This window comes from Anaerolineales bacterium (genome assembly GCA_019637805.1).
GTDB lineage: Bacteria > Chloroflexota > Anaerolineae > Anaerolineales > UBA11579 > JAMCZK01.
This window is the reverse complement of the sequence record JAHBVB010000001.1, coordinates 167,796-225,466: the sequence shown is the minus strand read 5'-3', so window position 1 is coordinate 225,466 and position 57,671 is coordinate 167,796. Positions and strand designations below refer to the sequence as shown.

The window sequence follows — 57,671 nt, the reverse complement described above, 5'->3', positions numbered from 1 at the left end:
ACCGCGTGGCGGTGGCCGCCGGAAACCCGGTGGCCCAATTCCTGCTGGAGTTCCGGGCGCGGGCGGTGAGTGCCGATGAGCTGCGCGGCGCCCTGGCGGAGCTGGCCGCCGCCCGCCGCGGCGACGAACGCCTGGAAACTGCGCTGCTGGAGCTGTACAGCACTAGCTGCCCGGCTTGCGGCGCCCAGCAGCCCGCCGAGGCTTTTATTTGGGCGCGCGAGGCAGAGGCACCGCACGCCAAGTTGCTGGATTGCAAGACCTGCGGCGCGGCGGGCGAGTACGAGACGGACGAGGCGGACCAACAGCGCGCCCGGCAATACCAGCGCTCAGGGCCGCATTTGGCGCGGGCTTTGCAGCGCATTGCCCCGCCCGGCGACCCGGACCGCCAGCATGCTGAAGACGCCTTGCAAGGCTATTTGCCGCGGGCGGTGTATGCCTTGGTGATGGTGATCAATCGCGTGGAGGGCATGCAGCTCAGCGCGCAGGAGCACGACCTGGTGACCGCCTTGCTGCTGTCGGCCTGCGACCGGGCCACCAGCTTGTGGGCGCACCCCGGCGGCCGGCTGCGGCCCCGACAACTGAGCGCCCCGGCGCAGTTCCGCGAGTACAACCTGTGGCATGAGATGGAACGCTCGATCGCGCTGTGGGCCGAGGACGGGCCGGCAGTGTCGGTGGTGCGCTGGCCTGAACCGCCGCCCGCCGGCGGCATCTCGTTGTTCGAGGGCCCGCTGCGCGAAATGCAGGGCCTCAGGAACGCTCCGGTCAAAGCCGCCCTGGCCGCCTTGCCGCGGCCCAATCAGGCTTTTTGGACGCTGTGCGCCCTATGGGCCGGCTGGCTGTGGGGCGCCGAGGCGATCGGCCCGTTTGCCGCCGTGCTGCGCCGCAAACGCTACGACTGGGCCTGGCACACCGAAGCGTTGCACGCGGCCTTGTCGGTGTTGGAAGCCACCCTGGCAGCGGACACGCCATTTTTTGGCATGGTGTGTGAGGTGGAGGAAGGCTTCAATGCCGCGGCGATGGCGGCCGCCAACCTGGCCGGTTTCCGGCTGGAAGGTATGGCCATGCGCCGCGACCAGGGCCAACTGCAACTGGACTGGCGCAAAGGCGCCGCGCCCACCAAGGCGGCCGATACCGGGCCGCAGGCCGTGGCGCGGGCCGGCGGCGCGCTGTTGGCGGCGCGCGGGGAGCCCAGCCATTTCCTGCATTTGCAAGCCGCCGGTCTGGGCGAACTGAGCCGCCGCCTGCGTCTGGGTGGGGCGGCCAAGAACCCCGGCGATCTGTTCGCGGAGGCGCGCCAGATGATCGAAGCCGGCCTGCAAGACCCGGTCTTTGCTCGCCTGGGCGGCACTCCCCAATCGCAGGAGACCGGCGCCTGGTGGCTGCACGACCCGGGTCAAACCCGTTCGCCGCTGGCGGACCGGGTGGAGATCGCCGTGGTGCGTCATTTGCGCCGCCCTGGGGCGGATCGGGAGACGATCGACCGCACGTTGTGCCAGGTGTTCCCGGGGCTGCTGACGCCGCCGGTGGCGCTGGTGGAAGCTGCGCTGCATTCGTATGGCGAGGAACAGGATGGGTTGTGGCGGATCTCTCCGGCGGACAGCCCGGTCGCGCGGCGCGGCGATTTGCAGGAGATGCGCCAGCTGCTGACCAGCCTGGGGGGCCGCTTAGGCTACGCCGCGCAGGGCGAGGTCCCGCTGGAATGGCGCGATGCGGCTGGCGAACTGGTGTTGGCCTTTTACCCGATTGCGTCCGCGGTGCTGGGGGAACTGCTGCTGGCGGCCGGCACACCACCGGCGCACAGCGCGGTGGTGCTGCCCGGCCGCCGCAGCCGACTGGCGCTGGAGAAACTGGGGCGTGACCCGCGCCTGGCCGCGGCGCGCGAAGCCGGCTGGCGCTTCCTCAAGTTCCGGCATGTGCGCCGGTTGGCGGGTACGCAGAAACTGGATGCGCAGACCTTTGGCGAACTGATCGATCTGGATCCGTTGACGCTCGAAGAGCTGCAGACGCCGTTGTTGTGAATCTTGGCGCAGGGGCGCAGCATGCTGCGCCCCTACGGGAGTTGAAGTAAGCTGTCAGGACCCTTCGCTGACGCTCAGGATGATGCTTATGGTAGGGGCGAGGCATGCCTCTCCCCTACGCTTGCCTATCGCCTTATTACTCCGCGGGACTGATCGAAGTCACCGCGCCCAGGCTGTTCACTTCCAACAGCCAGCGGCTGCCGATCTGGCAGCGCTGGAATTCGCTGTAGGAACTGGTGTCGTAGGTGTAGGTTTGGCCGCCGGCCTGGAAAGTGCAGACGTATTGCTCACGCTGTTCGCCCAGGCGCATTTCACTGCTGATCTGGGGGTCCGGCCAGCGGGCGGAGAGCCCGCTGCCTTCGGAGACAACCGTGGTGTAAGGCGCCCAGGCGTAGCCGGTGTAACTGCAATAGTCGTCGTAGACCTCGTAGTAGCAATCCTGCACGACTTCGCCGGCGCCGGTGCCGGTGTCGACAATGTATTCGGTGCCGCAGACCTCACGATAGCTGCCGCGCAAGGGCGGGCTGCTCTGCTGGCCGCGCACAGCCTCGCGGCAGCTGACGTTGTCAGCATCAAAGGGTACATCGTCATACCAGTCTTCCAGGCGCACCTGAGTGAAGGCTTCCACGACGATGGAACGGTTCCAACCGGCTGATACGACCTGGCCCTCGATCGATTCGGTGTGCAGAAAAAGGAAATAGACCAGCGAGCAGATCAAGAGCAGGGCCACTGAGCAGCCCAGCAGCCAACCTTTGCCGATCTTCGGCTGGCCGGCCTGGGGCGCGGCCGGCGCCTTGGGCTGTTGGCGCTGGCTGAGCGCCGTGCCACAACTGCCGCATTTGCGGCGGTTGCCTGCATTCATGGTGCTGCAGTTGGGGCAGGCGATGGGCTGCAGCGCCCCCTGGGCGAAGGCGCCCACGACCTGGCCAACCTTGCGTTTGGCGCCGGCGGTCAGGTCTGCGCCGCACTGGCTGCACTTGGCGGCATCGGCCGCGTTGCGCGTACCGCAGAAGCCACAGTGAATGTCTGCGCCGGCCTTGGCGCGCTTGATCTGTTCAGCATCCGTGAGCAGTTGCTGCTTGACGGCGGCATGGAACTCTACATCTTGCGGTTGGGGTGTGCCGCAAGATGTGCAATAAGCATGGGAGCCCAGGTTCTCGCTGCTGCAAGCGGGGCACTGCCAATAGAGTTCGACGTAACCAATGACTTTTCTGCGCATAAGGGGTCCGTGGATCAATGAGTGTTGTTGGGCAGGTAAAAGAATTGTGGCCGAGTGGGCAACCCGGACACAGGTCGAAAGACTAATGAATCAGAATAAAAATTCATTTCGCTGAGATGATAATACTCCGAAATGGCGGGGAAGGTTCTTAACATCCAGCCTTGGGTATCCAGCAAGATCAGACTGAACCGTTGGGTTCGGATGGCCTGATCGATCTCTTGCCAAAGAGCTTCCCCCTCTGGCAGGACTGGGCCGGCGTAAAAGCCCAGCACCTCTCCAAAGGCGGCCAAATGGGCGGTTTCGGTTTTGCCTGCCAACCCGGCCAGATAGGGATGCCGAGGAATAAAGATCTCTCCCTCGAACTCGGCGATGCGATCGAGTAGTTCCTGACCGGCTTGACGGTCTTGCGGCGTGGGGATGACTTGCAGCAAGTTGTAGTGAAAACTGACAAATTGGACCAGAACCACCAGCAGCGCGGCCAAACCCAGATTGAGGGCGCGCCGAGAGGTGATGCTGGCCAACCAATGCAAGCTGGTCGGGATAGCCACGGCCAGCGCGGCCATCAGCGGGATGAGATGGTTGTGAAAGCTGCCGTTGCTTAGACTGCTGCTCCAAGCGCTGGCGACGGCAGCCAGCAAGAAATAGATGGTGAAATATCGTCCGTGGACGGGCAGTTTTTGTGAGAAGGCTGCAAAGAAGATCAGCAGGCCGAGTACGCTGAGCAAAATCGCAAGCCCTTCCTGCAGCCAAAAGCCGCTGAGCTTGGCGGACAGCAAACCGTGAAGCGCCGGAATTTGCCATGTGTAGAAACTCAGCCATCCGCCCGTCTGCTGATCGAAGGAGAGGAAGAAAGCGATCAGGAGCAATGCTGTAGCCCCCAAGAATAGCAGCCCGCTGCGACGCGTGTGCCATGCGGCCAAAGCCAGAGCGGGGATGAATAAAAAGGCCTGTTGTTTGGTGAAGCAAGCCAGCACGATAAACAGGCTGGCTAGAAGCTCTCGGTGGCGCTGGGGTTGAAAGCGCAGCACATAATAGGCCGCCAAGACCAGCAACAGCATGAGGCTGTCCACCCGGGCAAGATCGTACCAGGCACCGCTGGCGGCGTACCCGGCGGCATACAAGCCGACGCTGAGCAGCCCCAGACTGCGCTGGCCGGTTTCTCGATAGGCGATCAGATAAAGCAGACCGGCCGCACACACTGAAGCCAGAAAAGACAGCAAGCGCAGGCTAAGAAAACTAGACCCGACCAGAGGGGACAAGCTGTCAGCAAACTGGAAATAGAGGGGTGGATAAATAAAAGGTGCGTAGTCTAGGGTAGGGGCCTGATAGGCGGGCAGACCCATACGGACGCGTTCGACGACGCTAAGCATGCCGCCTTCCACCCATTCGAGTTCAAAAGGATAGTGAATGCGGCCAGAGACTGCCACTAAGTAGACAAAGATGAAATAGAGGGATGAGGCACAGAGAGCATCCTGGAACAAAGTGCTTACTTCACTGGCATTCATCTTTTTGTCCGAAGCCAACAACCAGACTACAGTGAAGAGCAAAACAAAGAAAATCAGAAACCAGCTGATGAGCGGCTCAAGCCGTTCCAGATACATATGATAGAACGGAGGGCTGCCCTGGCGCCAGAGCAGCACGGACAAGACCAGGAAAATGCCAAAAAGGGTCCCAATCGAAAGCGTCCGCAGATTTCGCCGGTGGGCCAGCAGCTTGCTGAGCTGGCTGACGGCCCAAGCACCCAGGCTGCCGGGTCGGCCCTCCTGAATCCACAATGAGCTGCTGAGCGCAATAATGAAGAGCGCGGCACAGCCGATCAGGACTGCGACGGCCAGGCGAGGCGCAGAGTACCCTAGAAAGAGCGCATTTTTGGGCTCGGAAGGGTCCTGCAGAAAGACGGCCAGGCAAAACAGGGCGGCAATCGCCGCAAAAGCAGAACTGCGCTGCAAGATAAAGATGGCCCGTTGGTTTGCTTTCATCAATCTCTGCGCCCCGGCGATGGCTAGGGCGTTGGAGTGGGCGTCTCGCTGGGTAGGGGAGTTTCTGTGGCTGTCGGCGCCGGCAGAGTGGCCGTCGGCGTTGCGCTGGGCGCCTGTGTAGGCGTAGGCGTGGCCGTCGGCTCTGGCAGGTCGTTGTAGACGACGATGTCCCTGCGGGCATGGCCGCCCGAGGTGCTGTAGATGGTCAGACGCAGTACGATCGGGCCGCGCGGCAGTTCCTGCAGGTTGAGGGCGTGCACCACCTGCGCATTGGGTACGGGATTGCGCTTGTTTTCCAGCTCATGCCAGGTGGAGCCGCCATCGGCGCGGCGCCATTCCAGCACCCATTCCTCGAAATTGGCGCTGGCGTTGGCGATCAGATGGATCTCCACCGTGGGATTGCTGAGGCGGTCGCCGTCACGCGGGCCGGTGAACTCCAAAGTGGGGCGGGGGTCATTGTCGTCGCATTCGCGGCTGGGGGAGAAGACGATCGGGTCGTCGAAGCCCAAGTTGCGGGCCCAGTTGCGCCCGTCATTGGTCTGCGTGATCCAGCGGATGGCCCAGACATCGTCCACGTTGAGGCTGAAGATCTCATCCACAAATTGATTGCAGGCGGACGAGGCTTCCAGCTGAGTCCAGGTGTCGATGCGCGCGTCTTGCCAGAGGTCATTGTCGGCGTCGGCGGGCGGCTGGTCGGCGGCGAAGTATTCACGGCGCTGCTGGTCGCAGTATTGCGACGGCTCTGCGCCGGAGACGCTGCAGATCACCTTCTCCACCACGCCGACAGGCTGCAGAAAGGGCGCCGGGTTGCCTCCGGCCAGGGTGCCGATGGCCTGCTGCATAAATTCGGCCCAGATGGGTGCGGCGCCAGAAAGGCCGCTGCTGCCGTCCATCTCGGTGTTGTCCGGGTTGCCCACCCAGACGCCCACGGCCAGGTCTGGCGTGTAGCCCAGGGTCCAGTTGTCGCGGAAGTCGTCGGTGGTGCCGGTCTTGGCGGCGGCACGGAAGGGCAGGTTGAGCACGGAGTTGGCGCCGAACATCGGCCGGCGGGCGTCATTGTCTGAGAGGATGGAGGAGATGAGGAAAGCGTGCTCCTCGCGGATGATCTGCTGGTTACTGGGCTCGGGCGCTTCAAAGATGATATTGCCCTGATAGTCGGTGATGCGCGTGATGGCCACCGGAGTCACCTGGCGGCCCTGGTTGGCAAAGATGGCGTAGGCGTTGGTCAGGTCGAGCAGTTTGACCTCGCCGCCGCCCAGGGTTAGCGCCAGGCCGTATTGGTCGCTTTGCAGGTCGCTGATGCCCAGGCGATGGGCGAAGGCCACCAGGCCTTCCTCCTCGGTCGTGTTGGGGTCGTCGTAGACGCCGACGAAGTCCAGGGCCTTGACTGCCGGGATATTGTAGGAGTTGGCCAGGGCGGAGCGCACGGTGACCGGGCCGTGGAAGCGGTTGTCGTAGTTCCTGGGGATGTAAGGCGGGCGCGGGTCGCCGGGCACACCGGAAGGCGGAAACTCGCTCTCCACATCCCAGATCAGGGTGGAGGCGGTCCAGCCTTTTTCAAAGGCGGCCACGTAGGTCAGCGGCTTGATCGAAGAACCCGGTTGGCGGGGCGAGACGGCCATGTTGATCTGGCCGTCGATGTCTTCGTTGTAGAAGTCAGCCGAGCCGACCATGGCCAAGATATGGCCGTCTGAAGGGCGCAGGGCGACCAGGGCGCCGCTGCCCACCTGCAGGTGGGCCAGGTCGGCCACCTGGTCAGCCACGATCTGCTGGGCCGTGTCTTGCAGCTGCGGCAGCAGCGTGGTATGCACGGTGAAGCCGGAACGGTAGATGGTTTGCGGGTCGTATTGCTGCTCCAGCAGGAAGCGGATGTAGTGCACCCAGTGCGGATAACGGATCTGCACATCGGGCGAGCGGAAGGCGTAGTCCAGCATTTCCAGGCCGGCATTGGCGGCTTCGTCCACCGTGACGCAGACGCGCTGCGGGCTGTTGCTGACGTAGATGCAGCCGTCCTCGGCGCTGACGCGCACCATCAGCGAGAGCACGCTTTGCTGGCGGAACAAGACGGCCTCACGGTTGGTATAGACGTCGTAGACCGAGGGAGCCTGAGGCAGCCCGGCCAGCAGCGAAGCCTGGCTGAGGCTGAGCTGCCCGGCGGTGGCGCCGAAGTAAGTTTGGGCGGCGGCCTCGATGCCGTAGGCCAGGTTGCCGTAATAAATCTCGTTGAGGTACAGCTCCAGGATCTCGTCCTTGGAGTAGCGGCGCGTGATTTCCGAAGCCAGGATGGCCTCGCGCACTTTGCGCATATAGCTTTGCTCGCCGGCTTCTTCGGGGCTGAAGAGCAGAATGCGGGCCAGCTGCTGGGTGATGGTGGAGGCGCCGGAGACCACCTCTCCGCTGGAGTAGTTTTGGGTGAAAGCGCGGAAGATGGCGGTCACGTTGAAGCCGGGATGGTTGTAGAACTCCTTGTCCTCGGTGGCGATGGTGGCGGCCACCAGAGTGGGAGAAATATCCTCCAGCGGCACATAGGTGCGGCGGCCGGCGCTGGGGTCCAGGATCTCGTAGAGCAGATTGCCCTCGGCGTCGAGGATGCGGGTGGTCTCGAACTGCGAGGCATGGGCGCGCAGGTCATCTACGCTGGGCAGGCTGGCGGCGATGACGGCGTATTCGTAGAGAGCAAAGGCCACGCCTGCTGTCAGCAGGAAGATAATGGCGAAAGCGCTGAGGATAAACGCGCGCGGCAGGCAGCCCATACGGCTGATGCGCCTCCACAGCTGGCTGAGCTTGTTGCCGCCAGCCGGGCCCGGCTGCGCAGCGGGGCGCTGTGGACGGCTTGGGCGGCTGATAGGGCCGGTGCTGCCTGAGGCCGGCGGGCGCGGCTCGCTTGCCGCGCTGCGCCGGGGCAAAGGCATGCCGGATTCGTCGGTGGGGGGCAGTCCGGAGGCGGGAGTGTAGCCCAATGACGGGGGCGGGGGCGCCTCGTTGGGTTGGGCGGGCTGCAGGATGGTGGGGGCCTCGTCCGGCGGAACTGCGCCGGACGGCGGGAACTCTCCGGGCAGCATCTGGCTGATGCGGATGGGCTGGCTGGGCTGGGTATCCCCGGTTGCCGGCGCGTCACCTTTCAGCCTGAGCGGGCGGCTGGGTTGGGTGTCGCCGGCGGCCGGCTTGGGCGCCTCGCCTTCAGAGCCTGCCAGGCGCTTAAAACGGTCGCTGGCGCCTTCGGTGTGTTCTGGAGTGTGTCCCTGATCTTGCGACATGCCTACTGGGGACGGCCGGCGATGAGGGCCGTCCAACTGCCCTTCATCAGCGTTTCGCCATTCTGGTTCTGGACATCAAGAATGATGATGATGGAACCGCCGCCGATGCGCGGAATGGCCTTGGTTTCCTTGACCTCGGCTTCGACATGGATGGTGTCGCCAATGAAGATGGGCTTAATGAACTTCCATTCGTTGATCTCACGGAAGGCCATAATGGTGCCCTCCATAAAGCCGGTTTGCACCAGCAGGCCGGAGGCGATGGAGAAGCCCAGCAAGCCGTGGGCGACGCGCTGGCCGAAAGGCGTGTTCTTGCTGTATTCGGCGTCGGTATGGATCTGGTTGAAATCGCCGGAAAGCCCGGCAAAAATGACGATATCGGTCTCGGTGACCGTGCGGGCGGCGCTGATGATGCGCTGGCCGGCTTCAAACTCTTCAAAGTACATGCCGCGTTTGGCAGAGGTTTGGGACGTCATCGGCTTCTCCTGAGAATGCATGTGAATGAACGCGATTCTAGCATATCGCCTCTGAAGTCAGCCGGAGTGCGCTTTGTGGGTTGTTGCGCTTTGTGGTACACATCATGTATGCCGTTCCTGATTAGCAAGACGAATCTAAAGCGGATTGTGTTCCGTTTGGGTTTGGCGAGCTGTGTGCTGGCCCTGGCTGGATGCAACTTCCCCACCCGGGCGCAAGATGATTTGGTGGCGACTGCGGTGGCAGCCACATTGGCGCCGCCTACGGAAACGCCGGCGCCTGAACCGGGCGTGCTGCCGGCGGCGCTGCTCTTCCTCAGTGAACGCAGCGGGCGGGCGCAAATCTGGCAGCTGGCGGCGGATGGCGAGACACAGCGGCAAGTGACCGAGGAAGCCGCCGGGGTGGATGGCTTTGCTGTTTCGCCCGTGGACGGCAGCCTGGCCTACGTCAGCGGCAACCAGCTGTATATGCGCGACGCCGATGGCGGCAATCGCCGCCTGATGGTGGACAACGCTGCGGCTGACCGCAGCGCGCCGGAGTATTTCAGCACGCAGCGCATCAGCGATCCGCGTTTTTCGCCGGACGGGCGTTACCTGGCTTATGCCTATGATGGGTTGTGGATCCTGGACCTGGGCAGCAACCAAGCCGTGCATTTGCTTAATAATGAAATAGACGCCGAATCCGAGGCGCTGCAGACCTATTATATGCCCCTGGCGTGGGCCCCCAACAGCCAGCAATTGGTACTGGCCTCCGGAGGACAGGCTGGCGGTGCACAGGCCAGCCGCCTGGTGTTCGTGAACCCCGGCGCCGAAACGCTGACCACTACGGCGCAAACCAGCGCCGGACCCGCCTGCTGCCATACGGCCTGGACACCGGACAGCCAGGCTTTGCTGCTGGCCAGCCCGTACGCCGGGCTGCTGGAACCGGGTCTGTGGCGCTACGACCCTCTGAGCGGGGAGCGCAGCCTGTTGGCTGGGGAGGAGGGCCTGCTGGAGCTGGCTGGCTGGCCGCTGCAAACCGCAGACGGGGAGCTGTACTTCTTCTATGCCAGCACGGCGGAACTGCCGGCGGGCGACCTGCCGCTATTCATGGTGCGCAGCGCCGCGGGCCAGCCCGCCGAGCGTGAACTGCTGCGCTCCGAAGCTTTCACCAATATAGGCGAGGCGCTGTGGGCGCAGGACGGTTCACTGGCCCTGGTGGTGCAGCTGCGCCCCGAGGGCGGCCGCGGTGGAGCGGTGCTGCTGGCCTACAGCGACGGCCGGCAGCCCCAGCGCCTGCTAGAGGACGGCTACGCGCTGCAGTGGGGACGCTGAACTTCTGTTGGCAATCATTTTCCGCAACTATGCAATATTTCAGGCCGGATTACGTCTTCATGCTAGATGAAAGACACCGCCCACTCACTGGCCATGCCGGAACGCACAGCGCACAGCCCCGCTGAGGTTTTGGAACGCGAAGGTTCGCGCCTGCGCAACTTCATCCGTTCACGCGTGCCGGATGTGCTGGACGCCGAAGACATTCTGCAGGATGTCTTCTCCGAGTTGGTGGAGGCCAACCAACTGCTGGTGCCGATCGATCACGTCACCGGCTGGTTGTTCCAGGTGGCGCGCAACCGCATCACCGACTTGTTCCGCAAGAAACGCCCAGAGCGCTTCAGCGACCTGGAGGCGAGGGCGGCCGGGGACGAGGCGCTGCTGTTGGAAGACCTGTTGGCGGCCGCTGAAGATGGGCCGGATGCACAGCTTGCCCGCAAGGCTTTGCTGGCCGAGCTGGAGGCTGCGCTGGCGGAACTGCCGGCGGAGCAGCGCCAGGTGTTCCTGGCCCATGAGGTGGAAGGTTTGTCTTTCAACGACATTGCAGCGCAGACGGGCGTGGGCTTGAATACGTTGCTCTCACGCAAACGCTATGCGGTGCAGCAACTGCGCAAGCGTTTGCAGCATTTGAATGATTACAAGGAAGAGGACTAGCAATGGAAGACAAAGGTCGCAAGATCACACGATGGATCGGCATTGGCATTTTGGCCGTGCTGGGTATGCTCCTTTTTGTCAGCGTCGGTGGGTTTGTGGTGCGGGCTTTATGGAATTGGCTGATGCCGGAGCTGTTTGGCCTGCCGCTGATCAGCTTTTGGCAGGGCTTGGGCCTGCTGGTGCTGACCCGGCTGCTGTTCGGCGGTATGGGCGGCCCGGGCCGGCGCGGCAAACACCGCAAGCACAAGAACCGGGGCAAGCACTGGAAGCTGAGCTCTGAAGAAAAGGAACATTTGGAGCAGGCGGCTGCCGAAGAAGAAACAGACGAAAGCCAGGAAGGCTAAGCCAGCTTGGCCAAGCTAAACAAAGACGACCCGCAAGGGTCGTCTTTTATTCCGGATGAATTTCCCGGTAGGCCCGGTTGAAATAGACCAGCGGGGGCGCGTCTTCAGCCGCCTCAAACAGGCCGCAGGCCAGCACGTCGCTGAGGAAGACAGTGTGGGTGCCGGCGTCGTGACAGGCGGCCACTTTGCAGTCAAAGTAGGCCAAGCCGGTTGACAGGATCGGGCTGCCGCTTTGCAGGCTGAAGGTGTCCAGGCCCTCGAAGCGGTTGGACTGCTCGCTGTCGCGGCCGGCAAAACGGTCGGAGACCTCGTGCTGGTCAGCGCGCAGCACGGTGACGGCGAAGGCCTGGGTGGCCATCACCAACTGGTGAGTGCGGGTGGCCTTCTCCAGTGAGATGGAGACCAGCGGTGGGTCCAGCGAGAGTGAAGTGAAGGAATTGACCGTCATGCCGTGGGTGGCGCCCTGGTGGGCAGCCGCCACGATGGTGACGCCAGTGGTCCAGAAGCGCAAAGCGTTGCGCAGATCTTCCGGGGTTGGAGGGTGGGATGCGTGCATAGATAGGGGATTGTAACCCCGTCCGACCTGCGCCTGTTGCAACCCTTGTGCCAAGCAGTTCGCGCTATTGGATTCGGCGGCGGGTTAAGGTACGATGTGCCTCCGATGGACCCGTTTGAGCACGAGCAGTTCCAGCCCGAAGCGCGGCCCAGCCGCATGGCCAGCATGAATGTGCTGGGCCAGATGCTGCGCGTGTTTGTCGTGGCGGCCTTTTTGGCGACGATGTTCACGGCCTGGACGCCGCTGGGCCTGGTGCCCAGCGACCTGGCGGGCCAGCTGGTCAATATTTTCTGGGGCGGCGGACAGGCGGCCCCCAGCCTGCCGCAGCCCACGCCGCGCCCGCGCCCGCTGATCGGCATTGTGGCCGGGCACAGCGGCGGCGTGGACCCCGGCGCGGTGTGCCCGGACGGGCTGACCGAAGTGAGCATCAATTTGGATGTGGCTACGCGGGTCAAGGAGAAGCTGACCGCTGCGGGCTTTGATGTGGACTTGCTGGAAGAATTTGACGAACGCCTGGATGGCTACCAGGCTTTGGCGCTGGTTTCGATCCACGCCGACAGCTGCGCCTATATTGACGACAACGCCAGCGGCTTCAAGATCGCCGTAGCACCCAACATTGACCCCTCCCAGGCTACACGCCTTTCGGCCTGCCTGAGCAACAGGTACAGCCGGGTGACCGGGCTGCGCTTCCACGCCGGCAGCGTCAGCGCCCACATGACCGGCTATCACGTCTTCAGCCGCATTGACCTGCTGACCTCGGCGGCGATCGTGGAGGTGGGCTTTATGAACCTGGACCGCCAGATCCTGACCCAGCAGCCCGACCTGCTGGCAGAGGGTTTGGCTCAGGGCGTGCTGTGCTACATCTACAACGAAGACGCCTCGGGAGGAGGACAGTGAGCGTCGAGAGCAGCTGGGAAACGCTGTGCATCCGGGCGCAAGATGCGCAGGAAGCGGGGCAGCGCGCCCATGCCCGCCGCCTGGCACGGGCGGCGGCCAAGCTGGCGCCTGACCAGCCGCTGCCGCGCCAACTGCTGGCGGAGCTGACCGGGCCGGATGCGGCGGTTAAGGAAGACCACCGGCGGCGCCCGTTTGGGCGGCTGGGTATGCGCTGGGCCGTGTTGGCCATGCTGGCATTGACCTTAGCGACAGCGGCTTTTGCCTGGCTGCGGCCACCCAGCGTAGACGACGGGCTGAAGATGGCCGGCGCGGCCGCCGCGGGCCAGCTGGGCAGCCTGCTGTACCAGGCTGAGGAGCCCACTCCCGTCGTTGAACTCACCCCGACGCATACGCCCTTCGCCGACATGAGCCGGCTGCCGACCAGCACGCCCACGCCGCTGCCGCCCACGCCGGAACCCAGCCCGACGCCGACCGAGTTCCCTGAAGTGCAGGTGGAACTGGATAAATACGATCTGCGGCTGCCGGGCGGGATCGGCCCGGCGGAACGCTGGATCGAGGTCAACCTGACCACGCAGACGCTGGTGGCCTATGAGGGCCGCAACCAAGTGCGCAGCTTTATTATTTCCAGCGGGCGGGCCGGCAGGCTTACGGTGACCGGGGAGTTCCGGGTGTGGATCAAGGTGCCGATGCAGGATATGTCCGGACCGGGTTATTACATTCGCAATGTGCCCTGGGTGATGTTCTTTTATGAGGACTACGGCATCCACGGCACCTGGTGGCACACCAACTTCGGCACGCCGATGAGCTCGGGCTGTGTGAATATGAGCGAAGAAGATGCCAAGTGGCTGTACGACTGGGCCAGCGTGGGCACCATCGTGCAGGTGCATTACTAATGTTTGTAGGCGTGGCATGCCCCGCCCAGTATGTTGAGTTATAGCCCCATATAGCAACCAAAGTGTGACTTCGTGTCTTTCTGAGCGGCTTGCAGCTGTGCTGCAAGCCCTGCGAAGAAGTATCGCCGTGCGTAAGAGGCGACAAGGCTGATGCACTAGTATCTTATCAGCCGGCATCATCGACTGATCAACGTATTGGAAAGCTCTTCGCTTCGCTCACAGCGACACGGCATGATCAAGCTGCTTTTGATGGCTGGTATTGCCGCAGACCAATCAAAGTTCTAGGGCAGGCCCTGTCTTAGAGCGTTACTGCCCTAAACGATACACGCGCACATACTCCTGCCCACCGATCCAAATGCGGTGCTGTGGGTCCAGGGGAGCCAGTGCATCGAGCAGGTTTTGGGGTGTGCCGCGTTGCCACTGGTGTACGTAGATCACCAAATAATCCATGCTGAGCAAATCTGCCAGGCCGGCTTCTGAAAGCTGGCTGGTGATGGGAATATCCTCCACCGGATAGCTGTACATCCATTGGAAGCTGACACTGTACCAGGTGGCGACCCGCGCCCCGGCGATGCCTGGCTGGCGGCTGAGGTATTGGGCGGCTTGGTCCAAGCCTTCGCCCCAGCCAATCATCATCACCTTATCGGCTGAGCCGATGAGCGGATTGTAGTAGTTGAGATAGTAGGGCTGGTTGGGCAAGGCGCTGAGCAGGGCGGCAACCAGCAGCCCAGCCACAGCAGCGACCTGGCGGCCGCGCCAACCCATGGCTTGCAGGGCTGCCGCCCAACCCCAGCCAGCGATGAGGATGAAGAAGGGCAGGGCAGGCAGCCCGTAGCGGTCCATTTTCTTGCTGGCGATGGTCATCAGCAGCAGGAAGCCCAGACCGCCGAGCGCCAGCCAGCCGGCCGTGGCGCGGCCGGGGGCGCCGGGTTGGCGCACACCGAACCAGGCCGCCAGCCCCAGGCCGAGCAGGACCAACGGCGTGCTGCGCGCCACGAAACTGACCAGGTAGAAGAGCCAGCCGGCGGAGCCCAGTTCGCCGTCTGGATAGACCTGGCCCAGGAAGAACAGCGGGCCGCTGTGCTCACCTTCGGCGCTGCCCAAGGTATAGCTGGCCATGGTTTGCAAGCTGCCCAGCGGGTTGGCCCACATGGCGGGAAAGAGCGCCCAAAAAAGCAGCACCCCCAACAGCAGGGCCGCCGCCGCGGCCAGCAGGGCGGAACGCTGCCAATCGGCCGGGCGGTGGCGCAGGTCTGCCAGCAGGCCCAGGCCCAGCAGGGCCGGGAGCAGAAAGATGGCAGGCGTTTTGGTGAGCCAGGCCAAACCGGTGGCCAGGCCGGCCGCCAGCAGTGACCCGGGTTGCCTGGTCTTCAAGAAATCCAGAAAAGCCAATACAGCCAGCGGTATCAGCGAAGCCAGCAGCCCATCCAGATGCAGCAGGCGTTGGTGCCCGGCCAGGAAGGGGTCCAGGGCCAGCAGCCCGCCGCCCACTGCCGCGGCCCAGGGGCCGAGCAGGCGGGCGGCGAAGATGCAGGCCGCCACCAGGGCGGCGGCCTGCAATGCCAGCAACAGGCCCCGGCCGACCGCCAGGATGCGCATGGGACTCACGCCGCGGTTTTCCAGCAGGCGCAGCAGGTCCGGGTCACGGATGTCCGGCGTGCCCAGCCGGGCATAGTCCGGGAACACGATCTGGTAGGCGGCCGCCCCGGCCCACTGGGTCAGCACCCCCGGGTGCGGGCTTTGAAAGGTGCTGGGCCAATCCTGCTGGTGCAGGGCCAGGCGAAAGTTGGCCGAGCGGCGCAGCCACAGCGCTTCGTCTGTGGTGATGAAGCGCCCCAGACCGGGCAGGCGCAGGGCCAGGAAGGCCAGCAGCACCAGCAGCACGGGCAGCCAATTCAGGAACCTGGATCGCAGGCGGGAGGGCATGCCGCGATTATACGGGCAGGTGGTTGAGATGGCTTGACAATCCACACTGGGCCTTGAAAAAGGGCTGCTTATGGATAGAATATAGAACAATAGTTCTATATCTTTTCAGAGGTAGGGCCTTGATCAAAACCACATTGCCAAACCGCAGGGCGGTGGCGCAGATCGTACGAGAGTACCGTATCCTGGCCGGGAGTCCGGCGCGGCCGGCGACCTTGCGCGCCTTTGCCACTGCGCTCAGCCAGGCCGTGGCCCGGCTGGGGCGCGGCGTTTCATACCAGAGTGTCAAGAACTGGCAGGACGGGCGCTATCTGCCGGATACCTATGGCATGTTGCGCCTGGCCCAGGCGGCGCGCCTGGATTGGCGCGGCGACTTTGCCAGTGACGTGCTGGCTGCCTTGTATCCGGAAAGCTACCAGCCGGCCACGGAGATCGGCCGGCTGGCGGTGGAGCAGCATCGTGAAGCGGGTGTACTGAGGGGGAAACATGCAGGAGAACGCAACACGCCAAAGCGCGCCTATCCGTCGCCTGGTCACGCGGCGTGAACGGCGCCAGTATGCCTGTGGTTGCAGCACGACGCGCATCGAAAGCTACTGGCAGCCGGCAGAGGGGGAAGCCGGCTGCGCTACACATGACTGCGTTGCGCAATGGGGCGCACCACAACCATGTGTTGCGCACGGCGGCGATTTGCAGCTCAGTGAGGTGTGCTATGCCTATCCGGACCCACAGGGCCGGCCGGGGGCCGCGTAAAGCGAGTAAGATGGGGGTATGGACCAGATTGCCTTTCAAGACCAGTACCTGGAGGCGCGGGCGGATTGTTGGGGCTGTGGCCGCAACAATCCGGACGGCCTGTATATCAAGAGCTATTGGGACGGCGAAGAAGCCGTGGCGTACTTTGCGCCCCAACCGCAGCACACCGGGCACAAAGGCGTGCTGAACGGCGGCGTGATCGCCACGCTGATGGACTGTCACTGCATGGGTTTAGCGATGGCCCACGCCCACCGGCTGGAGGATCGCCAGATCGGCAGCCAGCCGCTGATCACCTATGTGACCGGTTCGCTGAAGGTGGATTATTTGAAGCCGACGCCGCTAAGCGGACAGCCTGTGGAGCTGCGCGCTAGGGTGACTGAAGTGGACGGGCGCAAGACCTGGATGGAGTGCAGCCTGCTGGCGGACGGACAGCTGACCGCCCGCGGGCAGGTGCTGGGCGTGCGCCTTGCTGAAGTGCCGGAGGTAAGCCCCTGATGAAAGTGAGTTACATCCCCAACTTTGATGAGTTCGCCGACAACTATCTGTCCACCTATTACAGCGGCGGGGTGCGCACCTTGCAGCGTGCCGCGGGTGGGCCGGTGATGATCTTGCTGGGGGCACTGGGCGCGCTGTGGGTGGCGGAGCGCGTGGGTTTTTGGCTGCTGCGCTATCCCTTGATGTGGGCAGGCATTGGGCTGGGATTGTATGGCTTGTATTTCACTTTGCGACCGCTGATCAACCTGTTGCTGGTTTGGCTGCGCCGCGCCGAGCTCTTTGATAATGATGCGGTCAAGATCACCCTGGAGTTGAAGGGCGATGAACTGCACATCCGCCAGGGCCAGGACGATGTACGCCTGAGCATGGCGCAGATCCTGTCTGTGCTGCATCGCTCCCACAACACTTGGATTATCACCAGCAGCGATACGCTGGTGTATGTGCCGCGCGCCAGCCTGCTGACCGGCGACCATGATCAGTTCGTCAATGCGCTGGTTAAGAAACTGACCCCGGAAGACGAAGAAGAAGACTAAGCTCAGCTCTGGATAACCCCGCGCTTCTCTGAGGGCCGGCAGGGACAAGTCTAACCAGGATGTCACAGGGTTTGCAAAAGATTCTTTAATCAGCCTATCGTCATAAGCATATGCCAGGGGGCTAGCAGGAAATGAGTGAGCGTCTGAGCGACGACCCGCAGAGTTTCGCGCGCTTCTACCAAATGATCTTTGAGCGACCCTTGCCGCGCCACGCCCAGCGTGAGTGGCTGGAGCCTCTGTACGCCGCCCGCCGCGAAGGCAAAGGCCTGGTGGTGGAGGCCTTCCGCGGTTCGTCCAAGACCAGCACCTTGAGCGTGGCCTTCAGTGCGTTCCGCCTGGGCCTGGAGCCGCACAAAAGCATTCTGCTGGTGCAGGCCGGCCAGCAGGCGGCGCAAAGCACCAGCCAGCAAATTGCCGATCTGATCGAGCACAATCAGGGCTGGCAACAAGCCTTCCCGGAAATTCGGCCTGACCGCAAAGTGAGCTGGGGCAGCAAGGGCTATGAAGTCGTACATGTAGACATGGAGTACGCGGCCTGGCGGGCGCTGTGCGCGCGGGAGAAAGGCCGCGACCCCAGCTTTGTTGGCCTGGGGTACCGCTCGCGAGCGCTGATCGGCAAACACCCCAGCGGACTGCTGCTGCTGGATGACATGCATGATGAGAACAACACACGGCCGGGACGTGACCTGGAGAGGGCGCTGACAATCCTGCGCGGCACGATCTTGCCGACGGTCACGCCCTATACCTGGCAGATCTTCGTCGGCACGCCGTGGACGGCCAACGATGCCTTGGCCTACCTCAAGGCGACTGGGCGCTTCATCTCGGTGGCTACGCCGATCTATCAGGCGGACAAGACGCCGGCCTGGCCGGAGCGCTTTCCTGAGGAAGAGATCCACAAGGCGCGCCAGCTCTCCGGCGAAGCGGAATTTGCGCGCATGTACCTGCTGGACCTGAGCGCGGCGGAGGGCATGCACTTGAAGCGCGAGTGGCTGCATGAATACCCGCATAAGGACATCCAACCTGAGTGGCCGGTGGTGATCGGCGTGGACTATGCCTCGGCAGCGGACAAACTGCGCGGCGGGCGACGCGACTATTTTGCGGCGGCGGTGGGCCGTGTGCTGCCCGGCGGGGGCGTGGTGTTGGTGGACGGCATTCGCGCTCAGGTGAGCCAGGGCGAGGCCGAGCAGCACATCAAGGCGCTGGTGGCGCGTTACCCCACGCTGCAATCGGTGGCGGTGGAAGCGGTGGGCAAAGGCGAAGAATTCTACTTTTTGCTGCTGCGCCAGGCCTTGCTGCCGCTGCTGCCCATGTACCCAGGGCGCAGCAGCAAAGGCGAGCGCTTTGAGCGCGGCATGGCGCCGCTGTTCCAGTGGGGGCATGCCTGGCTGACCAATGCCGAGACGCCGTTCCTGCGCGCTTTCCGTGAGGAGTGGCTGCGCTGGCCGGACGGCGAGCATGACGATACGCTGGATGCGGTCTACTGGATGCTGATGGCCGCCCGCCACCAGCTGACCGGCGCCGCGCGGCGTCCCCGGCAGGAGAACCCCTTTGCGACGCTGGGGCGCGCATAGTAGAATGCCGCCATGAGCCCTGAAGTGACTTTACGCGAAATCGAGGACAGCGATCTGCCCATTCTGTACGAGCAGCAGCGCGACCCGGAAGCCGTGCGCATGGCCGCCTTCCCGGCCCGTGAAGAGGCTGATTTCATGGCGCACTGGGCCAGGGTACGCAGCAACCCAGACAACATCTTGCTGGCCATCCTGGCGGACGGTGAAGTGGCCGGCAGTATCATGTCCTGGGAGATGGAGGGCCAGCGTGAGGTGGGGTATGGCGTAGGGCGGGCTTTCTGGGGGCGGGGCATCGCAACCCAGGCGCTGCGCCAATTGTTGGCGCAGTTGCCGCAGCGTCCGCTGTTTGGCTATACGGCAGTGCACAACACTGCTTCTATGCGTGTGCTGGAGAAATGCAGCTTTGTGCAGGTTGGCCAGTCCAAAGGCGTGCTGAACGTGGATGGCGAGCTGGTGGATGAAATTGTCTTTCGCCTGGATTGATGGCGTGTAAAGCAGACTGCGCATATAATGCGGGACATGAATAAACCTAGCCGCCTTGCGTATGTCCGGCTGTTCTTCGGCTGGTTGACCTTGTTCGCCATCTTCACACAGTTTGGCATCTCCATGTCGCTTGGCTTCAGCCCGGTGAGTTTCTTTAGTTATTTCACCAATATCAGCAATATTCTGGTGTCGCTGATCTTGATCATTTCGGCCTATCGCCTGTGGCTGGGCCGTGAACCCTCTCTGCAGGATGACCTGATCCGCGGCGCCGGCGTGGTCTACATCACCGTGGTCGGCTTGGTTTATGTTGTGCTGCTGCGCGGCCAGGACCTGGGGGCGTTGCTGCCTTGGGTGAACACCCAAACGCACATTGTGATGCCCTTGGTGGTGATCGCCGACTGGCTGTGGCAGCCGCCCAAGCACAAGTTGGAGCTGCGTCATGCGCTGCCCTGGTTGGCCTTCCCGCTGCTCTACCTGGTGTATTCGCTGGTGCGCGGCGCCATGATCGGCTGGTATCCCTATGAATTCCTGAACCCCAGCGTGGTTGGCGGTTACGGCGGCGTGGCGGTCTACTGCCTGGGTATTTTGGTGGCTTTCTTCATTATTAGCTGGCTGTGGATCACGCTGGCCAACTGGCGGCGCGGCAACCGGACCTAAAACAAGACCAAGTTTGCTATAATTGCATAGTTAATTTTCGCCCCGCCAAGGCGGGGCGTTTTTGTGGATGGATTTAATACAAAATGAAGCAAGTTCGTAACGACCTAAGAAACATCGCCATTATTGCCCATGTAGACCATGGCAAGACCACTCTGGTGGACGGATTGTTGCGCCAAGCCAGCGTCTTCCGTGAGAACCAGCAGATACAGGAACGCGTGATGGACTCGAACGCCCTGGAGCGTGAGCGCGGCATCACCATTCTGGCCAAGAACACTGCCATTCGGATCCATGACCCGGCCAGCGGCCAGGAAGTCAAGATCAACATTGTGGATACGCCCGGCCACGCCGACTTTGGCGGCGAGGTGGAGCGGGTGCTCAATATGGTGGACGGCGTGCTGCTGCTGGTGGACGCCGCCGAAGGCCCGCGCCCGCAGACGCGCTTTGTATTGAAGAAGGCGCTGGCGATGGGCCACCGCGCCATTGTGGTGATCAACAAAGTGGACCGCAAGGACGCCGATACGACCCGCGTGCTGAACGAAACCTTTGACCTGTTCATTGAACTGGGCGCCACCGACGAGCAGGCCGAGTTCCCGGTGGTATACGCTGTAGGCACCCAGCAGCGCGCCGGGTTGACCCCCGACCTGGGGCCGGACCTGCAACCGCTGTATGAGACCATCCTGAAGGAAGTGCCGGCGCCGGAAGTGGACCCGGATGCGCCTTTGCAGATGTTGGTGACCACCCTAGACTATGACAATTACCGCGGCCAGATCGCCATGGGCCGCATTTTCGCCGGTCGCATGCGCGGCGGGCAAAACGTGGCGCGCCTCACCCATGACGGCAGCCAGGTGTCTGAGAAGATCCCTTACCTGTATGTGCAAGAAGGCCTGCAGCGCGTCGAGGTGGCCGAGGCCAGCGCCGGCGACATTGTGGCCGTGGCCGGCATGGAACATGTGGCGATCGGCGAGACGCTGGCCGACCCGGAGAACCCGGTGGCGCTGCCCGGCATCCGCGTGGAAGAACCCACGGTGCGCATGACCCTGGGCGTGAACACTTCGCCGTTCTCCGGCAAAGAAGGCACCTGGGGCACCAGCCGCAAACTGCGCGAGCGCTTGCTGAACGAGTTGCGCAGCAACCTCTCGCTGCGCGTGGAAGACACAGACAGCGCCGATACTTTTGTGGTTTCCGGCCGCGGCGAGCTGCATCTGGCGATCCTGGTGGAAACCATGCGCCGGGAAGGCTATGAGTTCCAACTGGGCCGCCCGGAAGTGATCTTGAAGAAGGACGCCGAGGGCAACACCCTGGAACCTTTTGAGGAAGTGCATATTGAGACCAGCCAGGAAACCTCTGGCTCGGTGGTGGAGATGATGGGCCGCCGCCGCGGCGAGATGCAGGAGATGAACGAAACCAGCAGCGGCACAGTGCAGCTGCACTATATTGCGCCGACGCGCGGCCTGCTGGGCTTCCGCCAGCAGTTCCTGACCGCGACCCGCGGCACCGGCATCCTCAACACCATCTTCCACGGTTACATGCCCATGGCGGGGACGATCACCTCGCGGGCGCGCGGTTCGCTGATCGCCTTCGAGAACGGCGTAGCCAGCACCTACGGCCTGCGCGCCGCTGAAGAACGCGGCGTGCTGTTCATTCCGGCGGGTACGCCGGTGTATGCCGGCATGGTGGTGGGTGAGCAGCCGCGCGACATGGACATGGAAGTCAACGTGTGCAAGACCAAGAAGCTGACCGGCATGCGCGCCGACACCAAGGGCGAGATCGAGCAGCGCCTCAGCCCGCCGCGTGTGATGAGCCTGGACGAAGCGATCGAATACCTGGGCGAGGACGAGCTGCTGGAAGTGACCCCCCAGAGCTTGCGCATCCGCAAGCGCATTCTGGACATGAATGAGCGTTACCGCGTGGCGAAGAAACGCCAGCAACTGGCGGAAGAGAGCCAATAAAAAAAGACCCTTTAGGGGTCTTTTTTACTTATTGGTTTCAGCAGGGCAGCCCACCAGGAACGCAAGAATAGATTCCACCGTTGGGCTTTACTTAGCTTATCCCAATTGGATTGCAACATTTTGAGGTCAGGCTTGGCTTTATTTTTTTCTCTCTTGCCCCTTTTGCTTTTCAAGATATCTCTCCATTCCCTCTATCAGGCTTTGTTGCTGCTGTACAGACAACCGGTTCCAGTTACGCGAGATAAACTGCAACTTGGCGTCGGGTTTTTGGAGGCCAAGAATATCATAAATATCCGCGCTAAGATGTTGGGCTAGTTTTTTCATGTTTTCTTCGCTGGGTTTGCGAATGCCATTCATGTAATGGCTTAGCAGCGGCCCAGAGATGCCCAAATATTTGGCAAATTGGGCCAGCGTGGTGCGTTTGCCTTGGGCTTGTTGCCAGAGAAGATACTGCTCCTCCAGCCAAGTGGATAGGTCTGGTAATTGGTTCATTGATTGGGGTGCCTTACAGATGGGCTGGGTACTTTCAGCCCAGCGGATACTAAACCCCTTCGGTTTCCCCAATTAATTGGCGAAAACATCAACTAAAAGAAGATTATATAGAAAAAGAAGGGAGGCATTGGTATCGATAATATACTTGCCGTATAATACCCGAGGAGAGTGGGTATTGAATGAAAAAATCCTTCTGGGCTCGGGCTTTTTTGGGCATTTTGTGTATTGTGTTAGGGTTCTTTGCTGGCATCTATTGGGAGGCCGCTGCCAGAATTTTCCCAGAGGCGGAGATCATTTGTGGGCCGGGAAATCTGCCTGCAGCCTATTGGCGCTTGGATTCTTCTTTACGTGAATTTGATGATGTCAGACAGCTGGCAATCAATGTTCCCCGGGTAGAGATCAGCAATCAGATCCGGGAGATGCAAAGTATTCGTCGCGGAGTGGAAGAGTTGGTCGTGCCAAGTTGTCTAGGTGAGCTAAAGCGCTTGGAAACTGTGTATATGGACAGAGTGATCGATATTCTTCTCGGCTTTGTTGGTGGGGCGGAGTCGAGCTTGGTTTTGCAGGGCCTGGAAGGTACGTCGGAGATGCGGGCCCAGGTAGAAGAAGAAATGATCCTCCTGCGGGGGAGTACTTTGACACCGTCCCCAACCTCTTTCGAACTCAGCCAGGTCATTCCCGTTACGGGAACCAAAGCCACTTCTGTAGCTGTGGCAACTGAAACCCCGCTGATTATTTACGCGCATGTGTCTCATTCTGGCGGTGTGAACTTACGCCAAGGCCCAGGAGTGAATTACACGTTTTGGACAATCCTGCAACCCGGGGTCGAAGTTTTGGTTCTGGGGGCCAGTCAGGATCATGAATGGCTTTTGGTTCAAACTTTGGATGTTGAGCCTGAAATTGGATGGGTGTTTCTCCCTTTAATGTCCTTGCCCGTTGAAGTACAAACGCTGCCATTGGCCATACAGGACTAGCCCCTATTTTTTAACCGGTTGACGTTTCTGTATACTAATAGTATATTAAGCTTGCAATTCTGTAAGTATCCAGCTTGGGGACGAACTGGGGAATTTAGGCCAGCTTCCCAAAGGGATCAAAGGGAGAAAATATGGTACGACAGCAATTTCTGCTTTTCCGCATTTTTACTGTGTTTGCACTGGTGGCATCCATCGCTTTGGCTGTCCCTGGTGTGGCATACGCAAACGGAGAAGAACCTGGAGATGAAGTAACTCCTGAAACTACTCTGCCAGAAGAAAATCAGACAGAGCAGGTAGAAAATGAAGAGACCGTGGCAGACGCAATTGTTGTTCTGGCTGAAACGGCATCTGTACTCGTGAATGACGAAGGCCAGCCTGTCAATCTGGCTTCTGTCGAGGCTGAGGAGCTTCTGAGTGCTCCAGATCCCTGGTTTGAGGATCCGCTAGACTCGACTCAGGTGGTTGCTTACCAGGCTGACTGCTCCACCTGGGTCGCGCCTGCCGGTTATGCTGGTGGTGTCTGCCATGTCAGCGCCACACCTATTCAGTCTGCCGTGGACAATGCTCCAGTTGGAGCCACCGTGCATGTTGAAGCGGGTGTCTTTACTGAGCAGGTTGTGATCAACAAGAACCTGACCCTCAAAGGCAGCTCGGGAGCAATTATTAAATCCCCTGCGGTTTTGGTGGAAAGTTTTGCTTCGCCAGGCAGCACAAACAAACCGGTCATTTACGTGCACGATGCCGATAATGTGGTCATCGATGGCTTTACGATTGACGGCGACAAGAAAGGCAATGCCAATTACCGGTTTATTGGTGTGGGCTATAAAAATGCTGGTGGCGCTATCATCAACAACACCATCCAAAATGTGATGGATGCTAGCTTCTCCGGCAGCCAGCATGGCCTTGGCATCTATGTTTACAACGATGATGGCACCGACCGCGTGATTGTGATTGATAACAACGTGATCCAAGACTATCAAAAAGCGGGCATTGTGATTTCTGGCTCCGATCTGGATATCACCATTACCGACAATCAAGTGCACGGTGAAGGCCCCACCAGCGTAATCGCTCAAAATGGCATTCAGGTTGGGACGGGCAACAGTACCGCTCAGATTAGCGGCAACACAGTTACCGGTAACTACTACACAGGTCCTACATGGACATCCAGTGGCATTCTGATCTATCCCGGTGTTGAAGCTAATCTAAGCAATAACGTACTGGATGGCAATCAATCGGCGCTGTATGTTTATGATGCTGATGTAACGCTAGACGGCGATCAGATCAGCAACAGCCAGTACAGCATCATCATTTTTGGTGATTCGACTGGCGCCTCTGCTGCCATTACCAATGCAAAAATTTCTAACAGCGAGATAGGCGTCTATGTCTACGGCAGTGTGGATGGCAATACATCTGTGACCGTGACCAACTCCAGTATCTCTGGACACGATTATGGCATCTTGACCAATCAGTCAGATACGATTGCCAACTACAACAACATCATTGGCAATGGTGAAGGTGTCTACAGCGATGCAGTCGGCTCGGTGGATGCCACCAACAACTTCTGGGGCTGCTCCACCGGCCCCGGTACTGCTGGTTGCGACACGGTTAGTGGCAATGTCATCACCAGCCCGTTCTTGACGGTTGCAAATGGGAACAGTGACACGGACAGTGACGGCGTGGCGGATCATGAGGACAACTGCCCGACGATTGCCAACCCGAAGCAGGCTGACAAGGATGGCGACGGCAAGGGCGATGTCTGTGACCGTTTCCCAAGCATCCACGATGACACGATCGAGAAACCTGAGGTACCTAGCTCGCCTGGTGCGACTGGCGGCTTCTTCATCCCCGTGACGGGTAGCAATATCTTCTGGGATTTGAATGGCGTCCTGCTGGCGCATGACGGTAGCATTGATGCCAGCCGTATCCTTGTGACCGAGTTGCCCTTTGCGGACCATGATGAGGCCTATGGTGTGGCCTTCGAGGATCCTCAGGGCACGGGTGCGGTGCAGCTCAGCATCCCCATGGACTTGGGAACCCCAAGCCTTACGGTAATCTTCACCAGTGCGGAGCCGTACACCATCTTCTACATCTTGCCAGATGGTACACACGAGATGCTTGAGACGGTGTGTACGTTGAACTTGGACGGCTTCTACGAATGTGTGGCTATTTACACACCCACTGGCAGCGAAGCCAGCTATGAGCCTGTGCTCTACTTGCGAGAAGAATAGTCGCAGCTGAAACAAATAAGCAAAAAGCCGCACCCAACGGGTGCGGCTTTTTTATTGTGTAGCACGAGCACAGGCCGCGTGGGCCGTAAACTAGGCGGAAGTGTCCCCGTTGCCGCCCTCTTCCAGCGTGCCCAGCTGGGCGGCCGGCAGCAGGCGGCTGTCCGCCGGGTCGTAGGTCAGGCGAACCTTGTCGCCCGGCTTGAAGTCGATGTCCATATTGCGCACCAGCACGGCCAGCTCCGGCCCGCTCTTGAGTGCCACATACACGCGGTTGTCCGTGCCGACGAAGACCTCGTCGGTGACTTTGGCGTTCATCAGGGCGCGGTTGGGGCTGTTGCCGTTGCTAAGCGGCGCTTCCTGCGGCTGCGCTTCGCCTTTGTCGTGGGTGATGTTGAGCTTCTCGGGGCGGATGACCATGGTGACCTTGTCGCCGGGGGCCAGGCGCACCTTGCTGGGGCCGGCGATGACCTGTTCACGACCCACCTGCAGCACAGTGTGCTTCTCATGCAGCGAAACCACCTGGCCCTCGATGAAGTTGGTGTCGCCAATGAAGTCAGCCACAAAGTGGTTGGCGGGGTAGTTGTAAATATCCTCAGGCGTGCCCAGTTGCTGTACACGGCCTTCGCTCATCACGGCGATGCGGTCGCTCATCGTCAGGGCTTCTTCCTGGTCATGGGTGACATAAATGAAGGTGATGCCCACCCGCTTTTGGAGCTGCTTGAGCTCATGCTGCATCTGTTCGCGCAGTTTCAGGTCCAGGGCGCCCAGGGGTTCGTCCAGCAGCAGCACCGCCGGGCGGTTGACCAGGGCGCGGGCCAGGGCCACGCGCTGCTGCTGCCCGCCGGAGAGCTGGTTGGGGTAGCGGCCGCCCAGGTCGCCCAGGCGGATCAGTTCCAAGGCTTCGCGCACGCGGGCATCGCGCTCGGGGCCGGGTACGCGCTTAATGGTCAGGCCGAAGGCCACATTCTGCGCTACGGTGAGGTGGGGAAAAAGCGCATAGTTCTGGAAGACGGTGTTGACCGGACGTTTGTAGGGCGGCAGGTTGTTGGAAAGCTCGCCGTTCAGGTACACCTCGCCGCTGCTGGGGAACTCAAAACCGGCGATGATGCGCAAGGTGGTGGTTTTGCCACAGCCGCTGGGGCCAAGCAGAGTAAAGAACTCGCCCTGGCGAATTTGCAGATCCACATTATTGACCGCGGCCATGTTCTTTTCACCGCGCAACAAGCCGGAGAAGACTTTGCTTACTTGCTTGAGTTCAACAGCGTAGGGTTTCATTCTTGTAGGTTAGCGCTCCTGAGGGATGATATTTTAGCCGCCCCGCCGAATTTTGCGTTCCGTGCCCACTTTGCGCAGCCACTCGGAGACCAGCAAGATGACTGCTGAGACCAGAATGACCACAGCGGCCGTGGTGATGGCCAGCGGTAGACGGTTGGGGAACCGCAGTTGCGAGTAGAGGTAGACGGGCAAGGTGTTGTCTGTGCCGGCCAGGAAGAAGGCCAGCGAGAACTCATCGAAAGACAAGGTGAAGGAGGATAAGAAAGCGGCCACCAAGGCCGGAGCCGAGATGGGCAGGGTGATGCGCATCAGGGTGCCCCAATAGGTAGCGCCCAGATCCATGGCGGCTTCTTCCAGGTTATTGGCGAAGCCAGAGAGGCGCGCCGAAACGATCAGCATCACATAGGGGATGTTGATCACGGCGTGGCCGATGGTGATGGTCCACAGGCTAAGGCCAATGTTAAGCGCCTGGAACAAGATCAGCATGGCGACGCCCAGCACCACATAAGGAATGACCAGGGGCAGGGTGGCAATGTTGAGGAAGATCTCCCGGCCAGGGAAGTTGTAGCGCGAAATGGCGATGCCCGCCATGGTGCCCAGGGCGGTCGCCACGCCCGAGGAGATCAGGCCGATCACCAGGCTGTTGCGGGCGGCATTGAGCAGCTCACGCGCTCCCAGCAGTTGGCGGTACCACTCGAGGGTGAAGCCTTTGAGCGGGAAGGTCAGCAGCACGGAATCATTGAAGGAGAACACGATCAGCAAGAGGATGGGCAGCTGCAAAAAGAGCAACAGCAGCAGATAGTAAGCCCAGCCCAGCCATTTTCCGAAGTTGCGCTTCATCAGGTCGACACCGGCACTTCAGTGATCGGGATGAAGCGGTTGAAGACGTAGCTGAAGGCGGCCACCAGCACCAGCAAGACCACGCTGAGCAAGGCGCCTAGCGGCCAGTTGAGGGCGCGGGCAAACTGGTCCTGGATCAGGTTGCCGTACATGATGCCGCTGACCCCGCCCACCAAGGTGGGCGTGACCCACTCGCCCAGGGTGGGGATGAAGACGAAGAAGAAGGCTGAGGCCATGCCGGGCAGGGTAAGGGGCAGGGTAACGCGCCAGAAGGTCTGTGCGGGCGAGGCGCCCAGGTCCTGGGCGGCCTCGTGCAGGCGGGGGTCAATGCGCTCCATGGCGGCGAAGAGCGGCAGGGCGGCGAAGGGGATCCAGACGTAGACCAGCGTGATTAGCACGGCTGACTGGCTGTAGAGCAGGATGGGGGCGCCCTCGCTGATCAGGCCGACTGAGATGAGCAGCTGGTTGAGCAGGCCGTTGGAGCCGAGGATCACCTTCCAGGCCAGCACGCGCAGCAAGAAGCTGGTCCAGGCGGGCAGGATGAGCAAGGTGAGCAGAATGATCCGCCGCGCGCCGGTGTAAAAGACCAGGAAGTAGGCCACCGGAAACGCCATCAGGATGGAGAGCGCCGCGGTGAGGAATGAGAGCTTGCTGGAATCCAGCAGAAGCCGAAAGAAAGACGGCGTTTGCAGGAAAATCATGTAGTGCTTCACGCTCAGCGGCAGCATGGGGCCAAAGGTGCTGTCCTTGAAGCTGTATAGCAGCATGATCACCAGGGGCGCCAAGAAGAAAATCGCCAGCACGATGGCGGGCGGCGCTATGAGGACGATGAGGCGGCGTTTGTTTTCCATAATGCCTGTCAGGGCCGGCGGAAACCCGCCGGCCCTGGGGATTGGCTGCTTACTGCTCGGACTTAACTTCGTTCCAGATGCGCGTCATCTTCTCGCGCTGCTCCTGGGTGAGCGGGTGCTGGAAGTTGGTCTGATCCAGGATGGAGAGATCGTCGTAGCCGAATTTGGCCACCAGGGCCGGGTCCAGCAAGGCGACCGAGTCACGGTTGGCGGCGCCGTAGTAGAAGTCGTTGGCCATGTTGGCGTTCGACTCGGTGTCGATTAGGGCGTTGATGTAATCGTAGGCCAGGTCGACGTTCTCACTGTTGGCCGAGATGCCGAAGCCGCAAGCGTAGCTGATGCGACCTTCAAGCGGGTCGATGTACTCGATCTCATAGCCTTCTTCGGCCAGGGTGGACCAGGCATCGTTCCAGGTGTTGGCGCCCACGGCGACGTCACCCGTGGAGAGCAACTGGATGATCTCGGTGTAGTCCGACCAGTAGGTGAGCAGGTTGGGTTTCAGCTCGATGAGCTTCTGCTTGATCTGCTCGTCCTGCTCGGGGGTGGTGTTGTAAGGGTCCAGACCCAGAGCCAGGGCGGCGGTGTAGAAAGTGGACTCGCCCGAGTCGAAGATGGAGATCTGGCCCGCGTACTGCGGATCCCACAGGTCGGCCCAGGAGGTGGGCACTTCATCCACCAGGTCGGTACGCACCGTGATCGATTCGAAAGCCCAGTCCCAGGGGATGAAATACTGTTGGCCGTTGATCACGCCGTGCTGGGTCAGCTCGGGGAAGAGCTTGTCGAAGTTGGATAGGCGCGAGATGTCCAGAGGCTGTACCAGGCCGGCCTCCACGTAGAGCCCCCACCAGCTGCCGCAGGGGTGCACCACGTCAAAGTAAAAACCGCTCTGGGCTTTGGCCAGGGCCTCGGCGTCTTCGCTGAAGAAGGCGTAGTCCGGCTGAATGTCCGGGTATTTCTCAGCAAAGGGACCCCAGTAGGTCTCAGATTCGTAGCCAGACCACTCCAGCACGGTCAGGCTGTCGTTCTTTTGCTCGGCGGGGCCAGCAGGCCCCCCGGCGCAGGCGGAGAGCAGCAGCGCCGCGCCAACCATCAGAGCAAACAAGATACGGGTTTTCTTCATTCTTTCTCCTTATTTTGACCAGCAGGCAACAAAAAAACTGTAAACAGCGACCCTTTTGTCGCCCTTTACAGTTCTCAGCCGTTGGTGGGTGCGCGCTGGGGTAGCTAACGCATCCATGGCAGAGCGGTGCCCTGTCCTGCTTTCATGGCTACTATTTTATATCCTCGCGCCCAAAAAGCAATATGTGGAACTTAAAGATTTGCATAGAACCTCCGGGTTCCAGCGGCCTTTTGCAGCCGCATTGACGCAGCTGCAAGGCCTGCGATATGCTGTTGCAGCTAGTAGTTAAAACGCAAAAACGCCCAGGGGGTTATGGCCTGCTGACCTACCCTCACTTTGGGCTGAGAAAGAGACACTGAGATGCCGATCGAATATAAGATCAATCTGCCGCTGGATTTGGAGGCCTTCATCGGCGTGTACCGGGCTTCCAGCCTGGGAGAGCGCCGGCCGGTGGCAGAGCCGCAACGCATGCAGCGCATGCTGGATGAGGCCGACCTGACGGTGAGCGCCTGGGACGGGGCCAGGCTGGTGGGCCTGGCGCGTTCGCTGACCGACTGGGCTTATTGCTGTTATCTGGCGGATCTGACCGTGGCCGACAGCCACCAGCGTCTGGGGATCGGCAAAGAGCTGATCCGCCAGACCCAGGCGGCACTGGAGCCGGGCGCCATGCTGGTGCTGCTGGCGGCGCCGGCGGCTGCTGACTATTACCCGCGTATCGGCATGGAAAAACACCCTAGTGCCTGGATATTGCGCCCAGGAGAAAAGATATAACGGAAGCGCGGCTCGGTGGAAGATAGCTTAGGCGGTCTTTTGCTGCGCGGCGGTGATGTCCATCGAGAGGATCAAGATGCCGTCTTCCCAGGGTTGGATGCTCAGCTCGAACCAACCCTGCCCGCCGTCCGGGTAGGTGAATTCGTTTTCCATGCGGGCGGGTTGGCGAGACTTCATTACCTCTTGCAGGGTGGCGAACATCTCGGTGTTTTCGATGCCTGGGTAGGCCTCCATCATGGTGCGTCCCAGCAGCTCTTCCCAGGACTTGCGGGCGTGCTTGAGCACGGTGTCATTCACAAATAGATATTTCCAGTCAAAGCTGATGATCTGCACGCCTTCCAGCAGGGCGTTGAAAAGCGTGTAGTCTTGCAGATGTCCCTGTTTCTCCGGCATGGCGCCTCCCTTGTATCCAGTGTGTCCTACATTATACGTGCGGCTCTTGCGCGCCTTACAGGCTTGTAAGACGCTTATTGAGTAGAATGACGCCATGAAAGTTACCGTGATCCAATTTCCCGATGCCGCCGCTGAGATGGAAGCTGCCTTTGAGGCGCTGGCCGCCCATGTGGCCGCCGAGGGCAGCGACCTGGTGCTGCTGCCGGAGATGCCCTTTCACCCCTGGATGTTCTACGAGAAGCAGCCGGACCCGGCGCTGTGGCAGGCCAGCGCCGAGGCCCACGCTGAGTGGCTGCCGCGCCTGGGGGCGCTGGGCGCGCCGTTGGTGCTGGGCAGCCAGGCGGTGACCCAGGACGGCGGGCGCTACAATGACGGCTTCGTGTGGCACAGCGGCGAGGCGAACTTTGCCCACCGCAAGTACTACCTGCCGGACGAGCCCGGCTTCTGGGAGGGCAGCTGGTATGGGCGCAATGCCCAGCCGCGCTTTGAGGCCGCCCCGGCGGGCGAGCTGAAGGTGGGCTTCATGATCTGCTCCGACCTGTGGTTTGGCGAACACGCCCGCGGCTACGCCCGGCAGGGCGTCCACCTGCTGGTCAACCCGCGCGCCACGGAGAGCCGCAGTGTGGACAAGTGGCTGGCCGCCGGCCGGGTGATGGGCGTGATGGCTGGGGCGTATTGTCTGTCCTCCAACCGCAGCGGCACATGCGTGGGCTTTGACTGGGGCGGGGCCGGCTGGGTCACCGACCCGGATGGCGAGCTGCTGGCGGTCACCAGCGCCGAGCAGCCCTTCGTGACGGTGGAGATCGACCCCGCCCGTGCCGAGGCGGCCAAGGCCACCTACCCGCGTGATGTGCGGGAATAGGGCGAGGCTGCCAAGTACACGAAGGAAGGCCAATCCCCATCTCCCAGCGTGTCACCCTGAGCGAAGCGAAGGGTTTTCAAGCTCATTGTTAAAAATACAACCTTGCAGACAAGGTTAGTCGGCTGGTTTCCGTAATGGCTTGACGAACAGGGCCAGCCTGGGATGGCTGGCCCTGTTCGTGCATTAATGCAGGTTCTTTCCATAATAAAGGGGGATGCATGCAAAGCCTGTTTCATTTCCAGAACCTGGCCGAAGAGATGGTGGCCGCCGACGCCGAGCGCGACCGGATGTTAAGCGCCATGGACGCCATGTGGCGCAACCAATGGAGCCTGCCGCCCAATGTGGCCGGGCTGAAGTGGATCCACAAGGTGGTCAGCAGCGACCCGCACGATGCCGTGCGGGCCGGCACGCGCCTGCTCAGCTCGGTGGCGCCGCAGCTCAGCGTGCAGCCGCTGGGCGCCGGGCCGGCGGCGCGCACCCGCGCCGAGCAGATTGAGCGCGCCCTGGCCTGGCATTTCCGCAACGCCGGCCGCCGCCGGCAGGCCGGCGTGCTGCGTGATGTGGTGCTGAGCGCGCTGCTCTACGATGAGGTGGTGGCCCAGGTGGTCTATTTGCCGGAGCAGCAGGGCGCGGCGGGCCTGCTGGGCGGGCGCCGCGGGACCGCCCGCGGCCGCGCCGCAGCCCGCTTCGGCCCCTTCGCCATCCTGGTGCGCAACCCGCAGCAGGTGCACGTGCGCTATTCCGACTGGATGCCCGAGGCGGTGCTGATGAAGACCGTGCTGCGCATGCAGGACGTGGCGGACTTTTGGGGGGTGCGGGCCAAAGCGCTGGCCGCGGCGCCTAAGCGCGGCCGCGGCGGGAACAAACCGGCCCAGCTGACGCACTGCACGCTGTACGACTACATGGACCTGGAGCAGCGCGCCGTGTGGGCTGTGCCGCAAGCCGGCGGCCTGGGGCTGGCCGCCCCCGGCGGCGGGACCGAGGCGGACGCGGTCGAGATCTTGCGCGAGCCGCACGGCCTGGGCTTCTTGCCCTGGGCTGCCAAGGTGGGCGGCACCACGCTGGCCGAGAGCGGCGGGCCGCAGCGCATTCCGCTGCTGTACTCTGTTTATACGTCAGGCCAGTGGGAGACCCAGAATATCGTCGAGACCCTGCTGACCTCGGAAGTGATCGCTTACGCCGCCGCGCCGCGCATGAAGATCGAAGGCCCCAGCGATGGGGTGGATGTGGACTACGGCGAGCCCGGCCGCCCGGCCTATGTGCCGCCCGGCCACAAGCTGGACGCGCTGCAGCCGCCGGGCATGGACCAGGGCCTGGCGGCGATGGCCCAGCGCGCCGCAGAGCGCATCAGCAAAAGCACCGTGCCGCGCGTGCTGCAAAGCGGCGACTATCCCAGCGGCACGGGTTATGCCACGCTCAACCTGGCAACCCAAAGTGGCATGAAGACCCTGGCCCCTTACAAGGAGCTGGCCGAGGAGGCACTGGGCGAGGTGTTTGGCTTGATGCTGGCCTGGCTGCAGCACAGCGGCCAGCCGTTGGAAGGCCGTGACGGGCGGCGCGGGCGCGGGGAGCCGATCCGCATTCAGCCGGGTGAGCTGGCCGGCCTGGCGGTGGACGTGGAGCTGACCGCCGACGTGCCTACCGACCGCATGGCGCGCATCAATGCCGCCAGCATGGCAGTGCGCGACCTGGGCTACAGCCGCCAACGGGCGCTGGAGCAGATCGGCGAGAGCGACCCGCACGAGGTGCTGCGCCAGGCCGCCGCCGAGCAGCTGGCCGCGGTGGAGCTGGAGATCGAGAAGGCCCGGCTGCTGGCCATGGCAGGCCTGGCGCCTGCCGCAACTGCGCCACGCCCGGCCCAGGGCGGGCAGGGCTTCAACCCGGCGCTGGGCGGCGAGCCGGCCGTGACGGCCGACCCCGACTTGGCCCTGCGCGAGGGATAAAGTAAAAAGCCCCGGCATTGTCAGACAATGCCGGGGCTTTTTATACGAGAGGGTCGATCTTGAAGGCTTTTTGCAGGAAGACGGGCGGGAAATAAGCCCAATAGATGGCCAGCAGGGCCAGCTGGCCTAAAAGACGCGTGCCAAACTGCCAAAGTGGTGTATCGGTCTGGATATTAAAGGGCAGAAAGAGCACCGGCAGAATGTACGCCACCCCGAACAGGAACATAAGGCCCAGCGAGACAACCCGGGCGCGCAGCTTGGGGCTGTGTTCCTTGACTCGCAGAGACAGGACAAAGAAGCCAGCCGCGGCCAGGAAGGGCGGCAAGCCGAGCAGCAGCGCCAGACTCAGAGAGTAGATCAGGAGCACATTCGGGGCCAGCGTGTTTTCGAAATTGATGGCCGTTCCCCAGGCGTCCAGGCGTACACTCACCGGACCCAACCAGAAGGTGATGTAGAGCACGCTGAGGATCATGGCGGCGTACATCACCGCCAGGACGGTGCCCAGGCGATGGCGGCCACTGTAGACGTATAGCAGGTAAGAGAGCAAGCCCCACAGCGCCACCAGCACGAAAATGGAACCGCCGGTGCTCAGAAAGAGGTGCAGCCACAAGTTGTTTACGCCCAGGGCCAGCAGGGCGATGGCCAACAGGCCCACCAGGGCCCCGGCGGCGGTCAGCAGCCACCACAGCCGGTAGTGCCACCAGGCGCGCCCGTCTGCGGCGTCGGGGTAGGTCTTTTCTCCCAGGCGCACGCCGATCAGCAGGCACAAAAACACAGAAATGGACGGGATGACCAGGGCGGGGATCAGGTTGTCACTCATAGCATGCGCGTGGCGCGCTGCGCCACCGTCTCTCGCTTTTCTTTGGGGGCGGGGGCGGCCTTCTTTTTGGGCGCTGGTTTGGTCTTCGAGGCTTTGTCTGCCATAACTTGCTCCCAGCGCAATCCTAGCAGAGAGATTTTTGTTGCGCTGATGAAAATAACGGTCAGTTGCTTGATAGTCGCGCCGGTTTTCACCCAGCTTTTTGACAGCCTGCTATATGTAGGCCTGCCCGAGGAGGGGCCAGACATGAACGACCACGAGGAGAGCGGCGGCATTTTGGGGGAGCACGACGAGCCAGTTTCTGAGAAACAGCTTGCAGGGGAGATTGGTTTGGCGGGGGTTTTGCCGGAAGGGCCGCGCCAGCCGGCTTCACGCGGCCGTAGTGCGGACGAGCTTGAGCGTCTGGAGCGGCAGATCGAAGACGCCATCGAGCGGCGCTGGCAGAGCGCCAAAGACCGCCGCCTGGGCCGGCTGGAGGATGAGCTGCGCGAGCTGAAGCTGCGGCTGGCCGGTGACGAAGCGCCGGCTGAGGGCCGGCCGGCGCCGCGGGCCAGCCACATCGTGCAGCCGGGTGGCGGCGGCCTGCCGCCGGCCCCCGACCTGCGCGCCGAGTACGAGGCGCAGGTGGCCGAGCTGCGCGCCGGCGACCTGGCCGGCCTGCTGGAGATCAAGCGGCGCTTCCGGGCCCGCGGGCTGGAGGTGTACTAGGCATTGTTGGCTGTTGATTTTCGATTTAAGAAACGTAAGGAGGGGGAATGACGACATACGATGCACCCAAAACCACACACTCTGATCTGACCACGCAGGCGCGCCTGATCAGCGATGTGATCCAGATGGTGGACCCGCGCGACACGCCGCTGCTCTCACGCCTGGGGCTGGACGGGGCGCGCAGCAAGTTCAACCTCAAGCTGAACGGCTACAAGCTGGAACTGCTGGAGGACGAGTTGGACCCACTGGAGACCACTGCCAACAACGGCGACCCGATCGCGGTGGGCGACACCAGCTTCGTGGTGGCGGACGCTTCGGTGTTTCAGGACGGCCACGTGATCCTGATCGGCGCGGAGTACCTGGTGGTCAAGTCCGCCAACCCGCAGACCAACCTGATCGAAGTGTACTCGCGGGCCTATGGCGGCACCAACGCCCAGCACGCCGCCAATGCGCCGATCCAGATCGTCGGCATGGCGCGGCTCGAGGGTGACGACGCCGACTTCGGCCCGCTGACCGACATCCAGGCGCCTTACAATTACACCAGCATCTTCCAGAAGGCGGTGCAGGTCTCCGGCACGCTGCAGGCCATCACGCAGCACGGCATTGATGACGAGTTCATGTACCAAGCCAACAAGGCCGTGCCGCACCTGCTGCGCCTGGTGGAGCGGGCCGCCTTTCACGGAGTGCGTTCTGCCGGGGCGGCCGGCCAGCCGCGCAGCCTGGGCGGGCTAGGCACCTTCATCACGGACAACGTGCAGCCGGCCGACGGGCCGATCAGCAAGGCGGATGTGGACACGCTGATGGAAGAGATCATCATGGATGGCGGGCACCCGGACCTGCTGGTGATGAACCCGCGCGTGGCCAACGACCTGCGCGGCCTGCTGGACAACAGCAGCTATGTGCGCGTCAGCCAGGACGAGAGCAAGTTCGGCATGAGCGCCATCGAACGCGTGATCACCCAGTACGGCGAGATGGAGCTGGTGATGGACCGCTGGTGCCCGGCCCACACCGCTTATGTGCTGGAGAGCGGCAAAGTCGGCTTCTACAGCCTGCGCGGCTTTGAGCTGAAAGAGCTGGCCCGCTCCGGCGACAGCTTGAAGGGCGAAGTGGTCGGTGAGTTCTCGCTGCTGGTAGCCAACAACAAGGCCCACGGCAAGATCACCGGCATCACGACGTGATGCATCCCGTGTCACTCTGAGACAGCGGCGGCCGTAAGCTCTTTGCCTGCTCAGAGCGACCGTAGGGGCGAGGCATGCCTCGCCCTCTACACTGTCTGTCATTCTGAGCAAGCGGCTGCGCCGCGAAGAAGTTTTACGGCCAGAGCCAGCGGTGCTTGCGGATGCCAGGTCTTCATCCTGCCAGTGTAAAAGCAACCATCCAAGGGCGGCAGCCTTTAGGCTGCCGCCCGTCTTTTTTGTCAAGCATTTGTGGCGATAAGCTCTTGCATTAACCCTTGTTGCACTTATACTGGGTTTTGACCTTAGGGGGAATGCATGACGGTTGACGCGACCCGAGTAGCAGCCAAACTATCGGAACCCAAGCCCTGGAGCCGGCCGCTGACTAAGTTCATGGTTGTATGGCGACCAAAACACGTCATGAACTAACTCCTTGATAGGATGGCTTAAGGAAAAATATGGTCCGGTTATGGTTTGTCGCCATTTGCTCCTCGACGAACCGAGATGTATCTAATGCGCTAGAGGTTTGGTGATGTTAGATTCAATTTCTTGGCGAATTCTTAGTACTCTTATTGGTCTATCGGTTTGGGCCACAGGTGCTGCGCATATAAGCTATATCTCATCTGAGTTTCAATTGAAGCTTGAGCAAGCATTTCTGACTGCATGGCCTGTTGGTTTCCTTTTTCTTTCGGGGATTTCCTTGCTGGTAGCGACCTTGCTATATGACAAAAACAGAAGTTCTTCGTTACGGTTCTCCCACCTCGGAGCAATTATAGGGCTATTCTATTTTGTCATTGTTGGTTGTGCAGTTATGTTTTGGATGAGCCTAACAATTTTTACAGAACCGTTTGTTTGGTATTTTGGGATAACACCCTTCTGCTTGTTGATACTAGTTTTATTTAAGGTGAGAAGGTTAACTAATCAAGACGGTCAGGAGGGTAAGTAGTTGTATGAGGCATATTCTGATTTTTCTGTGTGTTATTTGGCAGGTTTTCTTTGCTGCTCTGCCTTGCCTTTGTGATAACCGAACGGCAAGGACAAGCTTATGAGAAGCTGCTTCTTCAACAAATTGAGTTGTATAAAGATGGTCAGCTTGAGAGTATTGACCTTTCTGAAGTAAATGAAATCTCCTGGGACAAGCTCTACCTATTTGCCCCGTATACTCCTGTGAGTGAGGTGAACTCAGTGGTCGCTGGGGTGTGGATTGGGGCTTGGCTTACCGATATACAGTATAGTGATCGAGGAACTTTACTCGTCTTTCCTCTAAATATTGCCGATTTTTCAACTATAGTGCGACAAGATGGATACATCCCTGAAGACAGTTTATTCTCCTTCCAGGAGAAGATGTTGAAGTAATTTGGCTAAAATGAATAAGAGTGCCAGTAACTTAATCTCCATGAAGTATGCTGTATTGAGGAGGATTACTGTTACAGATATGTCCACCTCAAGCTGCCTGATCGGTTTTTTGGACAACAGTGGATACGAATGGCTATCGGCCATTAGCAAAGCAAAATGAATAAGCAGATTTTCGCTTTAGTTGTGCTGGGTTTTATTTCGTCCTATTCTCTTGTGTTGGGAATGCAACAATTTTTTCTGCGGAGACAAACCCCGGGACCACTCAATAAACTAATTGACTGGGAGAAGATGTTCTTATTACTCCCCAACTATAGAAAAACCTCTCCCCCTAAACAAGTTAACTATAAGCTGTCTGGGTTTTTCCTTCTTGTAATTGGCACTTTAGGTTTTTGCAGCCTCCTGATAACAATAGGAGAGATTCTCAGTTCAGGCGGATAAGCGAGATTGGAAATTATAAAGTGAGGATGGGCGGCAGCCTTTAGGCTGCCGCCCATCTTATTTGTCAAGCATTTGTGGCGATAATCTCTTGCATTAACCCCTCTTGCACTTATACTGGGTTTTGACCTTAGGGGGATTGCATGACGGTTGACGCGACCCGAGTAACAGCCAAACCATCGGAACCCAAGCCCTGGAGCCGGCCCCTGCGCTGGCTGCTGGCCGTGTCGCTGCTGGCGGGCGTGGCGCTGCCTGCTGGCATGACCGGGGCGCAGGCCGCGCAACCGCCGGCGCTGGCCAGCGCTCCGCTGGCGATCCCTGAGATCAGCTACCCTCTCTACCAAGACATCCCGCAGGCGCCGGCCTACGGCAGCCTGTATCCCCAAACGGTCATCCCAGCCCGGCAGGAGGCCCGCGGCCCGGTGGACTTGCGGGTCAGCGCGCAGCCCAGCGTGCTGGCGGCCGACGGCGTCTTGCGCGTGCAGGTGCAGGTCACCAATACCCAGAGCCAGGCGCTGCGCGACCTGGTCTACACGGATGTGCTGGCGGCGGGGATGGAGTTCCTCGAAGGCAAAGTGGAGCATTCGCCGCGCCAGAACAGCGTGCGCTTTGCGATCGCCGAGCTGGCGGCCGGTGAGACGCTGGAATTTGAGTACAGCCTGCGCATCACCGCCGCGCCGGGTGCGGGGCGCAGCCAGGGCGAGATCTGGGTGCATCCGGTGGAGCTGGCGCTGCCCGACCAAGAGCCGATCGTGGTCGAACTGGCTTTTTGGACCGGGCAGCCGGCCAAAACGGATGAGACCCACATTGCGGCGCTCAGCCGGGGCGGCGGCTGGGCCGAGACCGACCTGGCGGCGGTGTATGTGCCCGAAGGCGCCCTGGAGCACAGCGCCATCCTGGAGGTGACCCGTCTGCCGCAGGGCCGGCCGGGACCGGAACTGCAGTTCCAGATCGAACTGCGCGCCGCGCCCGGGCTGGCCGAGGGCCTGGGGGACGAAACCCAGCGGATGGAGCCCGGCGCGGTCGTGGAAGAGGCCTTTGCCCAGCCGGTCTTTCTGGAGGTCGACTTCTCCTCCGTGGTGGACCTGAAAGACGTGCCGGCTGGCCAGGAACCGTATGTGGCCCTGTACGATGAAGCTTTGGATATTTGGGTCAAGCAGCCGATCGTGGCGCTGGACCCCGAAGCCAACACCGTCACGGTCGAAGCCGCCCACTTCTCCACCTGGGGCGGCGGCCTGGGCGACAGCCTGCCGCAGAACGGTGCCAACGTGCTGCTGTTTGACCAGCCGTATGCGGCGCTGTTCACTGGCGGGGCGCAGTACAGCATCCCGATCTGGACGCCGGCCGGGCGCGGCGGCCTGGCGCCGGACATTCGCCTGAGCTATTCCAGCAAGACGGTGGACGGCGTGCTGGGCGATGTGCAGGCGCCCTGGGTGGGCGTGGGTTGGAACATTGACGCGGTGGAGATCGTGCGCCAGATCACCACCAGCACCAGCGGCTATGGCTACCAGGACAAATTTGCCCTGACCTTCAATGGCGAAGAGCACAACCTGTTGAAGGACCCGGCCCACCCCAACCGCTACTACACCGAACGGGCGTCTTTCCTGTATATCGAGCGCCACAACCACGCCCTGGGCAATGCCGGGGCGGTGCCCAACACCACCGGCGAGTGGTGGGAGATCGTGGCCACGGACGGCACACGCTACCGCCTGGGCTGGAATGAGGATGCCGAGCAGCGCACCCTGATGTATGGCTACAAGTGCCAGACCGGCACGCCGTGCACCACGCCGGACGCGCCGTATACCTCGCTGGGCTATGCCGGGGTGGGTACCAATGTGGTCGCCAGCCGCTGGCGGGTGGACCGCATTGTGGATGTGCACGGCAACTTCATTGAATACAGCTATGCCGAGGAGCAGCCGCCGGCGGCCGCGCAGATCCCGGCCTTTGACCGGGCCAGCTACCTGGAGAGCATCCGCTTCACCGGTTGGCTTTCCGGCGGGCTGCATGGCGCCGAGGTCGAGGCGCCGGGCTACGAAGTGCGCTTTGTGACCGCCGGGCGCGGCGGGGTGGGCGACACGGCCCCCCTGAACTTCGGCATTTGGGACCAATGGGACGAGCAGCTGCTGGCTGAGATCCAGATCCTGTATGACGAGACGCTGGTGCGCCGCTATCAGCTCGACTATGCGGCGGAAGCGGCGCCCAACCTGAACGGCACGCTGACGCTGACCGGCCTGCGGGTCAGCGGCGGGGGTTACACGGAAGGCGGGGTCACCATCCCTTACACGGAGGCGGCGACGGTCAGCTTCGGCTACGAGAACCTACCCAACCGGGCGGTGAGCGGCGGGCAAAACGTGTGGACCTACCCGCGGCTGGTCAGCATCGCCAACGGCTACGGCGGCCAACTGACCTACACCTACCAGCACGACGGGCGTGGGGCGGCCTCCTGGTACAACTACCGGGTTATCGAAGCGCAAGTCCACAGCGGCGTGGCGCTGGCCGCGGTGCAGAAATACAGCTACGGTACACCGGTCTATGCCGGGCTGGGCGGCAACCCCAACCACGGGGCGCTGATCGGCCACCCCAGCGTGACCGAGACCAGCTACCAGCTGGACGGCGAAACCAAGATCCTGGACACCACCCACCTCTTTGGCACGGCTGGGCTGGACGTGGGCCGCCCGCAGACCACCGACTGGAAGAACCCAAGCAATGGCGAGGTGCTGCGCCGGACCCGCCACACCTATGTGACCGACAACAGCCAGGCGCCCTTTGCGGGCCTGAATTACCGCTATTTGCTGCAGACCGAAAACTTCGAGCTGCTGACCGGCGGGCTTTCGCTGGTCAACAAGACCGTCTATCAGCGGCACCCAGGCACCGGCAACCTGCTCTCGCAGAGCGAGTACCTGGGCGGCAGCCTGTATCGCCGCCAGGAGTTCAGCTACGCGGTGAACAGCGACCCGGCCGTGTACATTCTGGACCGGCTGGCGACGCAGACCCTGCGGGACGCCAACAACGCCGTGCGCGGCGAGACGCGCCTGGTGTATGACGGCGGCGCGGCGCTGACCCGCGGCCTGCTGACCCTGAGCCAGACGCGGGTGGGCAACAGCAGCCAGACGGTGGACGCCGGCTTTGTGTATGACGCCTATGGCAATCTGGTGGAGACGCGCGCCTATGAGGACTATGGGACACTGGGCAGCCCGCCAAGCAGCGGCTATCGGTCCAGCCAAATGTCCTATGACAGCACGCTGCACACCTACCCGGTCAGCAGCACCAACCCGCTCAGCCAGACCAGCAGCACAGCCTATTTGCTGAGCCTGGGCCTGCCGGTGACGGCCGCCGACCCCAACAGTTGGACCAGCAGCACCAGCTACGACGGCTTGGGGCGGGTGCTGAGCACTACCGCGCCGGGCTTTGGCAGCCCCAACGTGACCTTCAGCTATCCGACTCCGGTGGATGGACAGGTGGCCGCGCCGTATAGCTTGAGCATGCAGATCTTGGACATGCTCGGCCCGGATAGCCCTGCGTACAGAACAGTCACAGGCACCTACGATGGGCTGAGCCGCATGCTGAGCCAGAACGCGGTAGGGCTGGTGACCGCCACGACCTACAACGCCCAGGGTTTGGTGGCCAGCCAGAGCCTGCCGGGGATCGGCGCGCCGGGGGCGTATACCACCCACAGTTACGACTTGTTGGGTCGCTTAACCTCAACAACGCAACCCGGAAACATTGTTTCTTCTCTTGTCTATTCAGGGTTGAGCATCAGCAGCATCGACCCCAACGGCCATCGCATCATGCGCACCAATGACGGCCTGGGCCGTATGATCGCCGTACAGGAATTTTCCGGGACGCACCCCAGTACAGCCCTCTACGCCACGATCCTCTATACCTATGACATCTACGACCGCCTGACCCAGGTGCGCGACGCGCAGAACAACGTCACCGCCATCAGTTACGACTGGCTGGGCCGCAAGACCAGCATGAACGACCCGGACATGGGCCTGTGGAGTTATGTCTATGATGCTTTTGGCAATTTAACCCAGCAGACCGATGCGCGCGGCCAGGTGTTGAGTTTTGCCTATGACGACCTGGGCCGCCTGCTGAGCAAGACCGACGCGAACAACAGCCAGACCCTGGCGACCTACACCTATGGCAGCAGCGCCGGCACGATCGGCTTTCGGGTCGGCATGACGGACCAAAGCGGCAGCACCAGCTGGAATTACAGCGACTATGGCCGCACTGTGACCGAGACGCGCAGCATCAGCGGGGTCAGCGGCAGTTTTGCTTTCACCACCGTCAGCGACTGGCTGGGGCGCATCGCCAGCCTGACCTACCCGGACAGCGAAGTGGTTTCGTATGCTTACGATGCCCTGGGCCGTGTCAATGCGATGAGCGGCAGTGAAGCAGGAAATCTTGCCAGCCTGGCCTACAACGCCCTGAGCCAGATCACGCAGATGAGCCTGGGCAATGGCGTATTGGTGACCAACACTTATTCCGGCAGCACCAACCGTTTATTGACCCGGGTGGCCAACAATGGCTCCCAGGACTTGATCGACTTCAGCTACGAATATGACCTGGCCGGCAACATCACTGCCATGCAGGACGCCGTGCTCGAAGAGAACTTCAGCTATGAATATGATCATTTAGACCGCTTGCTGGAAGCCAACGCCTTTACAGAACCAGAGGACTATATCTATCGCCAGCGCTGGGACTACGACCAGCTCGGCAACATCCTCAGCGCAGGCAACTACATCGTGCCGGAGCCTACTCTGGAACCGACGCTGACGCCTACTGCGACGGAGACGCTTGACCCCGAAGCCACGCCGACTGAGACGGAGACGCCGACTGAGACACCGGAGGTGACACCTACCGAAACCGAGACCCCCACGGAAACGCCAGAACCTACGGAAACGGAAACCCCGACCGAGACCCCGGAGGTCACACCGACCGAGACGCCAGAGGTGACACCTACTTTAGAGCTGACGCCCACGCCGCCAGCCATGCCCTTCTCCGGCAGTTACGGCTATGATGCCAACGGCAACATGACCACGCGCATTGAATATGGTATCGAATGGACGCACACCTTCAACGCCGAGAACCGCCTGGCGGGCTTGGACAACGGTGACGATGAGTGGGTCTTTACCTACGATGGTGATGGGATCAGGGTCAAGCAGGTCAAACCAGATGGTGCGGTGACCTTGTATCTGGGCGGTGGTGCCTATGAAGTGCGCGACGCCAACGGCTCGCCCGAGATCATAAAGTATTACGGCCTGGCAGGACAGCGCGTGGCCATGCGTGATGACGAAGGCACCAAGTACCTGCTGACCGACCATCTGGGTTCAATAGTTGCTCTCATAGATGTATCTGGCAACTTGCTGGGGGAACAGCGTTATACGCCTTATGGCGTGCCGCGCTTTGAGGAGGGCATCACGCAAACAGACTTTGGCTACACGGGTCAGCGCTTGTTGGGCAATACGGGCTTGATGGATTACAAAGCGCGCTTTTATAACCCAGGGTTGAGTAGATTTATACAGCCAGATAGTATCGTGCCTAGATTTGCAAATCCCCAGACTTATAATCGATATTCATATGTAATCAATAATCCAGTGAAATACAATGATCCTGATGGACGTACTCCAACTAAATATTGTATTGATGGTGTCTTTTGCGGGTCAGCTCAAGCATATGGAAATTACTATGTTACACAGCAGTTAATTGCATATGGAGTAACTACAAAAGGAGTTTCGCAAGAACAACGTTATCAGGTCTTACGCTCGGTGCAAATAGTCGGGGAGCGTTTAGTCCAAGAAAAGGGAGGCGGTAAATCTGAGGATTTATTTAAGGAACAGCATGGGAGAGTAAGATTGGTCGTAGACCCCTCGATAACTTTTCGTGATGGAAATTGCGAAACAGTGCTTTACAACGTAACTTGCACAAAATTCCCAACTATGACAAATTTGCTTCATGAAGTTGGACACGTATATGACAACCATCGGTTTGTTACTACTGGTCAATTGGCTTCTGATTGGATACCAAGTGGTGATCGGAACGGTGTTGGCTATATGTGTAGTACTTCTCCATGTGTGGAAAACAGTTGGTTACAAAACGGGAACAATAGGATTGAAGAGTTTGCAGATATGTACATGAATTACATGCTGCATGGCAATTCAGGGTTTCCGAAAAATGGTTTTACTGATGAAACATCGATTCAGTATGCACCTTTTACGCGCTTTGATTGGTTTAGGGATTACCTACATGATGTATGGTGGCTTTCAGTTGATTTAGGAGGAAATCCTTGACAGGATATAAGAATTTCCTTGCTTTTATTATGATCATTGCGGTGCTTCTTGGAGTTTACAAGCTATTTCAAATACACCAGATAGATCAAACTGGCCTGCTTTCAATAGAAAATGGAGTGGTTAAAACTGCGGTTCCTACGGATCTCGGTGAGCTAAACGTTATTCTTGGGAGTTTGGAAACTGCCAATTGCTCCCTGCCTTGCTACATCGGTATAACCCCAGGAGTAACTGAAACTAAAGAGGCTCTTGCCATTATCAATAAATTAGGCATTTTATTGGAAGATAAACTGAGTTACACAAGTTCTGTAGGCACTTTAGATTTGTACTACTTTCGAGAGCGCTTCGAAACAGAATTATTCCGATTGTTCATTGCCTCTAAAGATGAGTTGGTAATCTATATTCGTATCGACAATATAATAACGAAACCCAAAGAGCAATTTGAAGAATCACAAATCGTAGAGTTGTTTAAAGCACAGGGTTACCCTGATCGAATTGGAATTCCTCAAAGTGAAGAGCGTGAAGGTATATTTCTTTTATATGAGAGCAAAGGGATTTTGTTCGAAGCAGTAGGGGGGGGAATTAAGAACGATTTTATCTGCTTTGACAATCTCTTAACACTTTCAATTTACTTATACAGCGAGGAATATAGCGAAGAATACACTATGTTTAACCTCAAAGTTTCACCACAGGAGAGTTATTGGCAACCAATAGAGGTGGCTTTGGGTTTGACAATTCAGGAATTTGCTAATCTCATCTTAGCTGACAGAGAAACTTGCTTTATTGTGAAGAGTTCTAATTAGAAACTATTTTAATTGATTCGCTATCTGGTGAGCGTGTGGATTATGAAAGACAGTTTTAAGGGAGGAGGAGTGACGGCTGTACGGTTGCACTGTGATGGGAATCGCGCTGAACGCCGCCGGGCTGGTGACCGCCACGATTCCGGTGATTCCAAGGCCGCCAACCAAATAGAAGAAAAATGAATGTAACGTATCGTGCTCTTTTGCTGTTTCTGTTGTTACTTTATTCTGTCTATTGTATAGTCTTTGGTTTTCAGACTTTTATTCTTGGTCGTAAGCAGCGCGATGTCGTCTCCTTATTAATGGGAAGGCTAAATCATTTCTTAAAAATCTCTGATAAAGAATTTGATGACCGCTCACATAATTACAGGTTAGTGGGATCTTCTTATTTTTTTACCGGCGTTCTTGGCTTACTTTGGTTAATTGCATATCTAACGGAGTAAGTGACGGTGTGAGGGGATCGATATGAGACATACTGATTGGACGGCGAACTCAAGATCTTGGATGCTACTCACCACGTTTTCGGCATCGCCGGGTTGGAATGTTCGCCGCCTGCTGAATCGGATTCTGAATATGTCGGCGCGACCGCCTAATGTACTGGACTTTTACATGTGGCGCCTACCGCAGAATGCCGCCGGGCTGGTGAGCAGCCAGAGCTTGCCCAGCTTTGGCAGTCCCAGCCAATTCACAGTCCACAGTTATGACCTGCTCGGCCGGCTGACCTCCACCACCCAGCCAGGCAGCATCAGCACCCAGACGATCTATGCGGGTTTGACCACCAGCATGATTGATCCCAACGGACACCGGGTCTCGCGCACCAGCGACGGTCTGGGCCGCATGATCGCCGTACAGGAATTCTCCGGGACACACCCCAGTACAGCTCTCTACGCCACGACCCTCTATAACTATGACATCTACGACCGCCTGACCCAGGTGCGCGATGCGCAGAACAACGTCACCGCCATCAGTTACGACTGGCTGGGCCGCAAGACCAGCATGAACGACCCAGACATGGGCCTGTGGAACTATGCCTATGACGCGCTGGGCAACCTGCTGGAGCAGGAAGATGCGCGCGGCCAGGTGTTGAGTTTTGCCTATGACGACCTGGGCCGCCTGCTGAGCAAGACCGACGAGAACACCAGCCAGACCCTGGCGACCTACAGCTATGGCAGCAGCGCCGGCACGATCGGCTTTCGGGTCGGCATGACGGACCAAAGCGGCAGCACCAGCTGGACTTACAGCGACTATGGCCGCACTGTGACCGAGACGCGCAGCATCAGCGGGGTCAGCGGCAGCTTTGCTTTCACCACCGTCAGCGACTGGCTGGGGCGCATTGCCAGCCTGACATACCCGGACAGCGAAGTGGTTTCGTATTCTTACGATGCCCTGGGCCGTGTCAACGGCATGGCTGGCACAGAGACAGGCAGTTTAGCGACTCTCGCCTACAACGCCCTGAGCCAGATCACGCAAATGAGCCTGGGCAATGGCGTATTGGTGACCAACACCTATTCCGGCAGCACCAACCGCTTGCTGAACCGGGCGGCCAGCAATGGCTCCCAGGACTTGATCGACTTCAGTTATGAGTACGATCTGGCCGGCAACATCACCGCCATGCAAGACACAGTTCTCAATGAGAACTTCAGCTACGAATATGATCATTTAGACCGCTTGCTGGAAGCCAACGCTTTCACAGAGCCGGAAGACTACATCTACCGCCAGCGCTGGGACTATGACCAGCTCGGCAACATCCTCAGCGCAGGCAACTACATCGTGCCGGAGCCTACTCTGGAACCGACGCTGACGCCTACTGCGACGGAGACGCTTGACCCCGAAGCCACGCCGACTGAGACGGAGACGCCGACTGAGACACCGGAGGTGACACCTACCGAAACCGAGACCCCCACGGAAACGCCAGAACCTACGGAAACGGAAACCCCGACCGAGACCCCGGAGGTCACACCGACCGAGACGCCAGAGGTGACACCTACTTTAGAGCTGACGCCCACGCCGCCAGCCATGCCCTTCTCCGGCAGTTACGGCTATGATGCCAACGGCAACATGACCACTCGCATTGAATATGGTATCGAATGGACGCAGACCTTCAATGCCGAGAACCGCCTGGCAGGCCTGGACAATGGCGACGATGAGTGGGTGCTTATCTATGACGGCAATGGCCATCGTGTCAAGCAGGTCAACCCGGACGGCACAATTACCTTGTATCTGGGCGGTGGCGCCTATGAAGTGCGTGACGCCAATGGCTCGCCTGAAATCATAAAATATTACGGCCTGGCTGACCAACGCCTGGCCATGCGGGATGACGAAGGCACCAAATACCTGCTGACCGACCATTTGGGCTCGCTGGTGGCTTTAACAGATGCTGTTGGTGACTTGCTGGGTGAGCAGCGCTACACACCCTATGGCCTGCCGCGCTTTGAAGAAGGCATCGCACAGACCGACTTTGGCTACACCGGGCAGCGACGGCTCGACGGTACGGGCTTGATGGACTATAACGCCAGATGCTATAACCCGGCGTTGGGGCGATTTATACAGCCTGATCTCGTTGTTTCGCGATTAAGCAATCCTCAGACGCTCAATAGGCTATCATATGTCCTCAATCGGCCTCTAACTATGGTAGACCCTAGCGGTTATGTTTCCAAAACTCCATGTTTGGATGGAATTATTTGCGGTAAACCGTTAACGGTGCAACAAAATTTGTGGGTAAGCTATGGCATTAAACTTTCAGGCAATTGGTCTAGCATAGATCTTTATGCAATAAATAAGGCCGTCCGTGATGTTGCAGCTAAAGTTGCTCAGACTACTGGTTCGAAAAATTCCTCACTAGCATTTAGGCAAGCATTTGACACTGATGCGAGTACCCCATTAGTGATCAACAAGGTTTCCTCATATACATATATGGGAGATGAATACACAGGCGGTTGCGTAACTCGAAGCAGCAGCTTAGTGGACTGTGCCGCTATGTCGCTTGTGGCTCAAAGGCGTGTGAACAATTATATCCACGAGCTTGGGCATGTATTTAATAACATTTACGGCAAAGTACCTGAGAATTCCCTTCCGCAGAGATATGTTGATAGCCGAGCGAGTATTCTCCTTCCAAATCCGTTTGGTGGCAGGCTTTGGCAGCAGAATACAAGTGAGACAAAATCTGAAACTTTTGCGGATATGTTCATTGCTTGGACCTATAGTTCTTGGGGAACGGGTGAACTGGAAGAAAGAGTGGAAGATTTGACAGCAAGCGAGTGGATGGCGACAAATATGTCTCAGTGGCTGAAAATAGGAGAGACTAAATGACTCTTCACTGTGCTAAATGGTTGATTTTTATCTCTACATTGTTGATTTCGTGTGCTCAATTGGGACAGGCCGTTGCTGTTCCTGTCGCAGAACAAACTGCTCCAAGCGATACCCCCTCCTCTCCTTTAACAAGCTCTCCCAGCACAGAAGAAACTTATCAAGTATCTCTTGGGGAACTGAGTAACAAATATTCCAATTGTGATTTGCCTTGTTGGTGGGGGGTAACCCCAGGAGAGACGACTAAAAACGAGTTTAATCAAGAATGGTCGTCAATTTTTAGAAGCTCTGAATACTATGTGGCTCCTTCTGGTGATAGCGGTTGGGTAGAAGTTGTTTCGTCGGAAGACGAAGTGATTATCTCGATGAAGGCTAGATTCGAATTTTCTGCAGATCAAAAACTAGGTTCTCTTAATATCACAACGTTGGCGTATTCAAGGGTTGAAGGTGGCCTTATACGTCTATATGGTGAAGAAACATATATTAGGCTCACTGATAACTATAGCTTAGATATGGTCTTACGGGACTTTGGTTTACCTGAGGCGGTTAGGTTTTATTTGGAGATTGCTATCGCTGAGCCAACCGCTCCCAACGCATTTATTCTGTGGCTATCATATCCAGAAGAGGGTGTGATCTTAGAATATACGACACGACCTATCATTGAAACTGAAAACCCTGTTATTTGTATCGAAGACTTATTTTTTAATGCTTGGTTGTTCTCGCCTGGAGATTTGGAAGGTGTCAGGAACAAGATGAACGAGTTTGTGGGTCCCTATACTCTGGACGTTGAGCAGGTTTATGGGATAACCGTTGATGAATTCCACAAGAAGTTTCAAAGGGGCGGTGAAGAATGCATGACGATTCCGGTAGATATATGGCCTCCACCCTAATTTAGTCGCTGAATGACTGGATTGGGAAATAATGAGCTTGTTAAATCAGTGTCCATACTTCATAGGAAACCCATCCTTCTGGCAAAGGTTAGTATTTCTGTGCTTTTGTTCTTAATGTCAATCTTCTTGGGCTCATGTGTGAATAGTCAGCGAGGCTCGGATGAGCAGATAATAATTACCGAGGCCAATTTAATACCTAGTGCTCCTATTGTCTCCCCCACATTGTCACCAGATAGAGCAGCCGAGGTCGTGAGGCGTTATCTCACAGATACATCAATTTGCAAGCTGCCTTGTTGGTTGGGAGTACTACCTAATAGAACAACGGTGGAAGAGATGCACGAATTTCTCGGGCGGCTTGGTGGTGAAAGTGAATATGCTAATCCAAGTGAAGTTGTCTCTCATAACTATGTAATCAAGGATGGATTTTCTTCTTTTTATTCTGAAAGCGGCGTGATCGTGGCATATAGAGTTGAGATTTTGCTTAATGCACTTTCTGAACTTTTAGATGACTTTCTTAAACTATCTGCTGCGAATTTGATCGAAGTTTATGGCCATCCTGATGACATAACTATCTTTAGACCAAGATTGATTGAGCCCACGAATCTAGAATTCTATTCAATTCTAACTTTTTACCACACGGAAGGATTTCTCGTGATTGAAGAAGGCTTGTTGATTGATTCAAAAAATGACTTTCGATGCTTTTCCAATCAAATCGCGGGGCGGATGCATATTGTTAGTGATACTGAAGAAAAGTTCCTTGCTATAAAGAATGATATTCTGGATCAATTGGCTGAATTGCCTGACTCTGCCTATGCCAGTATGGCGCAGATGGCTTGGATATACAGAGCTTGATTTCTTTACAGCAGTTTTGTGATTGAAGCCTGGGTGGAGTTGAGGGTGGAGGAAAATAGGGTTCGGATATGAAACAAAGCAATCATCAAACAAGAAACCCTGGCATTTGGACAGCCCGCCTGCTGGTCGCCAGCGTGCTGGTGGCCACGCTGGCCTATGCCGTCTTCGGCTTGCTGGCCACCCCGGCGGCGGCCAGTGGGTTGCCGGCTGCCGGACAGCCACCGGCCTGGATGCTGCCGGGCGCAGCGCTGCAAGAGGAAACCGACACGCCCACGCCGGCCGACACGCCCACTGCCAGCGAAACGCTGACCCCCAGCGAGACGCTGACCGCCAGCCAAACGCCGTCGCCCAGCCATACCCCCAGCCCCAGTGCTACGGCCACGCCAACCGCCAATCTGCTGGCGCGCTGGAGCTTCGACGAGGGCAGCGGCAGCACGGCCGGCGACACGCACGGCGCCCAAAACAACAACGGCACCATCAGCGGGGCCACCTGGACCGATTACGGCCTGTCCGGCAAGGCTTTGCTTTTTGACGGCAGCAACGATTATGTGTCGGTGGCCGACAGTGCCGATCTGAAGCCCGCCAACGGCTTCAGTGTCGGGGGCTGGATCTATCCCCTGTCTGTGGGTGGGAGCGTAAAGACGATAGTCATAAAATCCACCGCCCAAGACTACATCCTGCGCACGACGGCGGACGGCTATCTCGAATTTTGGGCGCACGACCTCAACCCCAAGAATGTGACCGGCCCGGTGCCGCCGCTCAACACCTGGACGCACGTGATGGGTGTCTACGACAAGCCTGCCAACCAGATCCGCCTGTATGTGAACGGCGTGCTGGTGGCGGCCCAAACCGTGACCGGCACCGCCGCCTACGACACCGGCGCGCTGCGGATCGGCGCCAATCACAGCGCGGCCCAGGCCTGGCACGGCCGCCTGGATGAGATCACCCTATGGGACCGGGCGCTCAGCGATGCGGAGATCGCCGGCTTCTACGCGGCGGTGCAGACGCCCACGCCGACTCCCAGCCAGGTCTCCACCCTCACCCCGACGCCCATGCCGACCCTGACCGAGCTGCAGCAGCGCTGGGGCACCGGGGCGGATGGGGATGTGGAGTTTAGCGGAACGGTAAACATCAGCACTACTGCCACTATCTCTGGCCGTACTTGTGCAGATTCACCCAACTATCGCGTAACTGCGTTGACCGGAACTCAAGCGACCCTGAATAGCACGCCAGCGGGGGATTGTCTTAAGCCCGGGGATGAAATATTGCTGATCAATATTGGGTCCCAAAATACGAATCTGGTTAATGTGGGGAATTATGAATTTTTGAGAGTGCATTCTGTGGCTGGCAATGTGGTTACATTTGTGGACCCCAAAGGCAAATTTTACGGAGAGACCACCAATCAGGATAACAATCTGTCCAGCACTCAATATGTGCATATTCAGCGCGTGCCCAATTATCACGATGTAGAGCTGAACGGCTTGCTAAACACCACGGCGATGAACTACAGCACCTCCACTGGGATCGTAGTGTTTAGAGTTCAAGGCGAACTGACTGGCACTGGCACTCTCAATGTGAGCCAAAGAGGCTATCCAGGAGGACCGGCCTCCAGTCAAGGGCGGGGCATTCGTTACACTGTTAGCACATCCAACCAGGCCAACTATGGGGGTGGGGGGTCAGGCAACGGGGGCACCTACACGGGCGGCGGTGGGGCCTATGGAACTTCGGGTGGCGCGGGGAGCAGTTGGGTGGCTACAGGCGGCGGCCCCTACGGCTTAGCCGACTTGTCAAAGATTTACCATGGGTCCGGCGGTGGTGGCGGTGGCTCCACTGGACAAAACAGCACCGGCGGTGTGGGTGGCCGTGGCGGCGGCATCATTCTCATCCATGCCTTTAATGTGAATTTCAACGGCACCATTCAAGCTAACGGCCAAAATGGACAAAATGGGAGTGGCCCCTGGTGGGGCGCTGGTGGGGGCGGCGCAGGGGGCAGCATCTCAATTACCGGCTTTGACTTGAACCTAAATTCCACCACCATCACTGCCACAGGTGGTGGTGTCGGGGGCGCCGGCGGCAAGGGGCGTATTGCGTTTTTCTACCAGAATAGTCATTCTATAAATAGTTCGAATCCCAGTGCGACACCCGTTCAGATTTATGTAGAAAGTACCGCGACTCCTACGCCTACGCTAAGTCTGACGCCCACAGCCACGGGCACGCTTACCGCGCCTGGGGAGTGGGGGAACGGACTGGATGGGGATGTGGTTATCAACAATGGTCAGACCGTGAACTTGAATTCGGCCACGTTGATCGCCGGCCGCAGCTGTGCCGATGGCGGCGACGCCGTGGCGTACTCCGTGCTTGAACTGACCTCTCACACAGCCAAACTGCAAAAAGTGGTCAGTGACGGGTGTCTGTCTCCCGGGGACAAGGTGCTAATCATCAACTTGCAGGGCACCTCGGCCAATTCTGTCAATGTCGGCAATTATGAGGCTTTGCTGGTTTCCAACGTAGTGGGCGACACCGTCGTCTTTACTACGGCAAAGCAGAATTTCTACGGCAATGGCGCTGGGAATGACAACAACCTGGGCATTGCCACCAACAATCAACGGGTCATGCTGATGCGCATACCGCAGTATCGCAACCTGACAGTAAATGGCACGCTAACAGTCTCTGCTTGGAATGGAGTACGGGTCGGCGTGTTGGCCTTTGAGGTCCAGGAGATGCTGAACGGAACCGGAAGTATGCAGGTAAATGCTCTGGGCTATCGCGGTGGACCTGGCGGTTATTTCAACAACAATCGCAATGGCAGGCAGGGCGAAAGCTATACAGGTGTGGGCGGCATTTCTGTGCAGGCCAATGGCGGCGGTGGCGGGGGCGGACCAGTGCCATGGGAAGAGGGCGCTGGAGGAAATCATGCTGGTGGCGCTGGGGGTACCAGCCATGCTTATGTAGGATCTGCTTACGGGAATCCTCAACTGTCCAAGCTGTACTTTGGCTCAGGCGGCGGAGGCGGCGGCGCAGCAGGTAGTGGCGAAAGCACAGGCGGGAATGGCGCGCCTGGCGGCGGCATTATTTTCGTCCGAGCGCAAGAGATTGCTTTTACGGGCAGCATTCAGACCCGTGGCCAACAAGGGTCGTATGGTTCTTACGATTGGGTAAATGAGCCCGGTTATGGCGAGAGTGGCGGTGGCGCCGGCGGTAGTATCCGCATTGAGGGCGATATAGTGGATTTGAACAGCTTGTCGGCCGCTGGTGGCGCCGGGGGCAATAACAATGGCGGCCCTGGAGGAAATGGCCGGATTGCCATCTATTACCAGACGAGTTTGGACTATGCAAGCTCCAGCCCCGCAATTGGCTATACCGGAATGCCAGGCACGCCTACACCAACCCCCACGCCGACTGACACACCGACGCCTCCCGCCCCTGTGGGCTGGCAGAACTGGGAATATTCTTACGGCTCCCAGCAGCCCCATGCGCCTTCGGGCGTCATCTACGCCACGCCGACGCCCTAGGCTATCCCAGCGCTCCGCTGTTCAGCTCTTTGCGGTATTCCCGCCAGCGGGGCATCAGGCGGGTCATGTGGGCTTTGAAGACCTGGTTGTGGCTCGGTTCGATCAGGTGCACTAGTTCGTGCACCACCACGTATTCCAGCAGGTGCATGGGCCGCTTGGCCAGCTCGGTATTGAGCCGGATGGCGCCGGTGGCCGTGTTGCAGCTGCCCCAGCGCGTCTTCATCTGCTGGATGGCCAGGCCGCTGCTGCGCCGGCCGATGGCCGGCTCCCACTGGGCGATCAGCGGCAGCGCCGCGGCGCGCAGCTGATCGCGGTACCAGGCGGCCACCTGCGCCGCCCGCCGCGCCCGGCTGGCCGCGCCGCGCACGGCCAGGCGCACCTGGCCGTCGCGCAGTTCCACTGCCGGGCCGCGGGCGCTCTTCAGCAGCCGCAGCGGGTAACCCTGACCCCACAGGTAGATCGTCTCGCCATCCAGATAGCGCAGCGGGGCTTGCAGGGGCCGGTTGGCGAAGCGCTGCTGCTGTTGGCGGATCCAACCCAGGTTGGCGGCCACGAACTTTTGCACCGCGCCCAGGCCCACCCAGGCCGGGGCGGAGACGCGCACCGCACCGTGCGGTGCCTGCACGCGCAGGTTCAAGCGCTTGATGCGCTTGAAATGCACGTCTACCAATATATCTTCGACTTGGATCTGCGTGGTCATCAGCCACAATTATAGGCAAGAAATCCTGAGGTGTTAGGCGGGTTGCGCCTGGTACCAGGTGGCCGTGGAGGTCTGGCGGAAGCCGATTCCTTGGTACAGGGCCGCGGCCGCCTCGGTCTGGTACGAGATCTTGATCCGCTCGGCGCCGCGGGCCGCCAGCCGTTCGATCCCGGCCGACAGCATCGCCCGGGCCAGGCCCAGCCGTTGGAACTCATCCTCGACTCGCACCGGTTCGACCAGACCCAGCTTGGTGATGGGGTCGAACCAGTACAGGGAATAGCCGGCGATCCGCCCATCGGCGGCCTCGACCGCCAGGTCCAGCGCCGGGTCGTACAGCGAACATTGCTCCAGGCGCTGCGCCACGTCTTCCCCATTGCGGGCCTGCATGGGATGCGGGGCGTCTCTGCCCCCGGTGCGATCGACGATCGCAAAGCCCGCCCGCGGCGTCGATACAGACGGCCGCTCGGCGGCAGGCAGCCAGGCGGTGCGGTCTTGCTCGCCGGCGGTCAGTCCGGCGCCCAGGGCGAGTTCGCGGAAGATGAGATCGTCGTCGCTCACCGGTACTTCAAACCCCTGCGCGGCGTGCTGCCGGGCATGCTCTAAAGCCCGGCTCCACACGGCGCTGGGCGCCGGGCCGGCTGCGCCCGGCACGATGACCGGGTCGCACTGCCAGGCCGCGTCGCTCCAGCTGGTCAGCAGGACGCCGGCGACCGGTCCCTGGTCGTCGACCCAAAAGAGCTTCTCGGCCGCGTCAGAGCGCCGCGGCTTGCGCCACCACCACTGCACATCGGCAGCCTCCCACACGCCGGCCACGGGGTCGGCGCGACGGGCGCGCTGCAACAGCGCGGTGGCCAGCTCCAGCGCTTTCAACCCGGCGGCTTTTATCTCCCGGGTGGACACAACGGCCTCCTGCTCGGCATGGCTCTCATGCTCTGGATTATAGACTCTGGCCCACTGCTCACCCCAAACAAAAAGCGGGCTGCTTTAGCCCGCTTTTGTTTGACTTTGTTGGGCGCACGGCCGTGCGCTTGTTGCGCTATTCCGTTACGCCCTGCACGCGCAGGAAATAGACGTTGGTGATGTTGGCGTCCTGGTCGCGGTTGGCGATGATCAGCAGCCCGGCATCGCCGGCGTCCTCTTCCTTGCTGAAGGCGCACACCAGGCCCACCTCTTCAAAACCCGCTTCACTGCCGGTGAAGCAGTTCTGTCCATCGGTATCCCAGTCGCTGAAATCAAAGGCGTCGGCGTAAAAGGCTTGCACATCCGCCGGGGTTTGGGTGGTAGTGAAGGTCACCATGTCAATGTCGCCGCCGGCCGCGCTCAGCACCTGGCCCATGGCGAACTGCACGAACAGGCGCATGAACAGCGGCAGTTCCACATTGTTCTGCTCCAGCCCTGGCATGCGCGGTACATCGATCCATAGATTGGCGGAGGAGGTGATGTTCCCGCCGCCCAACACGCTGTCTAGCAGGCCGCTGGCTTCATCACCCAGCACACCGCCGACCGCGTCGCCCACGGCATCGTTTACCGCATTGCCGACCATGTCCTGAACTGTGCTGCCCAGATTGCAGGCCAGCGAGGCCAGCAGCAATAGCGAGACGATCAGAAGAATTCGTTTGGATGGCATTTGGTGTCTCCTCTTGTTGGCGAAGTTCGAAACTCTTGATAAGAACTTGTTTATAGAGCTATTGTTATGCTTGACAGCCGAAAAAGCAAGCCTTATAAACAGAACATATGTGCTATATAGTCATCGTAAGGGGGAAACCGATGGCTTATACGCTCAGCAGTCTGTTGCAAGACATATACACTGCGCTCGGCCAACTGCGCCTGGGCGCCGCCACAGGCGGCAGCCCCAACACGCTGGCCGACGCCGCGCTGGCCGGCCGGCACCGCGACGACGAATGGCAGGGCGGGGCGCTCTTCATCACCGCTGCGGCGGGCGCGCCGCCTGAAGGCGAATTTGCGATCATCGGCGCTTTCGATGCCGCGGCGGGCCTGTTCAATCTGGCGGCGGCGCTCACTGCGCCGGTCGCCGCCGGGCAGCGCTATGGTCTGGCGGGCGGCTACTACCCGCTGGACACCATGATCGAGCTGGCCAATGCGGCCCTGCGCGGCCTGGGCGACCTGCCGTTGGTAGACGCAAGCCTGGCCACGCCGCACACCGGCAGCAGCTTCAGCGCCACGCTGGAATGGCCGCGCCGCCGCCCGGTGCGCATCGATTACCTGGCCATCCCCGGCCTGACGGCGGTTGATCCGTGGCGCACGCTGCATGACTGGGATTTCATCCCCGCCGCGCCGGGGGAACCCGCTCTGATCTTGTTTGCCGATGCCCTGGCGGCCGGGCGACCGCTGCGCATTTGGTACCAGGCGGCGCACCCGCAGCTGCGCGCTGCCGGCGACCCGCTGGCGGACGGCTTGCCGCCGGAACTGGCTGCGGCGGCCGGGGTGGAACGTGCCCTGCGCTGGCAGCATGCCCGCCAGGGCGGGGCGGATGTACACCTGGCCGCCCAATGGGAGCAGGCCCAGCATGAACTGGCCGCGGCCAAACGCGCCTTCCCCATCTGGCGGCCGCGGCGGGCGGCCCGCCTGCTGGCCGTGGGGCGCTGAGATGGAAACCGGAATTTTTGAGGGCTGCCGCTGCCGGCTAGAAGGACTGCGCCATCAGGATGAAATAGCCGAAGTAAACCAGGCCGTACAGCAGCGGCGAGAGCAGCAGCCCGCCCGCCTGCAGCGCTTTGCCTTTGCGATAGGCTCTCCAGCCGGCGATCGTCGTCGCCAGCAAGATCAGCGGATAGGCCAGGATCGGCAAAAAGATGATGTGCTTCTCCGGCGTGGCGCCGCCTTCGTAGATGTTGGCCAGCAGAAAGGCGGCCAGCGCCCACACCACCAGCGTGACCAGCATCAACACTTGCAGGGCGATCAGGGCGGCCACCTGGCAGCCTTTGGGGGTCTCAACCAATCGGGGATTGTCCATGTCCAACTCCCTGCCCTTCTTGAGGATGATTATACGCGGCTTGGCGGAGCTCTGCGATGAACACCATCCGTGTCTATCCCGGGGCCAGCAACCCCAGCCACGAGATCAGCCTGAGCGACGGCGTGCAAACCTGGGGCTTGCGTTTGGA

General features: G+C 59.9%; 46 protein-coding genes (2 of these 46 cut by a window edge). 29 read left to right on the top strand and 17 right to left on the bottom strand.

The genetic code is table 11. The features are described from left to right. A protein-coding gene (locus KF885_01050; GenBank protein MBX3047742.1) for a hypothetical protein crosses the window boundary here: on the top strand, positions 1-2,018 show its 3' portion. The gene continues 202 nt to the left of window position 1, outside the view; only the last 2,018 of its 2,220 coding nucleotides appear in the window; its start codon lies beyond the left edge, outside the window; it ends in the stop codon at positions 2,016-2,018. Positions 2,019-2,154: 136 nt separating this feature from the next. Here the strand turns inward: KF885_01050 and KF885_01045 are convergent, their stop codons facing one another. From KF885_01045 to KF885_01030, 4 genes are read right to left on the bottom strand one after another with little or no spacing between them, the layout of a single operon-like run. After that, positions 2,155-3,237 (bottom strand): zinc ribbon domain-containing protein, encoded by a 1,083-nt coding sequence (locus tag KF885_01045; GenBank protein MBX3047741.1) that lies wholly within the window; start codon positions 3,235-3,237, stop codon positions 2,155-2,157. 14 nt (positions 3,238-3,251) lie between these two features. Further along, on the bottom strand, positions 3,252-5,216 hold the full coding sequence (locus KF885_01040; GenBank protein ID MBX3047740.1) for a glycosyltransferase family 39 protein: 1,965 nt from the start codon (positions 5,214-5,216) through the stop codon (positions 3,252-3,254). A 23-nt stretch (positions 5,217-5,239) separates the two neighbouring features. Beyond that, on the bottom strand, positions 5,240-8,473 hold the full coding sequence (locus KF885_01035; protein ID MBX3047739.1) for a transglycosylase domain-containing protein: 3,234 nt from the start codon (positions 8,471-8,473) through the stop codon (positions 5,240-5,242). Between the two features lie 2 nt (positions 8,474-8,475). After that, entirely contained in the window at positions 8,476-8,946 is a 471-nt protein-coding gene (locus KF885_01030) for a hypothetical protein (protein MBX3047738.1), read from the bottom strand. 108 nt (positions 8,947-9,054) lie between these two features. On the opposite strand from KF885_01030, the gene KF885_01025 reads away from it, so the two are divergent. From KF885_01025 to KF885_01015, 3 genes are all read left to right on the top strand, one after another. Then, complete coding sequence (locus tag KF885_01025; GenBank protein MBX3047737.1) at positions 9,055-10,257, top strand: PD40 domain-containing protein; 1,203 nt, start codon at positions 9,055-9,057, stop codon at positions 10,255-10,257. 66 nt (positions 10,258-10,323) lie between these two features. Then, a complete protein-coding gene (locus tag KF885_01020) occupies positions 10,324-10,908 on the top strand; it encodes a sigma-70 family RNA polymerase sigma factor (protein MBX3047736.1) in 585 nt (194 codons plus the stop codon). A 2-nt stretch (positions 10,909-10,910) separates the two neighbouring features. Next, a complete protein-coding gene (locus KF885_01015; GenBank protein MBX3047735.1) occupies positions 10,911-11,252 on the top strand; it encodes a hypothetical protein in 342 nt (113 codons plus the stop codon). 46 nt (positions 11,253-11,298) lie between these two features. On the opposite strand, the gene KF885_01010 is transcribed toward KF885_01015, so the two are convergent. Beyond that, positions 11,299-11,808, bottom strand: a complete 510-nt coding sequence (locus KF885_01010; GenBank protein MBX3047734.1) for a flavin reductase — start codon at positions 11,806-11,808, stop codon at positions 11,299-11,301. Positions 11,809-11,913: 105 nt separating this feature from the next. On the opposite strand from KF885_01010, the gene KF885_01005 reads away from it, so the two are divergent. Beyond that, the gene (locus tag KF885_01005; protein ID MBX3047733.1) at positions 11,914-12,705 is read left to right on the top strand and encodes an N-acetylmuramoyl-L-alanine amidase; all 792 of its coding nucleotides are present in this window, start codon (positions 11,914-11,916) and stop codon (positions 12,703-12,705) included. Beyond that, positions 12,702-13,598, top strand: a complete 897-nt coding sequence (locus KF885_01000) for a L,D-transpeptidase (protein MBX3047732.1) — start codon at positions 12,702-12,704, stop codon at positions 13,596-13,598. The genes KF885_01005 and KF885_01000 overlap by 4 nt, the downstream gene beginning before the upstream one ends. 306 nt (positions 13,599-13,904) lie before the next feature. On the opposite strand, the gene KF885_00995 is transcribed toward KF885_01000, so the two are convergent. Next, positions 13,905-15,524 (bottom strand): glycosyltransferase family 39 protein, encoded by a 1,620-nt coding sequence (locus KF885_00995; protein ID MBX3047731.1) that lies wholly within the window; start codon positions 15,522-15,524, stop codon positions 13,905-13,907. A gap of 119 nt (positions 15,525-15,643) precedes the next feature. Here KF885_00995 and KF885_00990 point away from each other — a divergent pair, with 119 nt between their 5' ends. The 7 genes from KF885_00990 to typA all read left to right on the top strand — a co-directional run bounded on the left by KF885_00990 (position 15,644) and on the right by typA (position 21,956). Next, on the top strand, positions 15,644-16,066 hold the full coding sequence (locus KF885_00990) for a hypothetical protein (GenBank protein MBX3047730.1): 423 nt from the start codon (positions 15,644-15,646) through the stop codon (positions 16,064-16,066). A 223-nt stretch (positions 16,067-16,289) separates the two neighbouring features. Next, the gene (locus KF885_00985; GenBank protein ID MBX3047729.1) at positions 16,290-16,766 is read left to right on the top strand and encodes a PaaI family thioesterase; all 477 of its coding nucleotides are present in this window, start codon (positions 16,290-16,292) and stop codon (positions 16,764-16,766) included. After that, positions 16,766-17,299, top strand: coding sequence for a hypothetical protein (locus KF885_00980; protein ID MBX3047728.1), 534 nt, complete (start codon positions 16,766-16,768; stop codon positions 17,297-17,299). The genes KF885_00985 and KF885_00980 overlap by 1 nt, the downstream gene beginning before the upstream one ends. Positions 17,300-17,430: 131 nt before the next feature. Then, positions 17,431-18,870: a hypothetical protein gene (locus KF885_00975; GenBank protein ID MBX3047727.1), complete on the top strand. Its 1,440-nt coding sequence runs from the start codon at positions 17,431-17,433 to the stop codon at positions 18,868-18,870. A 12-nt stretch (positions 18,871-18,882) separates the two neighbouring features. Next, positions 18,883-19,350, top strand: coding sequence for a GNAT family N-acetyltransferase (locus KF885_00970; protein MBX3047726.1), 468 nt, complete (start codon positions 18,883-18,885; stop codon positions 19,348-19,350). A gap of 36 nt (positions 19,351-19,386) precedes the next feature. After that, positions 19,387-20,007, top strand: coding sequence for a Pr6Pr family membrane protein (locus KF885_00965; GenBank protein ID MBX3047725.1), 621 nt, complete (start codon positions 19,387-19,389; stop codon positions 20,005-20,007). Positions 20,008-20,090: 83 nt separating this feature from the next. Further along, entirely contained in the window at positions 20,091-21,956 is a 1,866-nt protein-coding gene (typA, locus tag KF885_00960) for a translational GTPase TypA (protein MBX3047724.1), read from the top strand. 138 nt (positions 21,957-22,094) lie between these two features. Here typA and KF885_00955 read toward each other — a convergent pair whose 3' ends face one another. Then, the gene (locus tag KF885_00955; protein MBX3047723.1) at positions 22,095-22,448 is read right to left on the bottom strand and encodes a helix-turn-helix transcriptional regulator; all 354 of its coding nucleotides are present in this window, start codon (positions 22,446-22,448) and stop codon (positions 22,095-22,097) included. 179 nt (positions 22,449-22,627) lie between these two features. Here KF885_00955 and KF885_00950 point away from each other — a divergent pair, with 179 nt between their 5' ends. Together KF885_00950 and KF885_00945 are read left to right on the top strand one after the other, a co-directional pair. Continuing rightward, positions 22,628-23,422 carry an SH3 domain-containing protein gene (locus tag KF885_00950; protein MBX3047722.1) on the top strand — a complete coding sequence of 265 codons (795 nt, stop codon included), beginning with the start codon at positions 22,628-22,630 and terminating at the stop codon, positions 23,420-23,422. A gap of 131 nt (positions 23,423-23,553) precedes the next feature. Further along, positions 23,554-25,650, top strand: a complete 2,097-nt coding sequence (locus KF885_00945; GenBank protein ID MBX3047721.1) for a right-handed parallel beta-helix repeat-containing protein — start codon at positions 23,554-23,556, stop codon at positions 25,648-25,650. A 90-nt stretch (positions 25,651-25,740) separates the two neighbouring features. Here KF885_00945 and KF885_00940 read toward each other — a convergent pair whose 3' ends face one another. From KF885_00940 to KF885_00925, 4 genes are read right to left on the bottom strand one after another with little or no spacing between them, the layout of a single operon-like run. Continuing rightward, complete coding sequence (locus KF885_00940) at positions 25,741-26,925, bottom strand: ABC transporter ATP-binding protein (protein MBX3047720.1); 1,185 nt, start codon at positions 26,923-26,925, stop codon at positions 25,741-25,743. A 33-nt stretch (positions 26,926-26,958) separates the two neighbouring features. Next, positions 26,959-27,765 carry an ABC transporter permease gene (locus KF885_00935; protein MBX3047719.1) on the bottom strand — a complete coding sequence of 269 codons (807 nt, stop codon included), beginning with the start codon at positions 27,763-27,765 and terminating at the stop codon, positions 26,959-26,961. After that, the gene (locus KF885_00930) at positions 27,765-28,616 is read right to left on the bottom strand and encodes an ABC transporter permease (GenBank protein ID MBX3047718.1); all 852 of its coding nucleotides are present in this window, start codon (positions 28,614-28,616) and stop codon (positions 27,765-27,767) included. Before KF885_00930 ends, KF885_00935 begins: the two co-directional genes overlap by 1 nt. Before the next feature lie 49 nt (positions 28,617-28,665). Next, on the bottom strand, positions 28,666-29,736 hold the full coding sequence (locus KF885_00925) for an extracellular solute-binding protein (protein ID MBX3047717.1): 1,071 nt from the start codon (positions 29,734-29,736) through the stop codon (positions 28,666-28,668). Between the two features lie 360 nt (positions 29,737-30,096). Between KF885_00925 and KF885_00920 the strand changes: the two genes are divergently transcribed. Then, positions 30,097-30,507: a GNAT family N-acetyltransferase gene (locus KF885_00920; GenBank protein MBX3047716.1), complete on the top strand. Its 411-nt coding sequence runs from the start codon at positions 30,097-30,099 to the stop codon at positions 30,505-30,507. A gap of 27 nt (positions 30,508-30,534) precedes the next feature. Here the strand turns inward: KF885_00920 and KF885_00915 are convergent, their stop codons facing one another. Beyond that, positions 30,535-30,900, bottom strand: a complete 366-nt coding sequence (locus tag KF885_00915) for a PAS domain-containing protein (protein MBX3047715.1) — start codon at positions 30,898-30,900, stop codon at positions 30,535-30,537. A gap of 94 nt (positions 30,901-30,994) precedes the next feature. On the opposite strand from KF885_00915, the gene KF885_00910 reads away from it, so the two are divergent. Both KF885_00910 and KF885_00905 read left to right on the top strand, forming a co-directional pair. After that, on the top strand, positions 30,995-31,762 hold the full coding sequence (locus KF885_00910; GenBank protein ID MBX3047714.1) for a carbon-nitrogen hydrolase family protein: 768 nt from the start codon (positions 30,995-30,997) through the stop codon (positions 31,760-31,762). Between the two features lie 218 nt (positions 31,763-31,980). Next, entirely contained in the window at positions 31,981-33,705 is a 1,725-nt protein-coding gene (locus tag KF885_00905) for a hypothetical protein (protein ID MBX3047713.1), read from the top strand. Between the two features lie 40 nt (positions 33,706-33,745). Here KF885_00905 and KF885_00900 read toward each other — a convergent pair whose 3' ends face one another. After that, entirely contained in the window at positions 33,746-34,525 is a 780-nt protein-coding gene (locus KF885_00900) for a hypothetical protein (protein ID MBX3047712.1), read from the bottom strand. Positions 34,526-34,771: 246 nt separating this feature from the next. On the opposite strand from KF885_00900, the gene KF885_00895 reads away from it, so the two are divergent. From KF885_00895 to KF885_00855, 9 genes are all read left to right on the top strand, one after another. After that, a complete protein-coding gene (locus KF885_00895) occupies positions 34,772-35,233 on the top strand; it encodes a hypothetical protein (protein ID MBX3047711.1) in 462 nt (153 codons plus the stop codon). A 47-nt stretch (positions 35,234-35,280) separates the two neighbouring features. Continuing rightward, entirely contained in the window at positions 35,281-36,411 is a 1,131-nt protein-coding gene (locus KF885_00890) for a DUF5309 family protein (protein ID MBX3047710.1), read from the top strand. Between the two features lie 1,014 nt (positions 36,412-37,425). Continuing rightward, positions 37,426-37,764: a hypothetical protein gene (locus KF885_00885; GenBank protein ID MBX3047709.1), complete on the top strand. Its 339-nt coding sequence runs from the start codon at positions 37,426-37,428 to the stop codon at positions 37,762-37,764. 578 nt (positions 37,765-38,342) lie between these two features. Further along, positions 38,343-44,492, top strand: coding sequence for a hypothetical protein (locus tag KF885_00880; GenBank protein ID MBX3047708.1), 6,150 nt, complete (start codon positions 38,343-38,345; stop codon positions 44,490-44,492). After that, a complete protein-coding gene (locus KF885_00875) occupies positions 44,489-45,292 on the top strand; it encodes a hypothetical protein (protein ID MBX3047707.1) in 804 nt (267 codons plus the stop codon). Before KF885_00880 ends, KF885_00875 begins: the two co-directional genes overlap by 4 nt. A 606-nt stretch (positions 45,293-45,898) precedes the next feature. Further along, positions 45,899-48,598 carry an RHS repeat-associated core domain-containing protein gene (locus tag KF885_00870; protein ID MBX3047706.1) on the top strand — a complete coding sequence of 900 codons (2,700 nt, stop codon included), beginning with the start codon at positions 45,899-45,901 and terminating at the stop codon, positions 48,596-48,598. Then, positions 48,595-49,485: a hypothetical protein gene (locus KF885_00865; protein ID MBX3047705.1), complete on the top strand. Its 891-nt coding sequence runs from the start codon at positions 48,595-48,597 to the stop codon at positions 49,483-49,485. The genes KF885_00870 and KF885_00865 overlap by 4 nt, the downstream gene beginning before the upstream one ends. A gap of 12 nt (positions 49,486-49,497) precedes the next feature. Beyond that, complete coding sequence (locus KF885_00860; protein MBX3047704.1) at positions 49,498-50,337, top strand: hypothetical protein; 840 nt, start codon at positions 49,498-49,500, stop codon at positions 50,335-50,337. Positions 50,338-50,405: 68 nt separating this feature from the next. After that, the gene (locus KF885_00855; GenBank protein MBX3047703.1) at positions 50,406-53,849 is read left to right on the top strand and encodes a LamG domain-containing protein; all 3,444 of its coding nucleotides are present in this window, start codon (positions 50,406-50,408) and stop codon (positions 53,847-53,849) included. A gap of 1 nt (position 53,850) precedes the next feature. Here the strand turns inward: KF885_00855 and KF885_00850 are convergent, their stop codons facing one another. The 3 genes from KF885_00850 to KF885_00840 all read right to left on the bottom strand — a co-directional run bounded on the left by KF885_00850 (position 53,851) and on the right by KF885_00840 (position 56,176). After that, positions 53,851-54,549 carry a M48 family metallopeptidase gene (locus tag KF885_00850; GenBank protein ID MBX3047702.1) on the bottom strand — a complete coding sequence of 233 codons (699 nt, stop codon included), beginning with the start codon at positions 54,547-54,549 and terminating at the stop codon, positions 53,851-53,853. Positions 54,550-54,582: 33 nt separating this feature from the next. Beyond that, the gene (locus KF885_00845; GenBank protein ID MBX3047701.1) at positions 54,583-55,449 is read right to left on the bottom strand and encodes a GNAT family N-acetyltransferase; all 867 of its coding nucleotides are present in this window, start codon (positions 55,447-55,449) and stop codon (positions 54,583-54,585) included. A gap of 136 nt (positions 55,450-55,585) precedes the next feature. Beyond that, positions 55,586-56,176, bottom strand: a complete 591-nt coding sequence (locus KF885_00840) for a hypothetical protein (GenBank protein ID MBX3047700.1) — start codon at positions 56,174-56,176, stop codon at positions 55,586-55,588. Positions 56,177-56,316: 140 nt separating this feature from the next. Here KF885_00840 and KF885_00835 point away from each other — a divergent pair, with 140 nt between their 5' ends. Next, on the top strand, positions 56,317-57,156 hold the full coding sequence (locus KF885_00835; GenBank protein ID MBX3047699.1) for a hypothetical protein: 840 nt from the start codon (positions 56,317-56,319) through the stop codon (positions 57,154-57,156). Between the two features lie 37 nt (positions 57,157-57,193). Here the strand turns inward: KF885_00835 and KF885_00830 are convergent, their stop codons facing one another. After that, entirely contained in the window at positions 57,194-57,523 is a 330-nt protein-coding gene (locus KF885_00830; GenBank protein ID MBX3047698.1) for a hypothetical protein, read from the bottom strand. 56 nt (positions 57,524-57,579) lie between these two features. On the opposite strand from KF885_00830, the gene KF885_00825 reads away from it, so the two are divergent. After that, on the top strand, positions 57,580-57,671 hold the 5' end (the start) of the coding sequence (locus KF885_00825; GenBank protein MBX3047697.1) for a hypothetical protein. 2,473 nt of this gene lie beyond the right edge of the window; 92 of the gene's 2,565 nt are visible here — the first part of the coding sequence; the start codon lies at positions 57,580-57,582; its stop codon lies beyond the right edge, outside the window.

Coding starts and splice junctions, on each gene's coding strand:
- KF885_01045 (MBX3047741.1), bottom strand. CDS start 3,237: ATGCGCAGAAAAGTCATTGGTTACGTCGAACTCTATTGGCAGTGCCCC.
- KF885_01040 (MBX3047740.1), bottom strand. CDS start 5,216: ATGAAAGCAAACCAACGGGCCATCTTTATCTTGCAGCGCAGTTCTGCT.
- KF885_01035 (MBX3047739.1), bottom strand. CDS start 8,473: ATGTCGCAAGATCAGGGACACACTCCAGAACACACCGAAGGCGCCAGC.
- KF885_01030 (MBX3047738.1), bottom strand. CDS start 8,946: ATGACGTCCCAAACCTCTGCCAAACGCGGCATGTACTTTGAAGAGTTT.
- KF885_01025 (MBX3047737.1), top strand. CDS start 9,055: ATGCCGTTCCTGATTAGCAAGACGAATCTAAAGCGGATTGTGTTCCGT.
- KF885_01020 (MBX3047736.1), top strand. CDS start 10,324: ATGAAAGACACCGCCCACTCACTGGCCATGCCGGAACGCACAGCGCAC.
- KF885_01015 (MBX3047735.1), top strand. CDS start 10,911: ATGGAAGACAAAGGTCGCAAGATCACACGATGGATCGGCATTGGCATT.
- KF885_01010 (MBX3047734.1), bottom strand. CDS start 11,808: ATGCACGCATCCCACCCTCCAACCCCGGAAGATCTGCGCAACGCTTTG.
- KF885_01005 (MBX3047733.1), top strand. CDS start 11,914: ATGGACCCGTTTGAGCACGAGCAGTTCCAGCCCGAAGCGCGGCCCAGC.
- KF885_00995 (MBX3047731.1), bottom strand. CDS start 15,524: ATGCCCTCCCGCCTGCGATCCAGGTTCCTGAATTGGCTGCCCGTGCTG.
- KF885_00985 (MBX3047729.1), top strand. CDS start 16,290: ATGGACCAGATTGCCTTTCAAGACCAGTACCTGGAGGCGCGGGCGGAT.
- KF885_00980 (MBX3047728.1), top strand. CDS start 16,766: ATGAAAGTGAGTTACATCCCCAACTTTGATGAGTTCGCCGACAACTAT.
- KF885_00975 (MBX3047727.1), top strand. CDS start 17,431: ATGAGTGAGCGTCTGAGCGACGACCCGCAGAGTTTCGCGCGCTTCTAC.
- KF885_00970 (MBX3047726.1), top strand. CDS start 18,883: ATGAGCCCTGAAGTGACTTTACGCGAAATCGAGGACAGCGATCTGCCC.
- KF885_00965 (MBX3047725.1), top strand. CDS start 19,387: ATGAATAAACCTAGCCGCCTTGCGTATGTCCGGCTGTTCTTCGGCTGG.
- typA (MBX3047724.1), top strand. CDS start 20,091: ATGAAGCAAGTTCGTAACGACCTAAGAAACATCGCCATTATTGCCCAT.
- KF885_00955 (MBX3047723.1), bottom strand. CDS start 22,448: ATGAACCAATTACCAGACCTATCCACTTGGCTGGAGGAGCAGTATCTT.
- KF885_00950 (MBX3047722.1), top strand. CDS start 22,628: ATGAAAAAATCCTTCTGGGCTCGGGCTTTTTTGGGCATTTTGTGTATT.
- KF885_00945 (MBX3047721.1), top strand. CDS start 23,554: ATGGTACGACAGCAATTTCTGCTTTTCCGCATTTTTACTGTGTTTGCA.
- KF885_00940 (MBX3047720.1), bottom strand. CDS start 26,925: ATGAAACCCTACGCTGTTGAACTCAAGCAAGTAAGCAAAGTCTTCTCC.
- KF885_00935 (MBX3047719.1), bottom strand. CDS start 27,765: ATGAAGCGCAACTTCGGAAAATGGCTGGGCTGGGCTTACTATCTGCTG.
- KF885_00930 (MBX3047718.1), bottom strand. CDS start 28,616: ATGGAAAACAAACGCCGCCTCATCGTCCTCATAGCGCCGCCCGCCATC.
- KF885_00925 (MBX3047717.1), bottom strand. CDS start 29,736: ATGAAGAAAACCCGTATCTTGTTTGCTCTGATGGTTGGCGCGGCGCTG.
- KF885_00920 (MBX3047716.1), top strand. CDS start 30,097: ATGCCGATCGAATATAAGATCAATCTGCCGCTGGATTTGGAGGCCTTC.
- KF885_00915 (MBX3047715.1), bottom strand. CDS start 30,900: ATGCCGGAGAAACAGGGACATCTGCAAGACTACACGCTTTTCAACGCC.
- KF885_00910 (MBX3047714.1), top strand. CDS start 30,995: ATGAAAGTTACCGTGATCCAATTTCCCGATGCCGCCGCTGAGATGGAA.
- KF885_00905 (MBX3047713.1), top strand. CDS start 31,981: ATGCAAAGCCTGTTTCATTTCCAGAACCTGGCCGAAGAGATGGTGGCC.
- KF885_00900 (MBX3047712.1), bottom strand. CDS start 34,525: ATGAGTGACAACCTGATCCCCGCCCTGGTCATCCCGTCCATTTCTGTG.
- KF885_00895 (MBX3047711.1), top strand. CDS start 34,772: ATGAACGACCACGAGGAGAGCGGCGGCATTTTGGGGGAGCACGACGAG.
- KF885_00890 (MBX3047710.1), top strand. CDS start 35,281: ATGACGACATACGATGCACCCAAAACCACACACTCTGATCTGACCACG.
- KF885_00880 (MBX3047708.1), top strand. CDS start 38,343: ATGACGGTTGACGCGACCCGAGTAACAGCCAAACCATCGGAACCCAAG.
- KF885_00870 (MBX3047706.1), top strand. CDS start 45,899: ATGTGGCGCCTACCGCAGAATGCCGCCGGGCTGGTGAGCAGCCAGAGC.
- KF885_00865 (MBX3047705.1), top strand. CDS start 48,595: ATGACTCTTCACTGTGCTAAATGGTTGATTTTTATCTCTACATTGTTG.
- KF885_00860 (MBX3047704.1), top strand. CDS start 49,498: ATGACTGGATTGGGAAATAATGAGCTTGTTAAATCAGTGTCCATACTT.
- KF885_00855 (MBX3047703.1), top strand. CDS start 50,406: ATGAAACAAAGCAATCATCAAACAAGAAACCCTGGCATTTGGACAGCC.
- KF885_00850 (MBX3047702.1), bottom strand. CDS start 54,549: ATGACCACGCAGATCCAAGTCGAAGATATATTGGTAGACGTGCATTTC.
- KF885_00840 (MBX3047700.1), bottom strand. CDS start 56,176: ATGCCATCCAAACGAATTCTTCTGATCGTCTCGCTATTGCTGCTGGCC.
- KF885_00835 (MBX3047699.1), top strand. CDS start 56,317: ATGGCTTATACGCTCAGCAGTCTGTTGCAAGACATATACACTGCGCTC.
- KF885_00830 (MBX3047698.1), bottom strand. CDS start 57,523: ATGGACAATCCCCGATTGGTTGAGACCCCCAAAGGCTGCCAGGTGGCC.